Here is a 57,671-nt window from a genome sequence, read left to right on the forward strand (position 1 = left end):
CGCACCGCCGCATACCGCGGCACGGCGTTGGATCTCACATCGAGCGAATTTAATATACTGACGTTTCTCATGCAGAACGCGGGCAATTTTTACACGGCTGTCGAAATTTACGAGCAGGTGTGGAAGATGCCGCACCTCAACACCACGACCATCAAGGCGCACTTGTCCAATCTTCGCAAAAAGATGTTTTCGGCATCCAAGCGTTGCGCCGATTTGATAGTGACCGAGTTCGGCAAGGGCTACTCGTTCACGGGCGGCGGCAATGAGTAGTTTTGTCCGCAAAATAATTTCCGTTGCGGCGTGCGCTGTCCTCGCCGCGATTTTTGTCGTCGTCATGACGTTCGCCGCGCCGACCGTCGCCGTCGCGCCCGAAACATACGGAGAAATAACTTATTACGACGTTACCCATACGCCCGACGGCGAAAGTATTTCCGATCTTACCACGGCGGTGATAGGCGAGGACGTGACCGCTACGCGAATAGCCGATTACGTCGCGCTCAACAAAATAACAAAGGTTAATTATGTTGCGGATAAGTTTGTGCATCCCGGATCGTTCGGCGCGGACGTTCGTATTGTGGACCTGACAAAGCCGTTCGAGTTTGCCGAGCGCGGAACGCTTATTTTCGTTATAATGAACCTCGACCCGTGGCACGAGGATTTTGACAAGCAGGTCGCCGCGCTCTCGCAGTTCCGCATAGGCGACTACTTGCACTTTTCGCTGTCGTTGCCCATGGTGTTTTCCGCGGCTAACGTTTACGACGGGGCAAACCTCGTCGCGCGGCACGGCGAAATAGCCGATTACGATTTTATCGAATTTACCACCGCTTACGACAAGCGCACCGAGAAGTTTTCCGCAGAGGCGAGCGCGACGACTATCGACTTAACTTTTTACACCCGCCGACAGGCAATGAACGTGTACAGAGTGGTGACCGTGCATTATCAGTCGTCGGGTACGGCGTATTCGGGCATACGCGACGTGCCGTATATCGGTACGGAAAGCGCGGTCGCGGGTCTGCACGAAAACTCGCAAAACCTGCTTATTATATTCGCTATACTTGCTGTCGTCGCGCTGGGCGTGCTTATTGTGCTGTCGCTGTTAAAGCGAACGCGCGAGTTTGTTTCGGCGATTGTTTGGATAGCGGGAATATCAGTCATGCTGTTGGCGCGGTTCGTGCTTCGGCAAACGACGACGCTGCCTATTTTGTGGTCGGCGATCGCCGTCGCCGCGCCGTTTGCCGCGATAGGCGGCGCGCTGTTGGCGTTGGGCGTGCGGGTCAAAAAAGTGCGCGTCGATTATGTATGCGCCGCGCTTGCTTTTTCGGGTGTGTTGCTCGCGTTCGTCTGTCCGTTCGCGCCGTTCATTGCGGCGCGCAATATGCAAATCGTTTGCACCGTCATAAAGTCGGTGTGCGTCGTCGCGCTGTGGGCGTTCGTGGTCTTGGCGACAATGAAAAAATCCACCGCAGACAACTATCTGAAAACCTGTTGCGTCGCTCTGATTGCCGTCGCCGCTACCGCGTCGCTGTTCTTGCCGAACGTATATCCCGTTATTTACAATTCCGTGTTTTGGCTGTGTGCGGCGATTACAATCATGACGTTTGTCGGTGTTTTTATAGTGTTCAACGAAACCGAAAAAGCCAATTCGTACCTAACGAAAAACTTGCATTTGGAAGTCGAGCGGCAGACCGAAGATATTAAAGCCATGGTTGCCGAACGCGACAACCTTTTGCGCTTTGTGTCGCACGATATGAAAAAGCCGCTGTCCAATTCCGTCGCGCTGATAGGCACGCTTATCGACAGGGAAAAGGACGGCGAGCAGGTCAAGGCTTTGAGCATTGTCAAGCAGAACACCGCGCGCGTCATAACCAACCTGTCCGAAATAGGCGATTACGCGCGGTTCAATTACATTGCCGAACCGTCGCGCGTCGCCGACCTGCGCGACATTTGCGCCGAGCTGTACGCGTTTCATAAACCCGATTGCGAGGCTAACGGCGTGGTGCTCAAAAACACGGTCGATAAGCATTGCAAGGCGTTTGTCAAAAGACAGGGGTTGTCCAACGCCGTGTCCAATATAATAATCAACGCTTTGGAACACGCGGAGTGTAAAACGATAACGCTGTCGGTGCGCGCGGAAAGGACGCGCGTCGTGCTGTGCGTGACCGACGACGGGCGCGGCATAGATACTTCTTCCGACCTGTTCAAACCATATTCGTCCGATAACAAACCCGACACGGGCGGCGTCGGGCTGTATATATGCAAAAACATAGTGCAGTCTATGAACGGCGAATTGACCTATTCGAGCGAGTGCGGTAACACCGTGTTCAGCATGTCGCTGTTAAAAGCGTAAAACCCTTATATAATATAGATAAAAATTTTTACCGATTTCTCTTGACTTGCCCGCCGATTTGAACTATCATAAGAGTGATAACGGGCTATGTCGTGTTTGCAGAAAAAGGAGCGGATATGTTAACGAGCGGTCGGCGAATAGGCAGACTATTAACACCGTTACCGACGCGACAATATAAACAGAAACATCGGAGAAAGCGGAGATGATAGTAAAAGATATACATGTCAAAGATGTTATTACTAAAAGTAATCTGCCTGTGTGCGATTATTCGGTTAATCCGTATATCGGTTGCTAGCACGCCTGCAAATACTGTTACGCTTGCTTTATGAAACGTTTTACAAATCATGCCGAGGACTGGGGCGACTTTATAGACGTTAAGTATTGGCAACCGATTAAAAATCCTCAAAAGTACGCAGGCAAAGAGTTGTTTATAGGCTCGGTAACAGACCCGTATCAGCCCGTCGAAGAACAATATCGTCGCACTCGCGCGCTGTTGGAAGAATTGCAAGGAAGCGGCGCGTTGTTATCGATTGCTACAAAAAGCGACCTTATATTGCGCGATCTGGATTACCGCAACGCGGACAAAGAATATTAGCGTCCGAGGCGCTTTCGCCTTTACATAATTTATAACCGCATTGCGGACAACAAACATACGCTTTCATTTTGTTACCTCTTTCAAAACTCCACAGTAAATTTGCTACCTTCGCCGAGCGTGCTTTCGACGCTTATTTTCCAACCGGATTTTTGGCATATCTTTTTGGCAACGGCAAGCCCCAAACCAAAGCCGCCGTTTTTACCGTTGTGCGATTTGTCAACCGTGAAAAAACGTGAAAATACTTTGCTCATATTTTCTTCCGCAATGCCTATTCCCGTATCTTCAACAGTCAAGCCTTGATAGTTAAGCGTAACCGTTATACTGCCGCCGTCCTTATTGTATTTAATGGCGTTTCGCACGAGATTCCCGAAGATTTCGCTTAATCGTTCGTGTCTGCTCATTACGATTACGTTATCGTCTATTTTTTCCGTTATCGAAATATTCCTTTTGTCCGCTTCGGGTTTCAATGCGGCAATCGTTTCTTTTGCAAGCGCGGAAAAGTCCACTTCGTAAGGGGGTAAATCGTCATTGTCGATTTCGCTGTAATTGATGATACAAGCAATCAAATTTGTAAGGCGTTCGCTCTGCGTTAGTATTGTTTTATACGCTGTTTTCGTTTGGCTTTCGCTCATACCGCCCGCCTGTAACAATTCGGCGTAGCCGTGAATCGACGTAAGCGGCGTATTCATCTCGTGCGTTACGTTAGAAATAAATTCGTCCTTTGAAACACGCGCTTTTTCCACAAGCTCTTTTTCCGCTTGTATCTCGCTCATTTGCCTTTGAATGTTGCGATTGCGCTCGTTGAGAATATCGGCTACGGGTTTGAGTTCGGAATATTTGCTTGTAACTTGCGGGTTGTTTGCGGCGTCGCTTGCAAGTTTTTTTACGGGCGTTAAGATATAGTGCGTTGATACAAAGGCTATGACGGCGCACAATACGATTGCCAAGATGAAGAAATATAGGAGAATAGGCAATGATTTTGCGAAGATACTCCAATCGGTATCGGTAAATATAGCAATCCGCACCAAATATCGTCCGTCGAAGTTTTTGCAAAAATACACCATATTTTTACCGAGCGTAGAACTGCCGCGCACGGCAAAGCCTTCTCCGTCGAAAATAGCGTCTTTTATTTCCGATCTGTCGGAATGATTTTCCAAATCGTCATCGGCAATGCTGTCGGCAAGTACGTTGCCTTGTGCGTCCATAAACGTAACTCTTGCGCCGTTCAATTTTTCCGAAAAAGCGGCGGCGTTTTGTTCGTTCAAATCGTCCAAATTCAAAGTTTCATCAAAGCTGTTCATATAAACGCGCAAATATTCTTTGCTGTCGTCTATGGACGATTTATAATAAACCTGCGTTGCCGCAAAAGAAAAGACAAAAAGACAGGCTACCGTAATTCCGAGCGATAAAATCCAAATACGCCATTTCATAATTTGTACCCCACACCGAATACCGTTTCTATCTTCACGCCGAGCTTGCGAAGACGGGCAACGTGATTATCGAGCGTTCGCGTTTCGCCTACGTCGTAACCCCAAACTTCGGTTAAAAGTTTTTCACGGGATAAAACTCTACCGTGATTTTCCATAAAATATTTTAACAGCTCAAATTCTTTATGGTTGAGCGACACTTCTTTACTGTCGATTTTGCAGACAAAAGTTTCAGAGTTCAGCGTAACATTACCAACCGACAAAACGCTTTGCCGTTGTTTGCCGCGCAATCTTGCATTTACTCTTGCCGTAAGTTCCAATACGGAAAAAGGCTTTGCGATATAATCGTCCGCACCCAAATTCAGACCGTTGACTTTATCTTCTTCTTTTGAAAGTGCGGAAAGCATTATACAACTTACGGACGGATATTTTTCTTTTATGTATTTGAGCGCGTCGAGCCCGCTTCCGTCCGGCAACATTATGTCGAGTAGCGCAACGTCCGGCTGTTCATTGTTCAGCGCGTCCAAAAAAGATTTTAAGGTCGAAAATGCCTTAAATTCCAATCCGTTCATTTCGAGCGCGACTTTTATAAGTCCGCAAATGCTTGTATCGTCTTCTAAAATAAAAACCGTACCTTTCATAATATCACCTTGCTTTAATTATATCATTTTTTGTTTGATAAATAAAGTGTTGAGAATATGCCGCTTGTAATAAAATTGTAATATCAACCAAATCTGCCGTTGATATAATCGTCTGTTTTTTTGTTCTGCGGATGAGCAAACAACTTTTTCGTTTCGTCCATTTCAATCATTTCGCCCAAAAGGAAGTACGCCGTATAGTCGGCTATTCTGAACGCCTGCTGCATATTGTGCGTTACCATAATAATGGTCATATTCTTTTTGAGTTCAAGACAGAGTTCTTCTATTTTTCCGGTAGAAATGGGATCGAGCGCACTCGTCGGCTCGTCCATTAAAAGAATTTGCGGTTCAACGGACAGCGCACGGGCAATACAGAGCCTTTGTTGTTGACCGCCCGAAAGACCGAGCGCGGATTTATTTAATCTGTCTTTCACTTCGTCCCACATAGCCGCGCCTTTGAGCGAGCTTTCGACTATCCCGTCCAATTCACTTTTGGCGCGTATTCCGAACGTGCGCGGTCCGTATGCAATATTATCGTAAACGCTCATAGCAAGCGGGTTGGGGCGTTGGAATACCATACCCACGTTTTTCCGAAGGCGCGACAAATCTGTTTTCCTTGCGTAAACATCGGTGTTGCCGATTTTGATTTCACCCGTGATTTTACAGCCTTCGATTAAATCGTTCATTCTATTAAGCGATTTTATGAGCGTGGATTTGCCGCAACCGCTCGGACCGATTAAAGCAGTGAGTTTATTTTTCGGAAAATCCATATAAATGCTTTTTAACGCGTGAAACGAGCCGTAGTATAAATTCATTTCCTTGACCGAAACGGCAATATCGCCGCTCAAATCAAATTGCTCTATAATGTGTTTTTTCATATCTTTTTTCTCCGATTAAATAACCATTCCATAAGTGAAACGAGTAAGTTAAGTATGATGACGAATATAAGCAATATGCTTGCCGTAGCGTAGGCTTCGTTTACTTGCAAGCCGTTACTCATAAACTTCCATACGAGAACGGCGAAACTTGCCGCGCTATCACCGTAACCTTGCGGAATAAAAGTAGATGCCGAGCCCACCGTAAATATGAGAGCCGCGCTTTCGTTTACGATTCGCCCGATAGAAAGGATAATCGACGTTATAATTCCCGTAATTGCCTGCGGCAGAACGACAACGAAAATCGTCCGTAATTTTCCCGCGCCGAGAGCGTAACTTGCTTCACGCATACTGTCGGGCACTTCCGATAAACTTTGTTCGGTGCTGCGTATAATCGTCGGCAAAATGATAAGAGCCAAAGTAATACCGCCCGCCCATAGAGAATAGCCCATATTCATACCGATTACAAAGAATACCATTCCGAACAGCCCGAATATTATCGACGGAATACCGGCAAGCGTATCGACGAACAGGCGTATCACTTTAACGAAAATGCTTCCTTTCTTTGCATACTCGTTCAAAAAGATTGCCGCGCCTACACCGAGCGGCAAAGCAAGCAACAGCGCAAGACCTATAAGCATTGTAGTTGATACAAAAGCGGGCGCAAGCGTCGTGTGTGCGTTACCGCTTTCCCCGAACATAAAATCAGTACTCAAATGCGGAAAGCCTTTTACGAAAACGAATATTACGATAAATGCGAGAACGAACGCAACCAGCAAAGAAATAACCCAAGAAACTATCCATAGCGCATCGCAAGAGCTACCCGTGCGACGATAGCTTTTTAACGTATCTTTCTGATCGCTTTCTCTCAATCTACGAGAGAAGAATTTATTGCCGCCCTTGCTGTCCTTTTTTACAGCCATAAGGCAAAGATTAAGTATGAGTATAAAGATAAGCAATACGAACCCGTCGGCAATAAGCGCAGACTGTTCGGACGGCGTTGCATAACCCCAATTCTGTACGATATTGCTTGTGAGCGTGGTAAACGGCACGAACGCACCGAACGGATAACCCGAACCGTTACCCACTATCATCTGAACAGCCATTGTTTCGCCGATTGCCCGACCTATGCCGAGTATGATTGCCGATATAATTCCGCTCTTTGCGGCGGGTAGTAAAACTTTCCATACCGCTTGATTTTTTGAACAGCCGAGCGCAAGCGCGCCTTCGTAGTAGTGCATGGGTACTGCTTCCAAACTGTTTTTGGTTATGGAAGTTATCGTCGGTAATATCATAATCGAGAGAATAAGCGTACACGCCAAAAGTCCGAAACCCGCATTATTCGGGTGGAATATATCGACGAGTAGCGGCATTAAAAATTTATACCCGAGCAGACCGTACACGATAGACGGAATACCCGCAAGCAAATTTACGATTTGCGTATATATCTTTTTCAATCGTTTAGGACAGTAGAATACAAGCCAAATCGCCGTAAATATCGCAAGCGTTCCGCCGAGCAGAACGGCGCATACGGTAAGAAAGAACGTGCCGACAATCATTCGCCATATTCCGAAAGTTTCCGATTTTGCCGACCATTCAGAGCCGAAAATAAACTTGAAAAAACCTATATCACGAAAAGCGGGTATGCTTGCATAAAGCAAATAACCGATAATCGTAAATACGGCAAGAATGGAAAATGCCGCAAGGGCTATAAATATTGCCTTTGCGATATTTTCCTTTGAAAAAAACTTTGCCGTTTTAATCTTTGTAAGCGTAGTCATATCACTTTACCGAAATATAACCCGCGCCCGTTATAACCGTTTGAGCTTCCGCACTCATAATATAATCGTAAAAGCCTTGTGCCGCCGCCGACAGCGTTCCGTTTTCTTTGAGTACGATAACGAACGGACGTTGCAGAGCATAAGTGTTATTCATAATGTTTTCCACCGTGCAAGCAACACCGTCTAAACTTACCGCTTTAACCGTACTTTTCAGACTGCCGTAAGATATGTAGCCTATGCTGTTTGTCGAGCCTTGTATCGCTTCGATTACGTTACCTGTTTCGGCAAGCGTGGCAACGCTCGTAGCGTAACCGTTTTCGATTTTCAAAAGCTCGTCGAACGCCGTGCGCGTTCCGCTTGACGCATCTCTGCCGATTGCCGCCGTTATCGTAGTGTCGGGAATTGCAGTACCGCTTTCATAGAGCGCTTTCACGTCGGTTTTGCTAACGTCCGTAACAGAACAATCTTTATTGACGATAAGAGCGATTCCGTCCATACAAAGAGTTGTACCGATAACGCCCGTTTCGCTCGACTTCAATTCACGCGAAGACATACCGAAATCGTTTAAGCCTTTTTGCGTATCGCTTATGCCCGCGCCGGACGAAGACATATTTACCGTAATTCTTACGTCGTGCGTCTTTTCGTATTCCGCCGCAAGTTTTTCCATTATGGGTGTAACGGAAGACGAACCCGAAACGGTAATGCTTTCTTTTTTACTGCCGCAACCCGTCATTGCACCGAGTGTTCCGCATACCAACGTGGCAACGCAAAGCGCACTTGCCAAAATTTTGCCTACTTTTTTCATTTTGTTTCTCCTTGAATTTTTTATTTTTGTCGTTTGACAAGTATAGAATAGCAAGAAGAAGTAACAAAGTTAGTCAGTCAGTTGCAATAAATTTGTAAAATTAGATTATTTATTTGTCTTTCGACAGGGGTGCATATCGGAAAAGCTGACGAATACTACTTAGCCGTTAATATTTACCGTTTGCCTATCTTTCCGCACTCGGTAGGACAGTATCTGAAACGCTATGAACGAGAATGGAAAATGAAAGAAGTTACCTGTCATGGCTTACGGCATACATATTGCAGTTTGCTTTTATCGCAGAATGTTCCGATACAAACGGTAAGCAAGTATATGGGACATAGCGATTCGACGGTAACGCTTAAAGTGTACAGCCACTTTATACCCGATACGCAAGATACGGCACTTAACGCGCTGAACAATATTACGGCATAGAAAAACGACCGAGAATTTATCTCGGTCGTTGCCTTGGCGTTCGCGGCGGGAATCGAACCCACAGTCTATCGCTTAGGAGGCGATTGCGTTATCCTATTACGCCACGCGAACACACGCAAAATATTTTATACCGGAAATTATACCGATTCTGTATTCAGTTGTAAAAAGTACGTCAAAACAGCCTTTTTTCTATCCAAAACTACCGTTTTTCTATGTTTCCGTTGGATATACCGCACACTTAGGAGGGGTTTATTATATCCATTTAACTACGGAAGCGCGGGGCTTTATCCTTAATAATATATCATGTTAAACGCGATAGGTCAAGCGAATTGCGGGCTCGCGCGCGGCGCGGTCGGATATTGCGCTTGACAAGGTCGGGGAGGGTATGGTACAATACCGTTACGGAGGCTTTGTGTAATGCAGGGTTGGATGATTGCTTTGATTATTGCGGCGTGCGTTGTTGCGGCGCTCGCCGTAGCGTTTTTGGTCGGCTCGCTCGCCGCGGTGCATATTATTCTCGGTAGGCGTAAGCCTCCCGTTGTCAAGCCTAACACGGTAAATGATCCCGAACGTTACGGCGTGAACGGCGAGTGGTTTGCGGGCGTTTCGGATGTTACCGAAAAAGTCGGCTTGGTTGCTTACGACGGCGTCGCGCTCTGCGCGTCGCTCATACGGCAAAAACAGTCGCAAGCGCGCGTCGCTATCTGCTGTCACGGTTACGGCGCGACGCAAAAGTCCATGCAGGTGCAAGCCAAACTGTTTTACGACAGAGGGTTCGACGTTTTGCTCCCGTCCATGCGCGGGCACGGCGAGTCGGGCGGCAAAGTCGGCATGGCGTGGCTCGACCGCTTCGACCTGTTGCGCTGGATAGATAAAATTATCGACATGTTCGGTGCGAACGTGTCTATTGCGCTGTGCGGCGTTTCTATGGGCGGATCAACCGTCGTTGCCGCCGCCGGCATGAATCCTCCGCCGCAAGTCAAATGCGTTATCGACGATTGCGGGTTCTCCTCGCACGTGGATATTTACTCCGCGCACATCGGCAGAGTGCCCAAGTCTATCGGGTTGCTTCCGCTGTCCGTCGGCGTGCGGCTCGTTCACGGCTATGCGCTCGGCGACGCGGATATTGCCGCGCTTGCCAAAAACATGACCGTGCCCGCGCTGTTCATTCACGGCGAGGCGGACAAGTTTGTGCCCACCGCGCTCGGTCAAAAACTGTTCGACAGTTGCGGTTCTCAAAACAAGCAATTCTTTACCGTGCCCGACGCGGCGCACGCTTTGTCGTTCGCTACCGACCGAGAGGCGTACTCGCAGACTTTTAACGCGTTTATCGACGAAAACGTCGCGGGCAGTGCGTTCGTTTTCGACAGCAATTCGCTTATCCCCGAAAAGACGCCCGACGCGCCTGCTCCCGACGAAGATACTTCCGCAGACGCTTCTGCGCCCGCGCCGTCTGTCGATCTTCCCGCGGACGACGGTCAAGCGGACGGCGTGCCCGAAAACAGCGTTGCGGACGGTATTGACGGCGAAACCCCGACGGCGGGCGAGTAGTTTGTTATGTTAGCCGTTCGTACACAAAAAATACAATAAAAAACAATCGCAAACAATTATAAACAACGCTTTTCGGCGTTGTTTTTTTGTTGGGTTTTTATCGGCTTAAATATTTTGCAATTATTTATTCGAATTGCATATGTTGACATAATGCTGTCAGTAAATACGTGATAGACTGCGCGTGAAAATTGCGAAAGGAGATCGAGTTATGCGCAGTGCGGAACGAAAAATAATAGAAAACATCATACTTATAAACCCGCTTATTTACGGGTTGCAGGACAGTATCGAAAAGGAGCAAGAGAGCGTTATTGCGGACATGACGTCGCCCGCCGACAAGGTGATAAAAAAGTTGTACGCGCTTGACGACAGGCGGATCGACCTGTGCAATCTTAAAGTGTTGTACGGGTTTATCGAGGACGGGTTGGGTGAAAAGTTTGATTTATTGCGGTCGTGCGCGGCATGCGGCGCGGCGTGCGATTATTACGAGCTTGCGGCGCGCCAGCTTGTGCGGGCGGGGTACACATTGCAAAAAGCGGAAAAGGAATTTTCGTACCTGTTTAAACTGATAAAGCGACCGCGCGCGGCGCGGCGGTATCTGCCTGCGCATTCGGCGGCGGACGCGACGATTGGCGCGACGTGATTGTATTCGCATTGCGGCGCGACGTATAGCGGAGCGAGGGGGAGGCAAACAAAACGGGCAGCGAATAAAAAGCCCGCGGGCGTTATTCGTCCTTGGGCTTGCGGAACAGGTAAAACATAATAAACGGCACGGGTATGCACAGCGCGACTATGAAAATAATCGCCGTTATGCGAGACATTGTTTGCGGCGGGGTTTCGTCCGTCGGCTCGGTCACGGTCGGTTCGTCGGGCGGCGGTTCTTTTTCGATAATATTCGGCGGTGTGGGCGGCACTTTGATATGCGCGTAATAGCAGTAGCCGCGCGTGCCGTTGACATTGACGTAGTACCACAGTTTGCCCGCGTCTGCGATTAGCGCGTCGCCTTCGATAGAGCCGTAACAGTGTCCGACCGAATCGGGCGAGAGCACGGTAAGCACTTCTGCGGAACGCTTCGGTTCTTTGCGCAGGTTGACGGGTTGACCGTCGTTGTCGCAGTCGAACATCACGGTTTTTTCGTACTTGGTGACGGGGGTATAGTCCACTTGTTGCACGCTGTCCGCCTTGACGTAGCCCGTGAGATCGTCGTAAATGACGGAAATAAACCCGTCGGGCGCGTCGTCGGAGTTTTGCAGTACGAAATACCCCGCGGGAAGCTCGACAATAGGGCTTGCGGTCGAATCGTAAAGCGTTGTTTGCGCGGGCATTATAAAAAACGTAAGCGCGGTTATTACCGAACAAATAGTTGCCATGGGTCTGTTAAGTTTAACAGACGGGCGGTTGCGAGAGTTGACTTGTTTTGTCGTTTAGGGTGGAATTTTTACGACGCGGCGGAATTGCGTATTCGGGGCGGCGCGGTTTTTTGTCTATGGGGGGAGGGGCAAAGGTTGCGGGATATTATTCGGCGAATTTTGGATATAGAGCGCGAGCAGAAACGCAGGTATAAAAACAACGCGTTGGCGCGGTACAACACGGACAGAGTGCACGTCAAGCAAATGGAATTCCACCGTTGCAAAAAGCGCAACCGCTGGGTGTTCGGCGGCAACCGCACGGGCAAGACGGAGTGCGGCGCGGCGGAAACGGTGTGGCTTGCGCGAGGCATACACCCGTACCGCGACAACAAGCGCACCGACGGTTGGGTGGTGTCGCTGTCGCGCGCGGTGCAACGCGAGGTCGCGCAAAAAAAGATACTGCGCTATCTCAATCCCGACTGGATTGCGGACGTAGTTATGGAGAGCGGCAAGGCGCAAAATCCGTCGGGCGGCATTATCGATTATATAGCGGTGAAAAACGTGTTCGGCACGATAAGCACGATATGTTTCAAAACGTGCGAGTCGGGGCGCGACAAGTTTGCGGGCGCGTCGCTCGACTATGTGTGGTTTGACGAGGAGCCGCCCGAAGATATTTACGACGAGTGCGCCATGCGCGTCGTCGATAAAAAGGGCTTGATATTCGGCACGATGACGCCCCTTTTGGGCTTGACATTCGTGTACAAACGCATTTACCTCAACTGCAACGCCGACCCCGAAGTGTGGCATATTTTCATGGAGTGGTCGGACAATCCGTACTTGGACGGCGACGAAGTCGCGCGTATTTCCGCGGCTATGTCCGACGACGAGCTTAACGTCAGGCGATACGGGCGGTTTACCGAAGCCAAAGGCGCGGTGTATACGGAGTTTGACGAGCGCACGCACGTAATCCCGCCATTCGACATACCGCGCGACTGGCAGGACCGACTGTCTATCGACCCGGGGTTGAACAATCCGTTGTCCTGCCATTGGTACGCGGTGGATTACGACGGAAACGTCTATGTCGTTGCCGAACACTTTGAGGCGGGCAAGCCCGTCGCGCACCACGCCGCGGCGATAAAAAATATAAGCGCACGGCTGGGCTGGCACACCGACGGGCGGGGCAGGCTGTACGCGCTTATCGACAGCGCGGCGGCGCAACACACGCTCAACGCCGACAAGTCGGTCGCGGAACTGTTTTGCGAAAACGGCATACTCGCCGACACGCGGGTCAATAAAGATTTGTTCAGCGGAATCAACCGCGTCAAGCAATATCTGTCGACCGACGGCAAGCCGCGAATCTTTATATTCGACACGTGCGTCAATCTTATCCGAGAGCTTAAAAGCTACCGCTGGGGCGACGGCGACCGTCCGGTAAAAACGGACGACCACTGTCTGGACGAACTGCGATACTACCTGATGTCGCGCCCCGCGCCTCCGCGCCGCGCGGAAGTCAAAAGCGAAATCGCGCTCGACAAAGAACGGCTTATTCGCCGCGTTACGGGGAGGCGACGGGCATGACGACCAAGGACGATATTTTGGACGCGGTGACAAAGCGCGCCTGCGGTTACGCCGCGCGCGAGGTGGTGGAGGAATACGCGCTTGTGGACGGTTCGCTCGAACTGGTCAAGCGAAAGATAACGACAAAGGACGTTCCGCCCGATATGACCGCCGCGAAAATGGCGCTCGACAACACCGACGCGCTCGATATTCCCGACGACGTGCTCCAAGCCGAAAAAGAGCGGTTGCTTAAAATGCTCATGGACGGGCGGCGCGGCAAGGCGGAAAAACAGACGTAGCGCGGCGGCGTTGTGCACGATTGTATGACGTGGCTGTTGCGGCGGGCGGTGGGATTAACAGGCAGACAAACAATTATTCTTTATTATTTTACGGGAGGAATTATGGAAGTAATCGAGTGCAAGCACAACGTAAAGTGCGAGCTGGGCGCGTGCAAGAACCGCGCGACGCGGGCGGTCAAGTTTGACCGCGTGGGAATACGCGGGCGGATATTCGCATGCGACAAGTGCCTCAACGAGCTGTACACGGCGATAGGCGCGGCGGTCGTGCCTAAATCGGTGGAAACGGCGCGCAAAAAACGCGCAAAGGACGGCGGGCAATGACGAGGGAATTTCGCGAGGATATTATAGCCGACGTCAAGCGCGACTTTGCGGCGCGAGTCGAGGCAAGGCGGCCTTACGAAACGCAGTGGCGGTTGAACATGAATTTTTACATGGGCAATCAGTATTGCACGGCGCTTCCCACGGGCGAAATAGCCGACGTCGAACGCGATTACTATTGGCAGGAACGCGAGGTGTTTAACCACATTTCCGCCATTGTCGAAACGCGCCAAGCCAAGCTGAACACCGTGCGCCCGTCGCTTACGGTACGCCCGTTCTCGTCGGACGACGGCGACGTAAAGACGGCGAAAAACGCGACAAAGATACTCAATTCCGCTTGCGACAGACTGGACGTGGACGCGCTTTTGACGGACGGCACAATGTGGTCGGAAATATGCGGCACGGGTTTTTATTACATAGGCTGGGACGCGCGCGCGGGGCTGGAAATTTCGGACGGCGTGTTCGAGGGCGACGTTTGCGCGAGCGTAGTTCCGCCGTTTGAAATATATCCCGACAACATCTTTGCGCAAAACGTAAGCGATTGCCGATCGATTATCCGCGCCCGCGCGGTGGACGTGGACGAACTTAAACGCGTTTACGGCAAGACCGTTCAGCCCGAAACAAGCGACGTAATAGGTCTGTCGTCCGCGGCGGTCGGCGGGGGGCTTGTGGCAAACAGCGCGCTAAATAAGCTCGCGCCCACGGTCGCCGAGCACAGCGCGGTGCTTATAGAGCGGTACGTCGCGCCGTCGTCCGACAAGCCCGACGGCGAGCTTGCCGTCGTCGCCAACGGCGTGCTGTTGTATTACGGCGCGTTGCCGTATATCAACGGCGTGGACGGCAGGCGCGAGATTCCGTTTATAAAACAGGTGTCGTTGGTCAACGCGGGTTGCTTTTTCGGCGCGTCGGTGGTCGAGCGATCCATACCCGTTCAGCGCGCGTACAACGCTGTCAAAAACCGCAAGCACGAGTTTATGAACAGGCTGTCCATGGGCGTAATGGCGGTGGAGGACGGGTCGGTCGATATAGACAACCTCGAACAGGAAGGCATTTCCCCCGGCAAGATTTTGGTGTACAGACAGGGCGCGACCCCGCCGCGCATGGTGGACATGGGTTCGGTGCCGACCGCGTTCGATACGGAAGAAGCGCGCCTGCTCAACGAGTTCACCAAGATAAGCGGAGTAAGCGAAATCATGCGGTCGTCGGAAGCGGTGTCCGCCAATATGAGCGGCGTGGCGTTGCAACTGCTTATCGAGCAGGACGACACGCGCCTGTCGCTGTCCGCCGAGTACGTGCGTATCGCGGCGCGCGACATAGCGCGGCACATACTGCGCCTGTATAAGCAATTCGGGTCGGATTCGCGGCTCGCGCGCATTGCGGGGCAAAACGGACAAGTCGAGCTTGTGCGGTGGTCGGCTTCCGACATATCGAGCGACGACGTAATATTCACGACCGACAACGAACTGCTGTCCACGCCCGCCATGCGGCAAAACATGATGATCGAACTGTTTAAAATGGGCTTGCTGTCCGACGCCGAGGGCAAGATGAGCGAAACGCAAAAGCACAGATTTTTGGAAGCGCTCGGCTACGGCGGTTGGGACAGCGACATAGACCTCGCGCAGGTCCATGTGTCGCGCGCAGAAACGGAAAACTTAAAGGACGCGTACAAAATAAACGAGTTCGACGATCACGAACTGCACGCGGACGCGCACGTCAAATATCTGTTGTCGGAGTGCCCGACGGGCAAAAAAGCGGAACGGCTCAAAGCGCACATTAAAGAACACCGCGCCGCGATCGCGCTTACCGCCGCGCCCGAACAATCGACTGCGCCCGCCGCACGGCAATCGACGGCAACAGCGTAAAAGGAGGATATCATGAAAAACCAAACAGACGGAAACTCCGTGCCGCCCGAAAACGCGGGCGAATACGGAAAGTTCAAAACGGCGGGCGACCTGCTCGCGGCTTATAACGCGCTCGAAAGCGAGTTTACCAAAAAGTGCCAATCGTTAAAACGGTTACAAGCGCAACTCGAACTTTTTAACGCGCAAGCCGAAGCGGACAAGCCGACGGGCGATCCGCCCTCGCCGCCGCCGAATAGCGATGCGGAACGGGACGGCGCGCCGCCGATCGCAACAGCGGTCGCTACGCCGCCGCCCGCCGAAAATTTTGCCCGCGCGGCGGATACGTCCGATCCGAACGACCCGTTCGACGATACTGCCGCGCCGCAGGACGCGACTGCCGAAGTCGCGGCGACGGCGAGTATGACGCAGTGCGGCGCATGCGCTGCGGACGGGGAGGACGACGCGCAAAGCGCGGCGAGGCGCGCGCTGGAAACGGTGGTGCAAAATGCGGCGGATTTTGCCGAAACGCTTGCGGCGTTGCCCGAAATCATGGACGCGTGCGTCGCGCGTTACAAGCAGAAGTTGTTGGGCGGCAGGGCGCATTGCGTTTCGCCCGCGGGCATGGCGGTTATTGCGCCCGTCAAGCGACCGCGCACGCTGTACGAAGCGAAGTTGCTCGCCGATGAGCTGTTAAACGAAAGACTTTAAAATTTATTATCAAGGAGAAAAACATGGTAACATTGCAAAATGCGGAAAACGCGCTCAAATCGGTATACCTCGGAACGGTCACCGACCTTTTAAACACGCGGGTCAACCCGCTGTTGTCCAAGATAGAACAAACGTCCTCGGACGTGTGGGGTAAGGAAATACGCACCGCCGCCAAGTTCGGCATAAACGGCGGCGTGGGCGCGGGCGACGAAGACGGCGACTTGCCCGCGGCGTTCGGCAACAACTACTTGCAGTTTGTGACGACGCTCAAAAACCTGTACGGTCAAATCGAAATTTCGGACAAAGCTATTCGCGCGTCTGCGGACGGGCGCGGCGCGTTTACCGACCTTTTGAACGCCGAGCTCGAAGGCTTGCTCAACGCGTCCAAGTTCAACCTCGGGCGTATGCTTTACGGCGACGGCACGGGGCTGTTGGCGACGTTCGCCGAAAAATCGACGAGCGACAACACGATCGTATGCGACACCGCGCGCAACCTTATAGAAGGGCTTGCCGTAGACGTATACGGCGCGAACGGAACTAAAAAGGGCACGGCGCGTATTTCGTATGTGGACAGAGCGCAAAAAACCGTAACGCTCGACGGCGCGACGGTAACGCTCGCGGCGGGCGACAAAATGTACGTTCAAGGCTCGAAAGACAAGGAAATAACCGGCATAGGCGCGCTGTTTAACGGATCGAGTATTTACGGCGTGCAAAAGTCGGCGCACCCCTTTTTAAACCCGTACACAAAGAACGTCGGCGGCGCGATTGACGAAATCGTCATGCAGGAAGCTATCGACGCGCTCGAAAACGACGCGGGTTCTACCGTCGATTTCTTGGCGTGCTCGCAGGACGCAAAATATTCGTTTATAGAATACATGTCGTCATACAAACGAAATATCGACATAATGGAATTGGAGGGCGGGTTTAAAACGCTGTCGTACAACGGCTTGCCGCTCGTATATGACAGGTTTGTGCCCGACGGCAGTATGTATCTGCTCAACACAAAGGCGTTCAAACTTCATCAGCTTTGCGATTGGCGTTTCATCGAAACCGAAAACGGCAAGATTTTGCGCCAAAATCAGGGCAAACCGACGTACACCGCGACGCTCGTCAAGTATTGCGATCTCATCTGCCAAAAGCCCAACGGTCAGGCTGTTCTCACGGGGATAACGCGTTGACGGGTCGGGTTATAGACGACGATATGTTCGGCGTTTGCCGTCGGCTCAAAAGCATAGACGACGGGTATTTCGTGTTCCTCAACTACAAGACCGGCAAGTTCGAGGTGCACAACAAAAAGGACGCGCACACGCTTTGCCTCGTCCTGCCTTACGACAGGCTGGACGAACGCACGGTAAGGCGCGTGCTCTATACCCGTGCCGAGCGCGTCGCGCAAATCACCGAACGCATGGAACGCGACAACGCGCGTATCGAAGCGCGGCGAATACGCGCCGCCGTTGACGGAGCGGTTGCCGCGTGCGCGGGAGGAGGCGCATTGTGACGGTTCGACAGATAGCGTTGTCCGCCGCGGCGATTTTGCAGGCGGACGACATTGCGGCAATATTATCGGGCGAAGCGGACGGCGAGAACGCGCAAGCATCCGAGATAACGGACGGCGACGCGCTCACGCTTATAAAGTGCGTAAACCTCGCCGCCGCGGAAGCCGCGGGTGATTTCCCCGTGCTGTCCGTCGTAAAGGCGGAGAGCCGAAACGGGGTTATCCCGCTTGCGGCAATCGGCGATGTAAGCGCGGTGCGCGAGGTGTCTGCGGGCGGACGCGCGGTGCATTTTACGTTTGACGGGCGCGGCGTAAAAACGCCGTTCGACGGAACGTTCGAGGTGACTTTTGCGCCGCAGTATAAGGACGCGGGCGCGGACGACGGTGTAGCCGTCGGCGCGGGCGCGGACAAAGAAATGCTTGCTTATCTCACGGCGCGCAATTTCTGTCTTGTCACGGGCAGGACGGACGAAGCGAGCGTGTGGGATCAGCGGTATAACGCCGAGGCGGAAAACAAGCGCATACGGCGCAGAGCGGTTATGCCGCGGCGCGCGTGGCTTGCGTAAAGCGCGGCGGACGAAATGACGGGAGGATACGATGTCAAGGCTTAAAATACCGACCGTGCCCAAATACCGCAAGCGGTTGGGCGGGTTCGGCGCAACGGACGTAAAAAGCAACGAGAGCGTGCTCGACTTCAACACCGCGGCGGAGTGTTACAACTTCGACTGTTCGTCGGGCGCGTTACGCCCCGCGTGCGGAATAAAGTCGCACGCCGTCGTGCCGAAAGACGCGGTGCGGTATTGGGTGTACAGATACTTTTCGGACAAGACGGGCGGGTACGTCGATCAGTACGTGTTTCAACTTAAAAACGGTATACTTCGCTATTACGATCCCGTCTTGGGCAAAACGCTGTACATTTCGGGCGTTGCGTACCCGCCCATAAACGCGCTCAATTACAGGCTCAATTCCAAAGACGTATTGCTTATGTCGGGCGAGGGCAGAAAGTTAATCGTGTGGGACGGCACGGCGATAAACGAATACCAAAACAGCCCGACCATTTCGTCAATGGCTATACATTACGAGCGGCTGTTCGTCACCAGCTCGGCAGAGCCGACAAAGGTGTTCTTTTCGGACGACCTCGACCCGACCAACTGGAACGTCGGGGCGGACGGCGGCGGGTTCATAGAATTGTTGGACGAGCGCGGCGAACTTAACAAGGTCGTGTCGTTCGGCAGTTACCTGTACATATTCCGCGACCACGGCATAAGCCGAGTAACGGCGTTCGGCGACCAGCGCGAATTTTCGGTGCTCAACCTGTTCGTAACGACGGGGCGCATATACCCGTCGAGCATAGCGACGTGCGGCGCGGGCATAATGTTCCTCGCGTCCGACGGGCTGTATATGTTCGACGGGTACGAGTGCCGCCGCGCGCTTGCCAACCTCGACGGACTGATCGCGCCCAACGACGACTGCGCGTCCGCATATGCCGACGGAAAGTATTATCTTGCGTGCCGCATGAACTTCCGCGACGGCAAGCAAGTGGGGTGCGAGAGCGGCGAGTTCGTGACAAACGGACTGCTCGCGTTCGACCCCGTGACGGGCGAGTATTCGGTGACGCGCGGCATGGATGTGCGGTTCATGAACAAGTGCGTGTACGACGGCGAGGACTTTTTGATGTGCCGCGACGGAACGGCGAGCGGCGTGCTGTGCGCCGACGGGTGCAGGTTCGGCGCGCCGTTGCCCAAACGCTGGCAAAGCCCCGCGTCGGACTTCGCAACGCCCGACCGCACAAAGGTGTTGCGAGAACTGTACATAAAAACAGATTGCGCGTGTAACGTAACGCTCGCGTCGGGGCAAAAGCAAAAGACGGTCGCGGTCAAATCGGGCGACAGGCGCGTGCGCCTTAACTTTAACGGCAAGCGCGTTTCGCTCGCAATAGACTGCGACGCGGGCTACTGCGAAATCCAAGCGCCGACGGTCGTATATTCGTCGTACTGACGGCGATAGAACACGGTAATAAAATATCGGAGGAAGATGTAATGGATAAATCGGTGCGCGCGCTGTCCCTGGCGGAGGACGCGACGGCGGGCATGGAAATGTTGCGCTGCTATGTAAAAAGCAAAACCCGAATCACGGTTAAAAGCGTGCACACGGACGGGCAAAACAGACGCGTGTTCGGCAAGATCCGATCGGACGGAAGCGCGGCTGTAATAGTAAGGTTCGACGGCACGGCAAACGTAAAATTCGGCGACCAAACGTTGGCGAGCGGCAGTACCGTCTGTTTCGCGGTATTGCCCGCGGGCGAAAACGACCTGTGGATTTCGGGCACGGACAACAACGCCAAGGTCATGGTTTTCGGCGGGGCGTGGCTGTAACGCAACAGTATAAGGGGGATAAAACAATGGAGCAAATAGTGTCGCTCGTCGTTGCAAACGGGCTGTTCGCCGTGCTGTTTTGCGGTCTGCTCGTGTACGAACTGCGCGACAGCCGCAACCGCGAGCGCAAATATACGCAGACGATACGCGCGCTCACCGACAGGCTGGACGCGGTAAAAACAGTCAAGACCGACGTCGAACAAGTCAAGACCGACGTAAACAGACTGGCGGACGACCTGTCCGAACTGCGTTCGGACGTCGGCGAAATAAAAAGCGCAACGGTGCCGCGCCGCGGCAAACCCAAGCGCGCGGGAGGTTGCGAGTGCGCGACGACGTCGGCGTAAGCGGCGGGGATAAGATCCGCCGCGCGGACAGCCCGTTAAAGGCGTTCGGACGGCTCGACACCTGTCGAAACGTCATGCGCGCTTACGACCTGTACCGCTACAATCTGTATAAGGAGAAGTACGAAACCCATGGAAAAATATCCAAACAACTCGGAAGAGCGGAATAAGCTGGAAGAGGAAATCAAACGGTTGGAGTCGTCGGCGTTCGGTTCGGTCGGCAAACCGACGCTGTCGCAAACCGCGCTTAACGAAATAGAGTACACTCCGCCCACCGACGAGTATTTGGCGGTCGAGGCGGAAAACAGCCTCGCAAACGATCGCGCCGACCAAATCCAAGCCATACGCGACAGGTCGGAAAACGAGGTCAAGCAAAACACCGCCGTGCGCGACGCGTATATTTCCGACCGCGACGGCGAGCGCGCGACGCTTGCCGAAAATTACGAAGCCGCGGTGCGCGCCGTCGATAACGACGCAATCAAGCGCGGGCTTGCGCGATCGTCGGTGGCGGCGGTGGGTAGGAGCGAACTGGAAAGAGAGTATTTAAAGCGCAACGCCGACGTCGAAAAAAGTTACGGCAAAAAGATAGCCGAGCTCGACGGCGAAATAGCCGCGGCGGACGGCAAACTGCGCGCCGCGCTGGACGACTTCAACCTGTCGTATGCGACGCGGCTCAACCAAAAAATAGCCGAGCTGAAAGCCGAGCGCGACCAAAAAATCGAGCGCGTGACGAGCTTTAACAACTCCGTGCGCGAAAAGCAAGCCAAGCTCGACGCGGACAAATTAAAGACGGAAAGCGATCTGTTTTCCGCCGCTATCGAGCAAAAGAAAAAGGCGAACAGCGCGGACGGCTTGTCCGCGTCCGAGCGCGACAAACTGTTCAAATCGGTTTACGACAGTATGGACAAATATCTCGCGTCGCTCGACAAGCAGGAGGCAAAACTCGAAATTCGCAACCACACGCTGTACCGTCAGCATCTGTCAAACTACTATTATACCAAACTATACGACAAGTACGGACGGTAACAATCCGCGGGCGCGGCAAGCGATACCGCGCAACAGCGCGCGGCGCAAATAAAGGAGGAATTGCGGTTGAATATAAAAGACAGAATAAAAAGCAAAAGTTTTTGGGCGGGGCTTATCGGGTCGGTGTTCCTGATATTGAGCGCGTTCGGCGTGGACGTGGGCGACCAAACGGCAAGCGCGGTAATCAACGCCGTGTGCTCGCTGCTTGTGGTGCTGGGCATAGTCGCGTCGCCCGTAGCGGACGGCGCGCAGCTCGGCGACTCGAACGACCGGACGACGTGCGGCATGACTTTAACCGACTTGACGGGCGATCGCGAGATCGCACCGATTATCGGCGACTGTGCGGAAAGCGACGGCGATAACGAATGTGACGGCAAAAGCGAGTAAAGCGACGGTCGAGCGCAATATCGAGGCGGGAAGGACGAAAAACGTTCTTCCCGTTTTTGCGTGCAAAAAAACGTCGGGGGAGAGTTTTGCGGACGGAAAAGATAATATTTTGCCGAGGTTGAGCGAAATATGCCCTTGCAGCCCTTGATCGTTGCGAAAAGTTGTGATATAATAGCTACGGTACGCCGTTTTGCACATACAAATATATTACGGCAAGCGGCAAAGGTTAAGGAGTTTTTGTAATGAATCACAGAAAGCTGCGGGACGGAATTATAATTGCGGTGTGTGCTGTCGCCGTTGTAATAACGGCGGTGCTGTATGCTATCTTTGCCTCGCATCATATTTTCAAGGAGAGTAAAGAACACCTTACGGAAATTTACGAACAAATCAATTCGTCGATGTCGCAGACGATTGAAAGCAACCGCAAACTTCTAAACGGGTGGAATCAGTACATAGACAACTCCGTAAATATAATAAACGGCAGTTCTGCGGGTTACGACGACGCCGACCGCGCCGCGCGCCGCGAGGAGTTCGGCAGTTTTATGAAACAGCAAAAGCAACTCTGGGGCTTTACCGATTTTTATTTTATCGGCAACGAACACACGGCGGAAACCGCAGGCGAGGACGAGTTTAACAACGTCGTAGAGGTCAAACGCATTGACGGCGAGCCTATAAATATTCGCACGCGTCGCAAAATTCAAAATCTTATCGCCGCCGACGAGGGCGGAGTAGTCGGCAATATCGAGGATGGCGACGAAGGCTCGCAGTTCATGATGTTTGCGATGTCGCTCAAATCGGACGACAGCGAATACAAAAACATAATAGACGGATTCGAGTATTATGCGATTGGCATAAGTTACAGTTCCCAAGACATGAGCAACGCTCTCGCCATTAACGTGTTCAAAAATCAGGGCGTTTGCTATGTCGTTCTTCCCGACGGCAACGTGCTGTTGCAGTCCAATCTCGAACGCGATTTGCGCGATAACTATTTGGAGTTTTTGCGCGGAAGCAACATTACTATTTCCGACAAAAACGTATCGCAGATTGAGCAAGACTGGAAAGACCAAAAGTCGGATACTATGCTGATTACCGTCGGCGACGTGGAATATTACCTCACGTACATGCCCGTCGGGTTCGGCGGCTGGATGTTTATCGGCGCAGTGCCGAGTTCGGTTGTCAACAGTAGTATGGACTGGTTCCGCACCGTCACCATAATGGTAATGGCGGTCATATTCGTAATACTCGCGGCTGTCGTCTTATGGCTGTACATAACGACGAGCCGTAGGCGATACAAGGAAAAGGCGCTCGAAGTCAAGTCGCGCGAGGGGCTGTTGGATATGCTCACCGAAAACACTCGCGATATGTTTATAGTGTTCTCGCCGGAGGATTTTAAGGCGGAATACGTAAGCGCAAACGTCGAAAAACTGCTCGGGCTCAATCTCGACGAAGTGCGCGCCGACTTCCGCAAAATGCTGGACGCGGCGGTGGAAAAATATAGACCGTTCACAACAGAAGGGCTTAAAAAACTGGAAGACGGCGGTGTATGGGAACGCGATATTTGCATGCGCAACATAAACAGCGAGGACGAGCAAATATGGTTCCACATGTCGCTGTATCGTTCCAAGATCAACGGCAAGGACAGAATAGTTACCATGTTCTCCGACCGCACCAAGGAGCGGCAAATGTACGACAGGCTCGATCAGTTGCTCACGATTGCCAAAAACGCAAACGCGGCAAAGAGCAACTTCCTGTCCAATATGTCGCACGATATTCGCACGCCTATGAATGCGATTATAGGCTACGCGACATTGCTTGCAAAGGACGCGGACAACGGCGAAAAGGTGCGCGAGTACACTCGGAAGATAACCTATTCGGGACAGCACCTGTTAAGCCTTATAAACGATATTCTCGATATGAGCAAGATAGAAAGCGGCAAAACGTCGCTCAATAAAGAGGAGTTCCGTTTGCCCGAATTTATCGAAGAACTTTATTCCATGATAATCGCGCAGACCAACGCCAAAAATCAGACGCTGGACGTTCATACCAAGGGAAATATCCCCGAAATCGTCATGGGCGACAAACTGCGGCTCAATCAAATAATGCTCAATATCCTGTCCAACGCGGTCAAGTACACGCCGGAAGGCGGACAAATCGCGCTCAAAGTGGAAACAATGAAGCAGACCGTGCACAACCATGCGCACTTGCGTTTCACCGTTGCGGATAACGGCATAGGCATGAGCGAGGAATATGTAAAAACCATATTCGAGCCGTTTAGCCGCGAAACCACAGACAAGACCAAGAGCATACAGGGCACGGGTCTGGGCATGGCTATAACCAAGAACATAGTCGATCTAATGGGCGGCGTCATAACCGTGGACAGCGAACCGGGCAAGGGCACTACGTTCACCGTCGAGCTGGAACTGGAAATCGCCGAGAGCGTGCCCGAGGACGCAGATTTCTGGGTGCACCACAACGTTACGCGCGTTCTGGTCGTGGACGACGAAGAAGACGTCTGTATGGACATCAAGGAACTTATGGCTGGCACGGGCGTGGACGTAGAGTATGCGATAACGGGTCAGGACGCCATAAAAGCCGTCGAAAAAGCGACAAACGATAAAAAGGATTTTCACATCGTGCTTTTGGACTGGAAAATGCCGAGCATGGACGGCGTGGAAACGGCGCGCAGAATACGCGAAAAAGTGGGGCGCGACCTGCCTATCATGGTGCTCACGTCGTACAGCTTCGACGACATCGAGGCGGAAGCGCGCGCGGCGGGCATAGACCTTTTCATGTCCAAACCGTTCTTCGTGTCCAACTTCAAACGCGCGGTCATGGAAATTCGCAGCGACGGCGCGGCGGCGGAAGTCAATCCCGAACCCGAAAACATGTCGCTCAAAGGTCTTAAAGTGCTCGCGGCGGAGGACAACGAAATCAACGCCGAAATTCTTACCGAACTTTTGGATATAGAAGAAGTTTCGTGCGACATTGCGAGCAACGGACAGGAAGCTGTGGATAAGTTCACCGCATCCAAGGTCGGGCAGTACGACATAATATTCATGGACATACAAATGCCCGTGATGAACGGTTACGAAGCGGCGCGCGCAATCCGTGCGAGCAAGCACAAGCGCGCCAAGACCATACCTATTATAGCAATGACGGCAAACGCGTTCGACGACGACGTAAAAGCCGCAATCGATTCGGGCATGAACGCGCATCTTGCAAAGCCTATCGATATGGATAAACTCAAACAGCTTGTAATAAAAATACTCGACGAAACAAAGAGTTCAAAAGGTGCAAAATGAAAATTCACGGCGGCGCGAAGTACGCGAACGACAAAAAGAAAATTCTGATAGTTGACGACTCCGAACTCAACCGTTCGTTGCTGTCGGATATGCTGGCGGGCGAATTCGACATTATGGAAGCGGAAAACGGCATGGATGCCGTTGTCATGTTACAGGAGCACGAGCTGGAAATTTCGCTCATGCTGCTCGATATAGTCATGCCGCAAATGGACGGGTTCGAAGTGCTTGCCATGATGAACAAAAAGGGCTGGATAAAAAATATCCCCGTCATCATGATTTCCGCGGAAACAAGTTCGTCGTACATAGACCGAGCTTACGACCTCGGCGCGGTAGATTACATCAGCCGTCCGTTCGACGAGCGCACCGTCAAGCACCGCGTAACAAGCAACTACATGCTGTCGGTCAAACAGCGCGAAATGGCGGAAATGCTGTCAACGCAGGTGTACGAGCACGAGCGCGACAACAGGCTTATGGTCGAAATTCTGTCGCACATTGTCGAGTTCCGCAACGGCGAAAGCGGCTTGCACATTTTGCACGTAAGCACGTTTACGGAAATGATATTAAAGCACCTGCTTACCATTACCGATAAATACCCGCTCACGCCAGCCGAAATAAAAACTATATGCAACGCCTCGGCATTGCACGATATAGGCAAAATGTCCGTGCCCGAAGCCATACTCAATAAGCCCGGGCGGCTCACTCGCGAAGAGTTTGAAATAATGAAAAATCACGCCGCGGACGGCGAAAAACTGTTAAAAGATTTGCCGTATCGCCGCAACGAAATGCTGATAAAAATCAGTTGCGAAATTTGCCGTTGGCATCACGAGCGGTACGACGGAAGCGGCTATCCCGACGGCTTGAAAGGCGACGACATACCCATTTCGGCGCAGGTCGTCGCGCTCGCGGACGTGTACGACGCGCTCACGAGCAAACGCGTATATAAGGACAGCTTCACTCATGAAAAGGCTGTGCAAATGATTCAGAACGGCGAGTGCGGCGCGTTCAACCCGCTCTTATTAAAATGCCTCGACGACATAAAAGATAAGCTCGAAAAGGAATTGCACGAGGTTTCGCCCGAGCATAAAATGGAACAGAGCTTGCAAGTCAACGTCGAGCAAATGCTCAAATCGTCGGGGTCGGACTTGTCCGACAGAACGATACGCCTGTTGGAGCACGAGCGTATGAAGTACAGATTCTACGCCCAGCTCTCGCACGAAGTGCTGTTCGAGTATTTTTCGTCGCCGGAGATGATAAAGTTGTCGGAGTGGAGCGCGGAATATTTGGGCTTGCCCGAAAAGATAATCAACCCGCGCGAAAGCGATTTCGGCACTCGCGTGTTTTCCAAAGTCGATTTCAACAGGCTCATGACGCGCATGGCGGAAACCACGCCCGAAAACCCGATAGTAGAGGAAAAATATTTGCTCAATATCCGCGGTCAAAACAAGTGGAATAAGGTCATTGTCCAAACGCTGTGGAGCGACGACGAAAACCCCAAGTTCGACGGCGCGCTCGGCAAACTCGTGGACGTGAACAACGAAACGGAGGAAATGCAACAGCTCGAACAGCTTGCCGACCACGACGCGCTCACGGGTCTGCTGAACCACCAAGCCGCCAAGCGCAAAATATCCAAACTGCTGTCCGACGCGGGCGATAAAAAATACGCGCTGTTGTTTTTCGACCTCGACAATCTGAAAGTCGCCAACGACGTGCACGGACATTTGTTCGGCGACACGCTGTTAAAAACGATAGCCGACAGAATGAAAAACAACACCCGTGCGTCCGACGTGTGCGCGCGCATGGGCGGCGACGAATATATAATTTTCATGCAGTACAACGGCGATCCCGAACCGCAGGTCAAGCGTATTTTCAACTGCCTTACAAAACCGCTTGACGGGTTTGATGTTAGCATAAGCATGGGCATCGCGCTCGCCGAGCATTTTTGCGGCGATTACGACGCGCTGTTCCACATGGCGGACCAGGCGGCTTACGCCGTCAAGTACAGCGGCAAAAATTCGTACAAGTATTACAATCAACTCGTAGGCGTATCCGACAAAACAGAAGCGTAAGCGGGCAAAAATAAAAATTAAAGGAAGTAAATTATGGACGTAAAGCAATGTTACGAAAAAATGGGCGGCGATTACGACGACGTTATGAGCCGCTTGCGCACCGACGAGAGGATCAAAAAGTTTTTGTTAAAGGTCGCGGAGGACAAGAGCTTCGACAACCTTTGCGAAAATCTTAAAACTCGCAATATCGAGGAGGCGTTTCGCGCCGCGCATACGTTAAAAGGCGTGGGGTTAAATTTGTCGCTTACGCGATTGCACAAGTCGGCGAGCGCAATGACGGAAGCGTTGCGCGGCAAAACGGAATACTCCGCCGACTTCGAGCCGTTGTTCGACAAGGTCAAAGAGGACTACGAACTGACCGTGTCGTGCATACGCGAGGTAGAATAACCATAGCGATAAATGCGTGTAAAAAACTTTACATTTTGTAATCTGCGTGATATAATAAAAAACACGTTTAAACAGCTTGCAATTTTTCGGTTTAACTAAACGGGAGAACGGGATTATGTCCAGAAAAAGCGATTTGGAAAAGGCAATCAAAGAGAGCGAAAACGAGATCGACCTTTTGGAGCAAAAGCGCATACGATCGATGTCCGCTTTTATAGAAGCGCTTGTCAACCACGATACGCCCAGTCCGGAAGACGTGGAATATTTTAAAACGTTTTCGGGTCTAATCGACCTCGAACGCGAAAACTTGCGCAGACTCAACGAAGAATTGGATAAGATAAAAAAATAACGGCGCGCGACGAAAATACGCACCGTAAAAAATCGTGCAATATAAATACATAAAAGGATAAGATTATGAAAAAGTTTTTCGGCGAATTTAAAAAGTTCATAACCCGCGGAAACGTGATCGACCTTGCCGTCGGCATGATAATCGGCGCGGCGTTCACGGCGATAGTCAACGCGCTTGTCAACAGCATATTCAAGCCGCTCATCAACACAATCCCCATGGGCGACCTCAACGGACTTATAACCATGCTCGTGCCCAAAGACGCCAACGGCGTGCAAGTGGCGTTCGGGTCGGCGGCAATCGACATGACCAAGTCGGTGTATATCGACTGGGGCGCGTTCATCATGGCGGTAATAAACTTCATACTCACGGCGTTTATCTTGTTCCTGATAATCAAAGCGATAAACTCTTTCCGCGACGGTGCGGAAAAATTCAAGGGCGTGGAAATAAGCAAGGAGCTCAAAGCCGAGCTTAAAGCGCAGGGCATGAACCGCAAGCAAATGCAAGAATACGTCAAAGCACAACAGGCGGAGGCGGCGGCAAAAGCGGCGGCGGAAGCCGAGGCAAACAAGCCCGAAACGACCGAACAAATCCTCAACGACATAAGAGAATTGCTTAAATCCCTCCAACCCGCGCAAGCGGCGGCAATCCAAAAATCCGTCGATAAAGCAACGGCAGACAAACAGTAATCAACCAATTATAAAGAGCCACGCAAAAATACGGTTGCGCGGCTCTTTTTGTAATAACAACGGCAAAAAGCGGACGAAACAAAATTCATGTGCGCATGTTTTTGTCAATGTCGCCGCAAGATAGCGGAAAAGCCGCCGAATAGTGTTATAAGCTAACTAAAAATGCGAATTTTCACGGTTTTTGCGTTATTCCCTTGCAATTCTGCTAACAATATAGTAAAATGAGATTTGTAAGTGTGCGCCGTTTTCGCGGCGAACGCCGAAGGTCGAAGCGCGCTTTGCGCTCACTGCGAAATCCGAACAAATGCACGTAGGAAAAATTCTCGGCAGTAGTGCGGACGGATATAACCCGATCGATCTGAATTTATAATATAATTCGGATTGGCGAAGCACGCTTTAAAATCCGTAACGTAGATTAGACCTCAATAAATTAGGCAATAGATAAATATGGCATTTACGCAGAAAAACAAATTTACACCGTTTAAGAATAAAGTTTGGCTATCGTCGCCGACAATGCACGGCGAGGAATTAAGCTGGATTACCGACGCATATCATAAAAACTGGATGAGTACCGTCGGGGAAAACATCAACGAAGTCGAGCGCGTCGTCGCCGATAAAATCGGCGTAAAATGTGCCGTCGGCTTGTCTGCGGGCACGTCGGCGTTGCACCTAGCAATGAAACTTGCGGGCATTAAGCGCGGCGACAAAGTGTTCTGTTCGGACATGACGTTCTCGGCAACTGTCAATCCCGTCGTATACGAAGGCGGCGTGCCCGTGTTTATCGATACCGAACGCGACACGTGGAACATGGATCCCGTCGTGCTCGAAAAAGCGTTTGAGCTTTATCCCGAAGTCAAACATATAGTGTTGGTCAACCTTTACGGCACCCCCGCTAAATTGGACGAAATACGCGCCGTCGCGGACAGGCACGGCGCAACGATAATCGAGGACGCCGCCGAGTCTATGGGCGCGACGTACAAAGGCAAGCAAACGGGCGCGTTCGGCGATATTGCCGTAATAAGTTTCAACGGCAACAAGATAATAACGGGTTCGTCGGGCGGCATGCTGCTTACAAACGACATAGCGCAGGCGAACAAAGCGCGCAAGTGGTCCACGCAAAGCCGCGAGGACGCGCCGTGGTATCAGCACGAGGAAGTAGGCTACAACTACCGAATGAGCAACGTTATTGCGGGTGTGGTCAGAGGTCAGCTTCCGCACTTGGAACAGCACATCGCGCAAAAGCGCGCTATCTATGAACGGTACAAAAACGGGTTTAAAGGCTTGCCCGTAAGCATGAATCCTTACGACGAAATAAATTCCGTACCTAACTTTTGGCTGTCGTGCATTATAATCGACGCAGATGCAATGTGCAAGCAGGTGCGCGGCGAGCGAGACGTTTGTTACATAAGCGAAAAGGGCAAATCGTGTCCGACCGAAATACTTGAAACTTTGGCAAAATGCAACGCCGAGGGCAGACCTATATGGAAGCCCATGCACATGCAACCCATATTCAGAATGAACGGGTTTGTAACGCGCGACGGCGACGGCAGAGGCACAACCAATGCATATATCGCAGGCGGCGTCGAGGACGTCGGCGTTGACATTTTCAACCGCGGTCTGTGCCTGCCGAGCGACAATAAAATGACCGAACAGGAACAGGACAGGATTATCGAAATAGTGCGAGCGTGCTTCGAGTAATGAAAGAGTTTTGGCATACGCTAACCGCCGAGTGGTGGGGAATAACGTTGCTGTGCGTCGTATGCGCGGCAGTGTGGGTAATTCTGTCTGCCGTGTTGTACAGGCAGTTCTTTAAACGCTTTTACGACATAGTGTTAAGCGCGATTGCCGTCGCCGTGTTCTCGCCGCTGTTGTTGCTGTTGACGGTAATCGGCGCGATAGCAATGAAAGGCAATCCGTTCTTTGCGCAAAAACGCCCGGGGCGGCGCAAAAAATTGAGCAAAAAGCAGTGCGAAAAGTGCGGCGTACCTTACGGAACATACGGCGAGGAAAGAATAATCAAGCTGTTGAAATTCCGCACAATGACCAATGCCAAAGACAAGGACGGCAATTTACTGCCCGACGAAAAGAGGCTCAACGGCTACGGCAAATTTTTGCGAAGTACGTCGCTCGACGAAATCCCGTCGCTGTTAAATATCTTGATAGGCAGTCTGTCTATTGTAGGTCCGCGTCCGCTGTTGGTAAAATATCTGCCGTTGTACAGCGCGGAACAACGTCGCCGTCACAACGTGCGTCCGGGGCTTACGGGGCTTGCGCAGGTCAACGGTCGCAACGCCATTACGTGGGAACAGAAGTTTGAATACGATATAAAGTACGTTGATAATATTTCGCTGTGGCGCGACGTGGCAATTATATTCAAGACGGTGGGAAAAGTGTTTAAGCGCAGCGGTATCAGCCAGGACGGACAGGCGACAATGGAATTTTTTACGGGCAATAAAAAGTACAACGTCCTCGTGTTAAGCGCGGGGCGGCGCGTGGAGCTTGTCAACTGTTTCAAAGCCGCGCGCGACAGATTAAAGTTGCACGGCAGTGTGTATGCCGCGGATATTTCGGAAACCGCGCCCGCGCTTCGGTTTGCCGACGGCAAGTTCATAATCCCGCATATAGGCGCGGACGGGTATATCGACGAAATAATAAGAGTGTGCAATGCCGCAGACATTGCCTTGATTGTGCCCACAATCGATACGGAGCTTGTTACGCTCGCCGAAAACAAGCAGCGGATAGAAAACGAAACAAACGCGCGCGTTTTGGTGTCCGATAAAGCGAGCGTGGAAGTTTGTTGCGACAAGATAAAAACCGCGGCGTATTTCGAGGCGCACGGCTTCGGCTATCCCAAAGTTATCGACGAAAAAGCGATAGCTAAAAAAGAATACGAATTTCCGCTGTTCATAAAGCCGACGGACGGCAGTTCGAGCATAAATGCGTTCAAGGTAAAAAATCAAAAAGAGCTTGACTTCTTTAAAGAATATATACAAAACCCTATCGTACAGGAGTGTGTGCAGGGTACGGAGTATACCGCGGACTGCTTTTCCGATTTGGAAGGGAATGTTATTACCGTCGTGCCGAGAATAAGATTGCAAACGCGCGGCGGCGAGATACTTAAAGGCAAAATCGACAAGAACAGACAGATTATCGACGACGTCAAAAAACTGGTGCAGTCGTTCGGGTTTATAGGACAAACGACGGTGCAGTTTTTTGTTACGGACGGCGGCGAAATAAAGTATATAGAAATCAACCCGCGCTTCGGCGGCGGCGCGCCCATGAGCATGGCGGTCGGCGCGGACAGTTGCGAAAACCTGTATAAATTGCTCCGCGGCGATAGACTTGAATACAACGAAGACTATCAAGACGGGGTCGTGTTCGCACGGTTCGACGGAAGCGTCAGGGTGAGCGATGCCGATTAAAGCGGTTGTTTTCGACCTTGACGACACGCTCTATCCCGAAAAGGATTACGTCATGTCGGGTTTTTCGGCGGTTGCCGAATATGCGCAAGCCGCGTTGAAAATAGAGCGCGCAAAATCGGAGCTTGTAAAATTATTCGAGAATAGCAGAGCGGGCGTGTTCGATAGATTTGCAAAAGCGCACGGGTTTGACGAAGAAACGGCAAAGCGATTGACGGAGCTGTACCGCGAGCATATGCCGAAATTGCGCCTGTCGGACGAAGTAAAACAAACGCTTGTAAAACTGCGCGACGTCGGGTATAAGTTGGGAATAATCACCGACGGCAGACCGCAAGGACAGCGCAACAAAATCACCGCGCTGGGCTTAACCGAATTGACCGACGAAATAATAATTACGGACGAGCTGGGCGGAGCGGAGTTCCGCAAGCCCCATCCCAAAGCGTTCGAGCTGATGTGCGAACGTCTGAATATCACTCCCGAACAAATGCTGTACGTCGGCGACAACCCGCAAAAAGACTTTGCTATAAAACAGCGCCTGCCCGTGCTGACCGCGCGTGCGGAAGTAGATAACAACGGACTGTATGCGGATAGCGAATATCTATACGGCATACGACCCGATTACGAAATACGTTCGGTCGGCGAACTCGATAAATTATTGAAGTGAATTTAGATTATGAACATACTTTTTTTGACAATGTTTAATTTTAAGTCGTTTTCCGACAGCGGCATATACGAGGATTTGGCGCGTGAGTTTGTAAACAATCGGCATAACGTTTATGTTGTCGCGCCGACGGAAAAGCGCAACAATGCCGACACCGCGGTGACAGAATGTGGCGACAATTATGCGTTGCTTCGCGTTAAAACGGGCAACTTGCAAAAGACCGGTTTTATCAAAAAAGGTATTGCTACCGTTCGCGTGTCCGCACAATTCAAAAAAGCTATTAAAAAGCATTTCCGCGGAATTAAGTTCGACGTAATATTGTACTCGACGCCGCCAATTACGCTGTACGACGCAATAAAGTATTTTAAAAATCGCGACAACGCCAAGACGTATTTATTGCTGAAAGATATATTCCCGCAAAACGCAGTCGATTTGGGCGTGTTGACCAAAAGCGGATTAAAGGGCGTAATATATAAATATTTCAGAGGCAAAGAGAAAAAGCTGTACGCTGTTTCGGATCGTATCGGTTGTATGAGCGAAGCCAACAAGGCATATATAATCGAGCACAATTCGGGTATAGACGTCGGTAAAATTTCGGTAGTGTCTAACAGTATAGAGCCTCGCAACGTGGACTTGACTGCGGACGAAAAAATCGAAATGCGCAATAAGTACGGAATACCGCAGGACAAAAGAATTTTTGTATACGGCGGCAACTTGGGCAGACCGCAGGATATTCCGTTCATTATAGAATGTTTAAAATCGTTAAAAGACAACAAGCAGGCTTATTTCGTTGTTGTGGGCGACGGTACGGAGTACGGCAAACTTCAAAACTTTGCGGAAACGGAAAAACCGACAAACCTTAAACTTTTAAAAAGATTGCCTCGCGACGACTTTGACAGAATGATCGCGGCGTGCGACGTGGGCTTGATATTCCTCGACCGTCGCTTTACTATACCCAACTATCCGTCGCGGTTGCTTTCGTATATGCAAGCGTGTATTCCCGTATTGGCTTGTACCGACAGCAATACCGACGTCGGCAACGACATAGTAAACGACGGATACGGTTGGTGGTGCGAAAGTTCAGACCCTAAAGCGTTTGCTGCATTGACGGAAAAAATCTGTTCTATGAGCGGCGCGCAATTATCGGAAACGGGCGAAACCGCAAAGCGTGTGTTGTACGACAAATTCACCGTAAAAACATCTGTGCAAAAAATAACGGAAGATTTAGAGCATGAAAATACTGGTTTATGATGTTGCCGCGTCGAGCGGCGGCGCGCTTACTATATTGAAAAACGTATACGAATACGCCAAGAACAGCGAGTTCGAGTGGCTTTTCGTATTGTCGGTTGCCGATTTGCGGGAGACCGACAATATAAAAGTTTTAAAGTTCCCCGAGGTCAAACAGAGTTGGCGCAACAGATTGAATTTCGATAAAACCCAAGCGTTAAAATTGATAGAGGAGTACAAGCCCGATACGGTGCTCAATCTGCAAAATGTCGCACTTAAATGCTCTTGCGAGCAAGTTTTGTATCTGCACCAGCCATTACCGTTTTGTAAACACAAGTTCCGTGTATGGCAGGGAGGGGGGCGCTACTGGATCTACCAAAATGTTATAGGGCGGATGATAAAAAAAGGATTGAAACGAGCGGACAAAATTATCGTTCAATCCGCATGGATGAAAGATGCCGTCCAAAGGTGCGGTGTCGCCGTGGATAAAATTACGGTAATGCCCCCGAACATAATTTTACCGCGCGACGCCTTATATACGGACAGCGGTGAGAATGTATTTTTTTATCCCGCGAGTTCCACATTATACAAGAATCACGAAGTAATAGTCAAAGCGTGCGAACAGCTTAATAAAAACGGCGTTACCGATTATACCGTCGTTTTTACGCTTAACGGAAACGAAAGCAAGCGCATTTCAAAATTGTACGGCGTTTGCAAAAATAAAAATCTTAACATAAATTGGATTGGAACGCTCGATTATGCAGAAGTTATCGGTATGTACGAAAAGAGCGTTCTGCTGTTCCCGAGTTATGTGGAAACTTTTGGATTGCCGTTGAAAGAGGCAAGGACGGTCGGCGCGCCGATTTTGGCGGCGGACATGCCGTTCTCTCGCGAAATTTTAGACGGGTACGACAAAGTCAAATATTTTGGATACAAGGACCATAAACTTTTGAGCAAGTTGATGAGCGATTGTATTTTAAAAAGGAAATAGAATTATGGGCTTATTCACAGGAAAAACTCTTATGATAACGGGCGGAACCGGTAGTTTCGGTAACGCTGTACTCAATCGGTTTTTAAAGACCGACATAGGCGAAATTCGCATATTTTCGCGCGACGAAAAAAAGCAAGACGATATGCGCCACGAATTTCAGGCAAAGATGCCGGAAGCCGCCGAAAAAATTAAATTCTATATCGGCGACGTGCGCGATATTCAGTCCGTTAAAAACGCAATTCACGGTGTCGATTATATTTTCCACGCGGCGGCGCTTAAACAAGTTCCGTCGTGCGAGTTTTTTCCTATAGAGGCTGTAAAGACCAACGTGCTCGGCACGGAAAACGTGTTGACAGCGGCTATTGACGAGGGTGTAAAAACGGTTATTTGTCTTTCTACAGATAAAGCCGCATATCCCGTCAACGCTATGGGCACAAGTAAAGCCATGATGGAAAAAGTGATTGTCGCAAAATCGCGTACTTCGGCAAAAACAAAAATATGCTGTACGCGTTACGGCAACGTCATGTGTTCGCGCGGAAGCGTTATACCGTTATGGATTGATCAAATACGCAATAAACAGCCTATTACGCTTACCGAACCGTCAATGACGCGGTTTATAATGTCGCTCGAAGAAGCGGTTGACCTTGTGTTGTTTGCGTTCGAGCACGGCGAAAGCGGGGATATACTTGTGCAAAAGGCCCCCGCATGCACTATACAGGTTCAAGCGGAAGCGGTGTGCGAATTGTTTGGCGGCGACAAAAATGATATAAAAATAATCGGAATACGTCACGGCGAAAAGATTTACGAAACGTTATTGACTAACGAGGAGTGCGCTAACGCGATTGATATGGGCAACTTCTACCGCGTGCCTTGCGATAAGCGCGGTCTTAATTACGATAAATATTTCAAGCACGGCGATACCGAACGCAACACTCTGTCCGAATTCAATTCGCACAATACAAAACTTTTGAATATCGAGCAAGTAAAAGAGAAACTTTTGGAATTGCAGTATATCCGCGAAGAACTTGAAATTACGGAGCGCAAATAACCGCCGTTATGAAAATACTTGTTACGGGCGCAAACGGATTTATAGGCAAAAACCTTGTCGCGGCGTTGAATAATATTCGTTGCGGCAACGACAAAACGCGCGCTGTTTCGATTGCCGAAGTATATTCGTTCGATACGGACACTCCGCCCGAAAAACTGGTTGAATACTGTTCGCAAGCGGACTTTGTATATAATCTTGCGGGGGTAAACCGCCCGCAAAACGCGGAGGAGTTTGCACTCGGAAATTTCGGGTTTGCGTCGAAACTGCTCGACTGTTTACGTAGTTGCGACAATGCTTGCCCCGTTATGCTGTCCTCGTCTGTACAGGCGTCGTTAAGCGGTCGTTTCGAAAACAGCGAGTACGGAAAGAGCAAACGCGACGGCGAAAAATTGTTTTTCGATTATGCCGCTTCGGTCGGCGCAAAGGTTTATATATACCGTTTTCCCAACGTTTTCGGCAAGTGGTGCAGACCCAATTACAACAGCGCGGTCGCTACTTTTTGTCATAATATCGCCAATGATTTACCGATACGGGTCAATGATAAAAACACCCGTCTCGAACTTGTGTATATAGACGACGTTGTCGATTCTCTTATCGGACTGCTGTGCGATAAAGCCTGTTATTGCGATTATGACGGACTTAATGTTCTGCCCGATAACAACGGCAAGTATTGTTATGTTCCCGTCACGCATACGGCAACACTGGGCGAAATCGTCGATTTGCTGGACGTTTTCGCAACCCAGCCCGCTACTTTGACAATGCCTAAAATAGCTGACGGATCGTTTGCCAAAAAGCTGTATTCGACATACCTTTCGTACTTGCCCAAAAGCAAAGTAAAGTTTGCGCCCAAGACAAACGCGGACGCGCGCGGCAGTTTTACGGAACTAATAAAAACCGCAGACTGCGGACAGTTTTCGGTAAACGTTTCCAACCCGAGCATAACAAAAGGCGAGCATTGGCACAACAGCAAGTGGGAGTTTTTTATCGTGGTGTCGGGACGCGCTCTCATACAGGAACGGAAGATAGGCACGGACGAGGTGTGGGAGTTTGAGGTGAGCGGCGAAAAAATTGAGATTGTTCACATGCTCCCCGGATTCACTCACAACATAATCAATCTGTCAGATACCGAAAACCTGGTAACGCTGATGTGGGCGAACGAACGTTTTGACCCGACGCATCCAGACACGTATTATGAAAAGGTGGAACAGTAATAATGGAAAAAAATACAGATTACGGCAGTATCGAATTTAAGAATAACGGCAAGCTGAAATTGCTTATTATCGTCGGCACACGACCGGAAATCATACGCCTTTCGGAAGTCATAAAAAAATGCCGAAAGTATTTCGATTGCATATTGGCGCACACGGGTCAGAATTACGATTACAATTTAAACGGCATATTTTTTAAGGATCTTAATCTTGCCGAACCCGAAGTTTATATGAACGCCGTGGGCGACGACCTCGGCGCTACCATAGGCAATATTATCGATTGCAGTTATAAGCTGATGAACAAGATACAGCCCGACGCACTGCTTATTCTCGGCGATACAAACAGTTGTCTTTCGGCTATACCCGCAAAGCGTTTGCATATTCCCATATTCCACATGGAGGCGGGCAACCGCTGTAAAGACGAGTGCTTGCCGGAAGAAACAAACCGCCGCATAGTCGATATTATATCAGACGTTAATATGGCGTATAGCGAGCACGCAAGAAAATATCTTGCCGAGTGCGGTTTGCCCAAAGAGCGCACTTTCGTTACGGGATCGCCCATGGCGGAAGTTTTGCGCGCCAACTTAACCGCAATCGAAAAGTCGGACATACTGAAAAGACTAAATCTTACGCCGCACAAGTACATCTTGCTGTCCGCGCACCGCGAGGAGAATATAGACACGGAAAAGAACTTCCTGTCGCTGTTCACCGCTATTAACGGATTGGCGGAAAAGTACGATATGCCTATTTTGTATTCGTGCCATCCGCGCAGTAAAAAACGTTTGGAACAGAGCGGATTCAAACTCGACGACAGAGTTATAAAGCATGAGCCGTTGGGATTTCACGACTATAACAATCTTCAAATGAATGCTTTTGCCGTTGTGTCTGATAGCGGAACGTTGCCCGAAGAAAGTTCGTTCTTCCTGTCAGTCGGCAAACCAATTTCCGCCGTGTGCATAAGGACAAGCACCGAGCGCCCCGAGGCTCTTGACAAAGCGTGTTTCGTCCTTGCGGGAATTGACGGCAATTCGCTTTTGCAAGCGGTGGACGCCGCCGTAAGCATGACCGAAAACGGCGAGCGGGGTATACCCGTTCCCGATTATACGGACGAGAACGTATCTGTAAAAGTAGTCAAACTCATCCAGTCTTATACGAACACGGTTAATAAATTCGTGTGGAGAAAATAACCCGCCGATAATAATCGGTAATGTTATTTTACCACGGCTTGCGCATACTGATAGCGTGTAACAGTTTAACAATACAGGTCGAAAAAAGAGGAAACAATATGAAATTCAAATCTGCCAAAAGCGTCCTATCAAAATATACCGAATATAAACTCGACGACGAAAAAATCGAGCAGTTGCATAGGGTGTTGTTGCACATGCTCAAAGATTTTAAGGCGTGTTGCGAAAAATACGGGTTTATGTATATGCTGGGCGGCGGAACGTGTTTGGGCGCAGTGCGGCACAAGGGTTTTATTCCTTGGGACGACGACGTGGATATAATGATGCCGCGCGAAGATTTTGAAAAAATCGGACAGGCAATGAAGGAGTGTTACGGCGATAAGTATTCCGTTACCGATCCGCGCGAGTGCCATTTGCTCAATATATTGTTAAACGGTACTGTGTACGAAGAAATCTGGAACGGCGATCCCAGTCGTCGTATGTCGATATTTTTGGACGTATATCCCATAGATAATATGCCAAAGGGAAAACGCAGGCTACGTTCCGCGCGCTTCTATTGGGCAAAGCATGCGCACGCATTTATTTTGGAATATAAATACCCGTCCGAATATGTTAAAAAAATAGAGCAGACCGACAAGGAAGTTAAATCATACTACAAAAAAAGACGGTTTTTGGGTCGGCTGTTTAACTTTTTCGGCGGATACAATCATTACAATAAAGTGGTATATAAGTTGGCGCGGTACAAAAAGAAAACGGGGTATTTGGGTATTCCGTGTGCTATAGCGTACAATCGAGAAAAGTTCCGCGCGGAAGTATTGACAGATTCCGTTGACGCGGAGTTCTGCGGCGAAAACTTTAAAATTCCCAAGTTTTACGACGAATATCTGACAAATCTTTACGGAAGCGATTATATGACCCCGCCTCCGCCCGAAAAACGGGAAATCCATGTGTCCGCAAGAGTGGAATTCGGCAAGTACGCAGATCTAAACGAACACGGCGAATTCGAATTCGCGGACGGTGAAAACAAATGAACTACGCCATTATATTGTCGGGCGGCGTCGGAAACAGATTCGGCGCGGATATTCCCAAACAATACCTGGACGCATGCGGAAAACCAATTATACGGTATACGTTGGAACGTTTTTTTTCTGCATCGTGCATAGACAAAATTGTCGTCGTCGCAAGCGCGACGTGGCACGAGTTTATAGGCGAAATAATTTCGACATTGCCGCAAAAGCCTTTTGACTTTGCGGACGCGGGCGCATCGCGGCAAGGTTCTATATTCAACGGGTTAAAAAAATGCGTGGAAAGCGGCATTGAGGACGGCGACAGAGTAATAATTCACGACGCGGTGCGCCCGTTGGTTAGCGGCGCGCTTATAAATAAATGTATGGATGCGCTTGACGAAAATGATGCGGTTATGCCCGTTTTGCACGTCAACGATACGGTGTACGTAAGCGACGACGGAACGCACGTGAGCGGACTTCTCGACCGCGACAAACTGTATGCGGGGCAAGCGCCCGAGGCGTTTAAACTGAAAAAATATTATGAATTGAATAACGCGCTTACCGCTGATGCGCTGGACTCGATACGCGGGTCGAGCGAGCTCGCTTTCAAAAACGGGTTAGCAATTAAACTTATCGACGGAGATTTGCGCAACTTTAAAATTACAACGGTTGCGGATTTGGAACGGTTTAAGCAGATTTTGGAACAAGGAAATTATGAAAGCATATAACTTATACGGAGTAAACGATTTAAGATACGAAAACGTGCAAATGCCCGAACTGCCGAGCGGTTGGGCGCTTGTTAAAGTGGGCGCGTGCGGGATATGCAGTTCCGACATACCCAGAATTTACAAGAACGGAACGTACCATTTCCCTACGGTAGTCGGTCACGAATTTTCGGGCGTGGTGGAAAAAACGGCAAACGCCGCTGATTCACATTGGGTGGGTAAGCGTGTTGCTGTTTTTCCGCTTATCCCTTGCAAAAAGTGCGAGCAGTGCAAAAACAAGCATTACGAAATGTGTTCCGATTACAACTACTTGGGTTCGCGCTGTGACGGCGGGTTTTCGGAATATGTCGCTGTGCCCGTGTGGAATCTCATCGAACTGGGCGACAGTATAAGTTACGAAGAGGGCGCATTGTTCGAGCCTTTGGCTGTGGCTTTGCATTGCGTAAATCAAGCGCAGTTGCGCGGCGGCGAAACTGTCGCCGTTATAGGCAGCGGCGCGATTGCTTTTGCGGTCGGGCAGTGGGCTAAAATTAAGGGCGCGGCACAAGTAAGCATTGTTGCGCGCAGTAAGAATAAGGAGTTTATAGCGGAGCGCACGGGTTTGGAGTTTGTGACAGGCGAGAATATAGAGGGCAAGTTTTATGACGTGGTTGTCGAAGCTGTCGGAACGCAAGAGTCTTTGATTTCAGCAATCGAGCACGCGCGCGCAGGCGGAAAAATAGTCGCAATGGGCAACCCTGCCGGCGATATGAATTTACCGCAAGCCGTTTATTGGAAAATTTTGCGAAAACAACTTACCGTAATAGGCACGTGGAATTCGTTTTACGACGGCGCAAATATGTCGGACTGGATAGAGGTGCGCGACGCTTTAATAAATAAAACGATTGACGCAAAAAGTTTAATCACGCATTATTTCAATAAAGACAACGTGGTTGACGGACTGGAACTTATGAAAAACCATAAGGCGCCGTACTGCAAGGTTATGACGGTGTGGGAGGACAAAACAAAATGATAAGTTCGGGCGCGGGCGCAATTTCCGCTTCGATGATGTGTTCAAATCTCGTAGATTTGAGCGAAGCTATAAGCATTTTCGAGCGGAATAAAATCGAATACTTGCATATAGACGTAATGGACGGCGACTTTGTACCGAATTACGGCTTGGGTGTGGACTATATCCGCGGTCTGCGCGAGCTGACTAAAATCCCGCTCGATATTCATTTAATGGTCAATAACCCCGAATATAAGCTCGGGTATTTGGATTTAAAAAATACCGATATAGTATCTATACATTACGAAAGCACAAGACAACTTCAACGGGCGATTGACAACACAAAAAAATACGGGTGTAAATGCTTTTTGGCAATAAACCCCTCGACCCCGATAAGCGTATTGGAAGAAGTGCTCGATTATATCGACGGCATAAATATGTTAATGGTCAATCCCGGGTTTGCGGGACAAAAAATAGTGCCCAGCACAATCAAAAAAATAGACAAGCTCGCGGCGTTTTTGGAAGAAAACGGAAAGCCGAATATTAAGATTGAAGTGGACGGCAATATAACATTCGATTATGCGCGACTGTTAAAAGCCAAAGGCGCGTCGATATTCGTCGCGGGTACGTCGAGCATATTTAACGGAAACGTAAAAAATTACGAAGCTAACATCAAAAATTTCAGGAGTGCGATAGCATGAGCGAAATAGATATAAGCGTGGTTATACCCGTATACAATGTGGAGAAATATTTGCCCAAATGTTTGGATAGTGTGTGCGCCCAAGCCGATTGCGTAAAGGAAATTATACTCATAAACGACGGAAGTACCGACGGCAGTTTGGATATTTGCAAGCGGTATGCGGAAAAGGACTCGCGAATAAAAATTATCGAGCAGGAAAATAAAGGTTTGTCCGCAACCGTTCGCGTCGGCGTGCGTGCCGCAACATGCGATTATGTCGGATTTGTTGACAGCGACGATTATATCGAACCCGATATGTATCAAATACTGTCGGAAGAACTTGTCAACGCTCAAGCCCAGATAGCATGGTGCGAATATAATCGGGTCAATGAAGCGGGGAAAAATCTTGATATTGAATTGACCGAATCGGGGGAAGTAGAAGCGTTTGAAAAACGTGACGGGAAGTTCCCTATACCCGTATATCCGTTGCCGTTTGTGTCCGGATTATCCATATCGGGATCGCGTTGTAATAAGCTGATAAAAAAAGACTTGTTAATAAATAATATTTCTTTTGAAGATTTCGGTATAAGTTTCGGAGAAGATTTGGCGCTGATTGCGCCTGTAATGTTTACCGCCGACAAAATCGTGTACGTAAGGCAGTATTTGTATCATTATCTCCAACGCGACACGTCGATAGTTCACGTGTATAAACGCAGTTGCTTTGACGATTATATAAAGATAATAGATATTATTGATCGCGCGCGCAATAAGTACGATTATCAGTTCGATAAGTTTGACGAATTTAAAATACGCACGTTGTATTCGAACTGCCTGACTAAAATAAGAATATCTAATCTTGATTATGAGGGAAGAAAGCGAGAATTAAAATTCATAGGAAGCAACACCGAAGTGCGAGCGTTGCTTAAAAGAACTAAAATAAAGGGAGATAAACGGTTCGGATTGCTTTTATGGTTGTTAAAGCATAATATGTACGGTTTGCTCGCGCGATTGATCAATAAGTAAAGATTATAACTGCAATTTTTGCAGTGAGTGAATACAATGTTAAATACAGCAGCAATTAAAAATAATTATTTCATGCAATACAGTCAAACGAAAAAGCGAAAGCACAGCAAGTCGTTTGTTTGTTTAAACGTGCTTAATATATATTTGTTTGCGGTTTTCGCCTTGCGGATTGAAGCGATAGAAATTATATATAAATATATAATTATGGCGATGCTTATAGCTTTACTGTTTTTTTTAATACTTAATCAATTATTTTCGATCAAGTATATGTCATACAAAGGCGTTTTGCTGTTGTCATTTATTTTTTTCGGAACGTTGTCGTATCTGTATAATTTTTATGGCTTGGAACGTTTAATCGGACTTATCGATATACTGTTGATGCTAATGCTTTTCAATAAATATCCGCTTTATCGACACGAGAGGCGGGTGGCATGCAATTTGTTTAACGTTACAGCAATCATCGTTTTGTTATTCTGCGGGATTTTTAATTATTATGGCATTATTTCTACAAATACAAATACGTTGGGTTTATTGGCTGCTATGATTATATGCGTTAATTTAATCGCAATAAAACGCAGGCGCAGTTTTTTCTCGTTAATTTTGGTTGCAGTCAGTTTGCTTTTGTTGTTGTTTGTATATCAATCGAGAAATGCTTTATTAGGCGTAATAATGTTTGTTGTATTAAGTATACTTTTACGCGCGAAAAATAAAACGTTTTCGCCTAAAACGGTATTTATAACTGTTATAATATTAGTTGCAGGCGCTATAATCTTTACTTATATTTACTCTGTCGTTTTATTTCCAAAAATAGGACGCGGTAAAATAATAATATTTGGAAAAGATATATTCAGCGGACGACAGGGAATATGGCTGTTTGCTTACGATTTATTAAAAGGACGTTTGATATGGGGAGTAGGCGACAATATTGTTGCCGAAGTAGAGAGATTGGGCTTGGCAAGCGTGTTTACGGAAATGCACAATCAGCCGTTGGGTATAATTGTCGGCTTCGGTCTTATGGTTTTTATTTTATTTTATTTGGCATTTGCCGCAATATTGAATTCTTATTATAATGGTAACAAACGTTATAACAGAATCCCTGCTGTGTTTATGTTCGTAATTATGACTATAAGTTATTTCGAAGTTTATTTTTTTTCAACGTATACATGGATACCAATTATTATAGCGTTTGCGTTGATTTGCAGTTTGAATAAACGCGATAAAGTGTCTGTCGGATCGGGTTATGCTAAAAACTTTATTAACAAAGGAGTAATCAAATAAGTTTCGTATGGCAATAAAAACGTTGCATTATTGCTGGTTCGGCGGAAACCCGTTGCCGGAAAGCGCCGTCAAATACATGAAGTCGTGGCAAAAGTTCTGTCCCGATTTCGCTATTAAGCGTTGGGACGAAACCAACTTCGACGTAAATTCCGTGGCTTTCGTAAGAGAAGCGTATGCGGCAAAAAAGTATGCGTTTGTTTCCGATTATGTGCGCACTTATGCGCTTTATATGGAGGGCGGACTGTATGTCGATACGGACGTCGAATTTGTCAAATCGATAGACGATTTATTGAACACATCGTTCATGGGGTTTGAAAATCCGCATATTGTAAACCCCGGTCTTATTTTATACGCAAATTCTCCCCAACAGGAAATTTACGGCAAGATTTTACAGTATTACGATAAAATGCATTATGACGACAGAGTAAATAGCAGTATTTCGTCGCCTAACATTTATACTAAAATTTTGGGGGATTACGGACTGAATAAGAGTAATGAGTTGCAAACGGTTGGAGAAATCACTGTTTATCCGACTGAATATTTCCAACCTCTCGGCGACAAGCGTTTCGGTATTAAAAAGAAAATAACGGACAACACTCGGACAATTCATCATTACGACGCGAGCTGGTTAGATAGACGAGAAAAACAATTGTATTTACTCAAAATGAAACACGGTAATTTTTGCGGCAAACTAATATTTGTTTTCAAACATCCAATATACTCATTAAAAAGACAAATAAAAAAATAATAAAAACAACGGCAAAAATATCGAAAAATATATTTGTAAAATATGCAAATCCAAAACGCAGAACAAGGAAAATATTATGTTCGTAACCGTTTTTACGCCCACATATAATCGAGCGCATTTGTTGGAACGGCTTTATAATTCGTTGCTTGCTCAAACCGATTATAACTTCGAGTGGCTTATCGTTGACGACGGAAGCACAGACAATACTGTCGAAATATTAGAAAAAATATCGGCAAATAGCAACCCGTTCGAAATTAGGTATATTAAACAGCAAAACGGCGGGAAACACCGCGCTATAAATAGGGCCGTGCCGCTCGCTAAAGGCGATTTGTTTTTTATAGTAGACTCGGATGATTATCTTTTGCCTGATGCGGTGGAAAAACTGTGTAAATGGAGTACTTCTTTGGATGGCAAAAAGAAATATGCGGGAATTTCCGGGTTGCGTGGGCACGAAGACGGAAGTGTAATAGGGGGAAGCGGTCAAGCGGAAGCGGAATATATCGACGCAAAGAATACGGACAGAAAAGAATGTAATCTGTTAGGCGATAAAGCCGAGGCGTATTTTACGGATATATTGCGTAAATATCCGTTTCCGGAATTTGACGGAGAGAATTTCATTACGGAAGAAGTTGTATGGAATGCGATAGCTGCCGACGGGTATTATATTCGATGGTATAATACTGTAATTTATATTTGCGAATATTTGGAAGGCGGCTTGACACAATCGGGAAATAAAAAGAATATCGATAATCCGCAAGGTTTACTATATTGGGCAAAGCAACAGTTGTCCGTTTATTCCGATCGTGTTGTTCGGCTTAAAACTATCTATACTTATTATACTGCCGTGCGCGACAGCAAAAGTGTAAGGGAAACCGCAAAAGAGTTGGGCGTGTCTGTTTTTACGGTAAGACTGTCATGTTTATTGGCTAAAATAAAGAGAGCGTTCCGAAAATAATTCAAAAATATGGATAAGCAACGCAGTATAAAAAATATATCGGTATCTATTGCGTTTAGAATATTGATTCTAATCGGCAATATTTTGGTGCGTAGATATTTAATTCGTTATATCGGAAACGATGTAAACGGATTAAATGCGCTTTTTTTAAGTATAATAGGATTTCTATCGGTGGCTGAATTGGGAATAGGCACAGCCATAACGTTCTGCATGTATAAGCCGATAGTCGAGGGTAATAACGATAAAGTTTCGGCGTTATACTGTTTATTTAAAAAGATATATTTAATAATAGGCGCGATAATAGCAGTAAGCGGTTGCGCTATATTGCCGTTGTTACCGTATTTTGCCAAAAATTATCAAGCTATTGACGTAAATCTATATTTAACGTTTGCGTTGATGTTGTTCTCGGTTGTGTTGACATATGCTTTCAGTGCAAAAATATCGCTGGTAAATGCTTATAAAAATAATTATATTACAACCACAATCAATTCGGGCGGGTTGTTATTGCAGTATGTTTTGCAAATAGTTTTGTTGATACTGACAAGCTCATTTGTGTGGTATTTGGTATGCCGCAGTGTAGCTGTGATTTTTCAATGGACGATTACGGAAATTATTACTCGTAAAAAATATAAGGCGATCATAATAAATAAACAAAAGATTGATCAAGAAACAAAAGCCGAAGTAGTCAAAAATGTCAAAGCAATGTTTATGCATAAAATCGGCAACGTGCTTGTGAATACGGCTGACAGCATAATCATATCATCGTTTATCGGCGTTGCGATTTTAGGCAAATATTCCAATTACACTACGATTATGGCGGCTATGACGGGTACTATCGTTTTGTTCTTTACACCTCTAACGTCTATCATAGGACATTTGTTTATAGAAGAAAACGCCGATGCTTCAAATAGGTATTGTAACTTTTTTTATGTATTTAATTATATTATAGGTTGTGTGTTTTTCCTCGGATATTATTCGGTGATTGATAACCTTATAACATTATTTTTCGGCGGGGAATTGCTACTGCGAAAATCCGTATCGTTCGTTATTACATTGAATTACTTTGTTCAGTTTATGAAGTCTACGGTAGGACTGTTTAGAGATGCGAGCGGCACTTTCTATTATGACCGTTGGAAACCGATAGTTGAAGGAATTATAAATATTGGATTATCGATAGGCTTTGTTTATTTATTTAAATATTTATGGGGCGACGATTTTGCTGTCGTCGGAGTAATCGTTGCGACCATAATAACAAATCTCTTGATTTGTCACGTCGTGGAACCGCATGTGCTATATAAATACGCGTTCAAAAAAAGCCCTAAAAATTACTATATCCGCAATTATATGTGTATAGTGATATTCGCGGGCGCGCTTACCGCGCTTCATTTTTCACTGTTAAATATAAACAACACATGGGGCGAACTGTTTGCCAACGGCGCAATATCGCTCGCATTTTCATTCGGTATAGCGGCGGCGGTCGTTGCGCTCAATAAGGATTTTCGGCATTATATTCACAATATTACGTCAAAATTATTCGGGCGTAAACGCCATAATCAACAACAGGAAGTCGCCGAAACAACCGCAGAAACCGAAACCGTCGAAGCGTCCGAACCGTTTGCACAATCCTCGGTGCAAGAGCCTGTCGCACCGACTGTTACGGATAACGATAAACCGGAACCTACAATTCCCGAATAAAGTTTTACTTATATCGTAAAGCTGTGTATTTTCAATAGTTAAGTACGCGACATAAGCAATATAAAAACGCGCGGGGCGGTTGTGCCTCGCGCGTTGCGCTTTACGGTTATTCTATTACTTTTTGAACAGTTTGGAGAATATGCTGCCCGTCGTTTTCTGTTTGGTTGTTGCGACGGGCGATTGCTTTGCCGCGGGCGGTTGTTTTTCCGTCGCCGTCGATTTGGCGGTCGGGGTTTTGACTATTACTTTGCGTCCGCTCTGTTCGGGGGCGGTCGCTTCCGTCGCGCTTTTGGCGGTTGCTTTTCGGGTCGAGGCTTGCGCCGTCGGCGTTTCCGCTTTTGGCGGGACGGCTACGCGCGTGCCCGTTACTATATGCTTTTGCGTTTCTGTCGCGGGCGGCTTTGTCGCGGTCGTCGCCGTTGCCCGTGCGTCGCGTTTTGCGGGCTCGGCTTTTGCCGTCGGCTTGTCTGTCGAAACCATAGCAACTGTGCGCGCGACTACCGTCTTTTTGGGCGCGGCGGACGGGGGAGCGGTGACTGCGCTGACTGCTTTTCGCGGCGCGCGCGGGTTATAAAGCCCGTTCATCATGCTCTGAACGTCCTGATACCGCTTTTTCTTATCGACGGCGAGCGACTTCATAAGCGCGTTCTCCACGCCCAAGTCGATGGCGATGCCCAGCTCCGACGGGCGTTTGATGGCTTCCTTGCCCATGACGACGCGTATCGATTCGGGCGGAAGCGTGCCGGTAATAGCGTAATACACGGTCACGCCCAGCGCGTACACGTCCGTCCACGGACCTTGGTCGCCGTGCGTGTCGTACTGTTCGGGCGGGGCGAAGCCCTGTTTTAAAACAATGGAAAGCGATCTGCCGTCGGGGTTGGAATACTTGGCGGCGCCGAAGTCTATCAGTTTGACTTCGTTCTGTTTGGTGATGAGTATATTGTCGGGCGAAATATCGCGGTGGATAAGCCCGAGCTTATGTACTTGCGTAAGCGAATCCATGACGGGGCGCATAATGGTAAGCACTTCGTCAACGCTTATTTTTCCGCCTTTGCGTTGCAAATACTTTTTGAGCGACACGCCGTCGAGAAATTCCATGACGATATAAGCCGTGCCGTTCGCCGAAAAGAAGTCGCGGACATTGACCACGCCCGCAAGGTTTTTAATCTTGGCGAGCGCGCGCGCTTCCTCTACAAACCGTTTAAGACCGCGGTTGCTCGCGGCTTGGTTCTGCTTGGAGTTGATAATGACCTGATTGTTGCCCGCGACACGCGTAACATAGCCCGACGGAAAGTATTCTTTTAGCGCGACTTTAATACCTTGCTGTAAATCCCACGCAAGGTAAGTAATGCCGAACCCGCCTTCGCCGAGCGCTTTGCCGACGAGGTATCTGTTTTGCGTGCCGATAACGGTGCGCTGGGGCAGGTGGTGCGGCGGCGACGGCGTGTCGTCCGCCTTGTGATGACAGTTCATGCACACGCGGTTGGAATCGAGGTCGCCGAAGCAGTACATGCAAATGTTTTTGTTAGTGCGAATTCTTGCCATGGGTAAATCAGTCGCGAACCATTGCGACTATAGCGGAATAGTTGTCGTTGTATTTGGTCACGCGCGCGAGCAAACGCTGTTCCATTTTGACCAGCGCCTCTTCGGGCGTGGACGAGGACGCCAAATCCTCTTCCATTTCCTCTTCGTACACGTATTCCCAAAACCCGTCCGTGCACAGGATAAACGCGTCGCCTACGGCGAGCGGGGTATTGTAAATATCGCAGTCGGGCGGAATATAGTAATCCGAGCCGAGCACGCGCGTCAGTTTGTTCTGGTCCTTATCCGACCGAATATCGCGCAACGGGATTCTGCCCATTTCGACGGCAATCTGCGACAGAGAGTGATCCTTGGTCTGGAAATGCAGTTTGTTGTTTTTAAACAGATAAACGCGAGTGTCGCCTATGTGCGAAATAACCGTTGTTTTGTAGTCGGTGGTTACGCAAGCGACGGTCGTGCAAGACGAGCGAATTTTGGGGTTGCGTTCCTTTTCGTCAACGACGCGGTTGTGCGCGGACTGAACGTAACTTTGGCAGTATTCGGGTTTTACGGCGCGTTCGGGGTCGAGCTGTTTGACCTGCGAGTACGCCTCTATGATTTTTGTCGAGCAAATACGGCTTGCGACCTCGCTGCCGTAATACGAGCCGAGCCCGTCGCACACGACGAGGCATGCGCCGTCGCTCGCAACGGCGAGGTCGAGATAATCCTGATTGTATTCGCGACCGCCCTGCTTGCAAATAGAACTTGTAAGTAACTGCATAAATACTCCGTTTGACAGGCATTGATACTTTATATTATATATTATGCGCGAAGCATAGTCAAGAGTTTTGGCACAATGCAATATGGTTTTGCGCGAATTGCGCGGACAATAGGCGTTATCAAATACGGTCAAAATGCGCTTGTACGATTGACAACAGTCGGCGGAAGTAGTATAATTAAACAGGCGAAAGAGCCGTAAGCATTGCGCGGCGCGCGCGGTCGCGGCTTTTTTGCAAGCGAGGATAATCGTATGCGCAAGATAGCAGTAGTAATGGGGTCGAAGTCCGACTTCGACAAAGTAAAGCCCGTATTGGATACGCTCGATAAATTCGGCGTGGAATATACCGCGCGTGTACTTTCCGCGCACCGCACGCCCGACGAGGCGATAGGTTTCGCGCGCGACGCGCGTAAAAACGGTTACGGCGCGATAATAGCGGTGGCGGGTAAAGCCGCGCACCTCGGCGGTGTGCTCGCGGCGGCGACGACGTTGCCCGTAGTCGCGTTGCCCGTATCGACGTCTTTTCTCGACGGACTGGACAGCGTGCTGTCCATACTGCCCATGCCGAGCGGCGTGCCCGTCGCGGTTATGGGCGTAAACGCAGGCGTAAACGCCGCGCTGTTCTGCGTGCGCATGCTCGCGGCAACCGACGACGCGCTCGCTGAAAAGTACGAAAAATACGTCGAGGACATGCGCGTAAAAACGCTTGCCGACGACGCGGACTTACAAAAACAACTCGATAAATAACCTGCATTTCAAGGAGATACATAAATGAAAGCGGAGCAAAAAGAACAGCTTTACGAGGGCAAAGCCAAAAAGGTGTTTGCAACGAGCGATCCCGACTTGGTCATCGTCAGCTACAAGGACGACGCGACGGCGTTCAACGGTCTTAAAAAAGGCACTATCGTCGGCAAGGGCGTAATAAACAACCGCATGAGCAACTACCTCATGGGCTTGCTCGCCAAAGAGGGAATAGAAACGCATTACGTCGAGGAGCTGTCGGACAGCGACACGCTTGTCAAGCACGTGCAAATAGTTCCGCTCGAAGTCATAATGCGCAACGTGGTCGCGGGTTCTCTGTCCAAGCGCACGGGCTTGCCGGAGGGCGCAATCCCGTCCATGCCGATTTTGGAACTGTACTACAAATCGGACGAACTGGGCGACCCCATGATAAACTCCGATCATGCGCTTGCGTTCGGCTGGGCGACCCAAGCCGAGCTCGAACAGATAGAGAGCATGGCGCGCAAAATAAACGAAATACTCAAAAAATTCTTTGCGGGCGTGGGCGTTGACCTCGTCGATTTCAAGATAGAATTCGGCAGATACAAAGGCAAGATAATACTCGCCGACGAAATCAGCCCCGACACGTGCAGGTTCTGGGACAGCAAGACAAAAGAAAAGCTGGATAAAGACAGATTCCGCCGCGACATGGGCGGCGTCGAGGGCGCATACCACGAAATGATGCGCCGCATAGGACTGAAATAATCTTTTTAAGCGCGTAGTGTACGATTACGCGCTTTATAAATTTACAGGCGAACGCGCCGTCGCGGACGCGTCGAGGCAAACCGCGTTGCGGCGCACGGATAAGCGCAACCGCGGAAAACGCATTGAGATTAAACATTGCAAAAATATCGCGCGCGATAGCGCGGCGACAGCCGTTAAAACAAAAAAAAGCAAATAACCACTACAAGGATACTTATATGGACGACAACAAGAAAATCACTTACGCCGATGCGGGCGTGGACGTAAACCGCGGCTATCAGTCGGTTGCAAAGATAAAAGCGCATGCCGCTTCGACTTTCAACAAGAACGTGTTGCAAGGACTGGGCAGTTTCGGCGGGTTCTACTCGCTCGACGGCGAGAACGGCGACGTGCTCGTCGCGGGCACTGACGGCGTGGGCACAAAGCTCAAATACGCGTTTTTGTCGGGGCGCAACGACACTGTCGGCATCGACTGTGTGGCGATGTGCGTCAACGACATCGTTTGTCAGGGCGCAAAGCCGCTGTTGTTTTTGGACTACATAGCGACGGGACGGATAAACCCCGACGTGGTGGCGGACGTTGTAAAGGGCGTTGCCGACGGTTGCAACCAAGCGGGTTGCGCGCTTGTCGGCGGCGAAACGGCGGAAATGCCGTCCATGTACGGCGCGGGCGAATACGACCTCGCGGGCTTTTCGGTCGGCATAGTCAAGCGCGACAAAATAATCAACGGGCAAACAATCACGCCCGGTTGCGCGCTTGTGGGGCTTGCGTCGAGCGGGCTTCACTCCAACGGATTCTCGCTTGTGCGCAGGCTGTTGGGCGAGGACGTGGAAAAATTGGACGCGGACAAGTCGCTCGGCAGATCGTTGCTCGACGCAATACTCACGCCCACGCGCATATATGTCAAAAACGTGCTTGCGCTCGCGGCGGAGTTCGATATTTTGGGACTTGCCAACATCACGGGCGGCGGGTTTATAGAAAATATCCCGCGCATATTCCCCGACGGCGTGGGTTGCAAAGTGGACGTCAAGTCTTTCCCGCGCCCCGATATTTTCGGTCTTTTGGCGGAAAAATCCCGCCTCTCGGACGCGGAGCTTTACAACACGTTCAACATGGGTATCGGCATGGTCGCGGCGGTGCGCGCGGACGCGGCGGACTCGTTTGTCAAGCGTGCCAACGCGATAGGCGAAAAAGCGTACATTATCGGCGAAACGGTAAGCGGCAACGGCGTTATACTTTAACGTCGCGGCGAGCAATCGCATAACGGAACAGACAAACAAACACGGCATAACGCAAGGAAAAAAATGAAAAATATAGCTGTAATGTTTTCGGGCAACGGCACCGATTTTCAGGCGCTGATTGACGGGCAAAAGAACGGCGCGTTCGACGGACGTATCGTCGTTGCGATAGCGAGCAACGACAGGGCGTTCGGCATTGAGCGCGCGCGGCAAGCGGGCATAGACTGTTACGTGTGCGCAAAGTACGCGTACAGAACGGAAGAGGCTCGCGACACGGCGGTGCGCGAAATCTGCGTAAGGTACGGCGTGGACTTGATAGTGCTTGCGGGCTACCTCGGCATACTCACCGACCCGCTGTTGGACTGGTACGCGGGCAAGATAATAAACATACATCCCGCGCTGTTGCCAAAGTTCGGCGGCAAAGGCATGTACGGGCTAAACGTGCATAAAGCGGTAATCGAAGCGGGCGAAACGGTTAGCGGCGCGACGGTGCATTATTCGGTCAAGGAGATCGACGCGGGCGCGATTATTTTACAGCGGTCGCTGGACGTCCTGCCCGACGACACGCCCGAAAGCCTGCAAAAGCGCATACTCGAACAGATAGAGCACCCGCTGTTGGTGGAGGCTGTCGCAATGCTATGCGCGCAAGAGGACGAACCTGTCGTCGAGGAAGACGAAGAATAACAATCGGGAGCGAATAATTATGGAACGCGAAACGCTTACGGCGTTGATAGAAAACGGCTATGCCGACGAAGCGGGCTTGGCGGCGGAAGTCGCTTGCTCGGACGGCGTAAAATATTTGTGCGTAAACGGCGAAGTGGTCACGCTCGCCGCGGGCAATCCGCCGACGAAGGTCTTTTCGGATTCGATAGACAAGCTGGAAAATCTTACGGTCAAAAGCGGACTTTTTAAAAAGCGCGTGTGCTTTACGCACAACGGCGAAAACTACGACCTTGCCGTCAAGAGCGGCAAGAACGTCGTCGAGTATTTTAAACTCATAGGATAATAACCATTACGGGAGATATAAAAATGGCAGTAAAAGCGACAAAGCGCGCGCTTGTCAGCGTGAGCGACAAAACGGGAGTAGTCGAGTTTTGCAAAAAGCTCGAAACGCTCGGTTACGAAGTGGTTTCGACGGGCGGAACGCTCAAAGCGTTGTTGGACAACGGCGTAAAGGCGATTTCCATATCGGACGTGACGGGTTTTAAAGAGTGCCTCGACGGACGCGTTAAAACCCTGCACCCCGCAGTGCACGCGGGTTTGCTTGCGCGCCGCGACGAAAAAGAGCACATGGACAGCCTCAAAGAAATGGGCTATCGCACAATAGACCTCGTTGCGGTCAACCTGTATCCGTTCAAGCAGACTATCGAAAAGCCTAACGTCACACTCGAAGAAGCTATCGAAAACATAGACATAGGCGGACCGACCATGCTGCGCAGCGCGGCAAAGAACTACCGCGACGTGCTTGTCGTGTGCGAACCCGCCGACTATGCGGAAGTGCTTGACCGCATAGAAAAGGGCACGGACGATCAGACGTTCAGATTGAGCCTGTCGTACAAAGTTTACCGCCATACCGCGGCATACGACTCGCTTATTTCGTCGTACATGCAACGGCTTTTGGGCATAGAATTCCCCGAGCACATCACCTTTGCATACGACAAGGCGCAGGAATTGCGATACGGCGAAAACCCGCAACAAACGGCGGTGTTCTACAAGGAACAGACCGCGCGCGCGGGTGCGCTCACCGCGGCTAAACAGCTTTGGGGTAAGGAACTGTCGTACAACAACATCAACGACGCAAACGGCGCGTTGGAACTGTTAAAAGAATACGCGGGCACGCCTGCGGTCGTCGCGTGCAAGCACGCCAACCCTTGCGGCGTGGGTACGGGCAAGTCCGTTTACGAAGCGTATATGCGCGCATACAACTCCGACCCCGTGTCTGTGTTCGGAGGAATACTCGCAATAAACGGCACGGTGGACAAGGACACCGCGACCGAAATCAACAAAATATTTATCGAGATTGTCATGGCGTCCGACTACACGAAAGAGGCGCTTGAAATCCTTGAAAGCAAAAAGAATATACGCCTGTTACAGATTGACAACATCACGGCGAAGCGCGACAACACGGCTTACGACATGAAAAAAGTGTACGGCGGCTTGCTTGTTCAGCAGTACGACGAAACGCTTATAGCGGGCGAGGACAGGAAGCTGTTTGAAACCCCCGCCGAGGTCAAGACCGAAACGCTGTCGAGCGGCAAGACAAAAACGGTGTACGGCAACGGCGTAGTCACCGACCGCAAACCCACCGCGGAAGAAGTGGAAGCAATGCTGTTCGCGTGGAAGGTAGTAAAGCACACCAAATCCAACGCCATAGTCATAGGCAAAGACGGCAGAACGACGGGCATAGGCATGGGGCAGACCAACCGTATTTGGGCGGCGAAACAGGCGATAGAACACGCGGCGGACGAAGCCAAAGGCTCGGTAATGGCGAGCGACGCGTTCTTCCCGTTCGACGACTGCGTAACGGTCGCGGCGGAAGCGGGCATTACCGCCATAATCCAACCAGGCGGCAGTCTGCGTGACGAAGACTCCGTAAAAGCCGCGAACGCCGCGGGGATTGCGATGGTGTTTGTGGGCGATCGACATTTCAAACACTAATTCGAGCGCGTTTGCATTAACGAGCGCGTGTAGCTCGCGTGATACGCGCTACGTTCGGTTCGCCGCCTCGGTCATGTAGGTGGGTCTACACTCCCTTCGGCGGCTCGCCGACTGTTGCGCGTCTGACGCGGCTCTCCGCACTCTTATTTGCGACATATAAAATTCGCAATCAAATTTACACATTATTTTAAAACCTGAAAACTTGACTTATTCGGAGGAACAAATGTCCGAAAATTCAGTAAAGACGACTGCGCGGTACGTGGACTTGCGCGAACTCGAATACGACGGCGACGACGTTTTGGTCGTAGGCGGCGGCGGGCGCGAACATGCGATAGTAGCCAAACTGCGCGAGAGCAAGCGCGTCGGCAAGATTTACGGCGCGCCGTGCAACGCGGGTACAAACGTCATAGAAACGGGCTTGTCCGCGACGGATATAGACGGAATCGTCGAATATGTCGCGGCGCACGACAATATAAAAATGACCGTCGTCGCGCCGGATGACCCGCTGTCTATGGGGCTTGTCGATAGGCTTACCGAGCGCGGTTTTCGCGCGTTCGGACCTACCAAATCCGCCGCCCGTCTCGAATGGTCCAAGGCTTATGCCAAGGACGTTATGCGGCGCTACGGCGTTCCTACCGCGGCATACGGCGCGTTTACCGATACGGAACAGGCAAAAGCGTTTGTAAAATCGGGCAAATACCCCGTAGTCGTCAAGGCGGACGGGCTTGCGCTCGGCAAGGGCGTTATTATATGCCAAAACGAAGCCGAGGCGCTTGCCGCGGTCGATGAAATCATGCTCGACAAAAAGTTCGGCGCGGCAGGCAACGAGGTGGTTATAGAACAGTTTTTGACCGGTTACGAAGTGTCGCTGTTGACTTTTGTAGACGGCGTCAATTACAAACTCATGCCCACGTCTTGCGATCACAAGCGCGCGCTCGACGGCGACAAAGGTCTTAACACGGGCGGCATGGGCGCATATTCGCCGTGCCCGATATTCACAAAAGAATTGCTTGACAAAACGGTCAAGACGGTAGTCGAGCCGACAATCGCCGCCATGATAAAAGAGGGCGCGCCCTTTAAAGGCGTGCTGTATTTCGGACTGATGGTGGACGGCGACGACGTGCGCGTGCTCGAATACAACGCGCGATTCGGCGACCCCGAAACGCAAAGCGTATTGCCGCTGTTAAAGTCCGACCTTTACGAAATATTTAACGCCGTAATCGACGGCACGCTCGACCGCATGCGGGTCGAGTGGTCGGACAAAAAGTCGATAAACGTCGTGCTTGCGAGCGGCGGCTATCCGCTCGGCTACAAAAAAGGTTGCCCCATAAGCGGGCTTACCGAGGTCGATAACGACGTAAACGTATTTTTTGCGGGCGTCAAGCGCGGCGACGACGGGCTTGTCACGAGCGGAGGCAGAGTGTTGTGCGTTCAGGCGGCGGCGGACGACTTTGCTACCGCGCGCAAAAAGGTTTACGACAATATCCGAAAAATCAAGTTCGAGGATTGCTATTACCGCAAGGACATAGGCGCAAAGCTCGCCGAACGGTAAAACGCAATTGTATAAATGCGTGCTTTTAATTACATAAGCACAATCCATAAAGATAACTTCCCGTCGTTCGACCGACGGGCACAGCCATTTCCACCCATCCTTATTCGGGTGAAACGTAAAACAACCAATTAAAGCCGACACACGAAAAAAATCCAATCTGTGATTGGCGAACCGCCGCAAAACGATAAAGCGGTAAAACGTACTCAATAAAAAGGTCAATCATGATTAAAAGAATTTACACCGAAAGACAAGCAAGCAACGCCGCGCTAATCGCGGACATTAAAGAAACGTTGGGCATAACGGTTGCCGCGCGCGCGTTCATACGTTACGACGTGGAGGGGCTTACAAACGAGCAGTTTGCCGCGGCTGTGCCCGTCGTGTTTTCCACGCCCGCGACCGACGACGTGTATATCGAGGACTTGCCGACGACGGACGGCGAGCTGTTTGCGATAGAATATCTTGCGGGGCAGTTCGACCAGCGCGCGGACTCGGCGAGCAGTTGCGTGCAGTTGCTTTTGGGCTGCGACAGACCGCAAGTGCGTTGCGCCACGGTGTACGCCGTGCGCGCGAGCGAAAAAAAGATTGACGCGATTAAAAACTATCTTGTCAATCCCGTGGAAAGCCGTCTCGCGTCGCTCGACAAACCGACGACGTTGGAACAAAAAATCACCCCGC

General features: G+C 49.9%; 57 protein-coding genes, 1 tRNA gene and 1 pseudogene (2 of these 59 cut by a window edge). 50 read left to right on the forward strand and 9 right to left on the reverse strand.

Translation table 11 applies throughout. The features are described 5' to 3' along the window. From NFR57_RS02115 to NFR57_RS02125, 3 genes and pseudogenes are all read left to right on the forward strand, one after another. Positions 1-270: the 3' end of a response regulator transcription factor gene (locus NFR57_RS02115; protein WP_251182185.1), read on the forward strand. Its footprint begins 408 nt before the window's first position; only the last 270 of its 678 coding nucleotides appear in the window; its start codon lies beyond the left edge, outside the window; the stop codon is at positions 268-270. Next, a complete protein-coding gene (locus tag NFR57_RS02120; protein WP_251182186.1) occupies positions 263-2,347 on the forward strand; it encodes a sensor histidine kinase in 2,085 nt (694 codons plus the stop codon). The genes NFR57_RS02115 and NFR57_RS02120 overlap by 8 nt, the downstream gene beginning before the upstream one ends. A 202-nt stretch (positions 2,348-2,549) precedes the next feature. Further along, positions 2,550-2,915 (forward strand): annotated as a pseudogene (locus NFR57_RS02125) (radical SAM family protein); the annotation flags it as partial. Between the two features lie 107 nt (positions 2,916-3,022). Here the strand turns inward: NFR57_RS02125 and NFR57_RS02130 are convergent. The 5 genes from NFR57_RS02130 to NFR57_RS02150 all read right to left on the reverse strand — a co-directional run bounded on the left by NFR57_RS02130 (position 3,023) and on the right by NFR57_RS02150 (position 8,468). Beyond that, positions 3,023-4,372, reverse strand: a complete 1,350-nt coding sequence (locus NFR57_RS02130; RefSeq protein ID WP_251182187.1) for a sensor histidine kinase — start codon at positions 4,370-4,372, stop codon at positions 3,023-3,025. Continuing rightward, positions 4,369-5,010 carry a response regulator transcription factor gene (locus tag NFR57_RS02135; RefSeq protein WP_251182188.1) on the reverse strand — a complete coding sequence of 214 codons (642 nt, stop codon included), beginning with the start codon at positions 5,008-5,010 and terminating at the stop codon, positions 4,369-4,371. Before NFR57_RS02135 ends, NFR57_RS02130 begins: the two co-directional genes overlap by 4 nt. Positions 5,011-5,093: 83 nt before the next feature. After that, the gene (gene pstB, locus NFR57_RS02140) at positions 5,094-5,885 is read right to left on the reverse strand and encodes a phosphate ABC transporter ATP-binding protein PstB (RefSeq protein ID WP_251182189.1); all 792 of its coding nucleotides are present in this window, start codon (positions 5,883-5,885) and stop codon (positions 5,094-5,096) included. Then, the gene (pstA, locus tag NFR57_RS02145; protein ID WP_251182190.1) at positions 5,882-7,663 is read right to left on the reverse strand and encodes a phosphate ABC transporter permease PstA; all 1,782 of its coding nucleotides are present in this window, start codon (positions 7,661-7,663) and stop codon (positions 5,882-5,884) included. The genes pstB and pstA overlap by 4 nt, the downstream gene beginning before the upstream one ends. A gap of 1 nt (position 7,664) precedes the next feature. Continuing rightward, positions 7,665-8,468, reverse strand: a complete 804-nt coding sequence (locus tag NFR57_RS02150; RefSeq protein ID WP_251182191.1) for a substrate-binding domain-containing protein — start codon at positions 8,466-8,468, stop codon at positions 7,665-7,667. Positions 8,469-8,597: 129 nt separating this feature from the next. Here NFR57_RS02150 and NFR57_RS08695 point away from each other — a divergent pair, with 129 nt between their 5' ends. Then, on the forward strand, positions 8,598-8,900 hold the full coding sequence (locus NFR57_RS08695; protein WP_275557166.1) for a tyrosine-type recombinase/integrase: 303 nt from the start codon (positions 8,598-8,600) through the stop codon (positions 8,898-8,900). A 34-nt stretch (positions 8,901-8,934) separates the two neighbouring features. On the opposite strand, the gene NFR57_RS02160 is transcribed toward NFR57_RS08695, so the two are convergent. Then, positions 8,935-9,011, reverse strand: a tRNA-Arg gene (locus NFR57_RS02160). A 306-nt stretch (positions 9,012-9,317) separates the two neighbouring features. On the opposite strand from NFR57_RS02160, the gene NFR57_RS02165 reads away from it, so the two are divergent. Both NFR57_RS02165 and NFR57_RS02170 read left to right on the forward strand, forming a co-directional pair. Continuing rightward, a complete protein-coding gene (locus NFR57_RS02165; protein WP_251182193.1) occupies positions 9,318-10,451 on the forward strand; it encodes an alpha/beta hydrolase in 1,134 nt (377 codons plus the stop codon). 208 nt (positions 10,452-10,659) lie between these two features. After that, the gene (locus NFR57_RS02170) at positions 10,660-11,091 is read left to right on the forward strand and encodes a hypothetical protein (RefSeq protein ID WP_251182194.1); all 432 of its coding nucleotides are present in this window, start codon (positions 10,660-10,662) and stop codon (positions 11,089-11,091) included. Between the two features lie 82 nt (positions 11,092-11,173). Here the strand turns inward: NFR57_RS02170 and NFR57_RS02175 are convergent, their stop codons facing one another. Beyond that, complete coding sequence (locus NFR57_RS02175; RefSeq protein ID WP_251182195.1) at positions 11,174-11,818, reverse strand: SH3 domain-containing protein; 645 nt, start codon at positions 11,816-11,818, stop codon at positions 11,174-11,176. Positions 11,819-11,953: 135 nt separating this feature from the next. Between NFR57_RS02175 and NFR57_RS02180 the strand changes: the two genes are divergently transcribed. The 36 genes from NFR57_RS02180 to NFR57_RS02360 all read left to right on the forward strand — a co-directional run bounded on the left by NFR57_RS02180 (position 11,954) and on the right by NFR57_RS02360 (position 47,767). Then, on the forward strand, positions 11,954-13,375 hold the full coding sequence (locus tag NFR57_RS02180; protein WP_251182196.1) for a terminase large subunit domain-containing protein: 1,422 nt from the start codon (positions 11,954-11,956) through the stop codon (positions 13,373-13,375). Further along, on the forward strand, positions 13,372-13,653 hold the full coding sequence (locus tag NFR57_RS02185; RefSeq protein WP_251182197.1) for a hypothetical protein: 282 nt from the start codon (positions 13,372-13,374) through the stop codon (positions 13,651-13,653). Before NFR57_RS02180 ends, NFR57_RS02185 begins: the two co-directional genes overlap by 4 nt. A 102-nt stretch (positions 13,654-13,755) precedes the next feature. After that, complete coding sequence (locus NFR57_RS02190) at positions 13,756-13,974, forward strand: hypothetical protein (RefSeq protein WP_251182198.1); 219 nt, start codon at positions 13,756-13,758, stop codon at positions 13,972-13,974. Then, complete coding sequence (locus tag NFR57_RS02195) at positions 13,971-15,833, forward strand: portal protein (RefSeq protein WP_251182199.1); 1,863 nt, start codon at positions 13,971-13,973, stop codon at positions 15,831-15,833. Before NFR57_RS02190 ends, NFR57_RS02195 begins: the two co-directional genes overlap by 4 nt. 12 nt (positions 15,834-15,845) lie before the next feature. Continuing rightward, entirely contained in the window at positions 15,846-16,520 is a 675-nt protein-coding gene (locus NFR57_RS02200; protein ID WP_251182200.1) for a hypothetical protein, read from the forward strand. Positions 16,521-16,543: 23 nt separating this feature from the next. Beyond that, entirely contained in the window at positions 16,544-17,698 is a 1,155-nt protein-coding gene (locus NFR57_RS02205) for a phage major capsid protein (protein WP_251182201.1), read from the forward strand. Further along, on the forward strand, positions 17,695-18,018 hold the full coding sequence (locus tag NFR57_RS02210) for a hypothetical protein (RefSeq protein ID WP_251182202.1): 324 nt from the start codon (positions 17,695-17,697) through the stop codon (positions 18,016-18,018). Before NFR57_RS02205 ends, NFR57_RS02210 begins: the two co-directional genes overlap by 4 nt. Next, the gene (locus tag NFR57_RS02215) at positions 18,015-18,581 is read left to right on the forward strand and encodes a hypothetical protein (protein WP_251182203.1); all 567 of its coding nucleotides are present in this window, start codon (positions 18,015-18,017) and stop codon (positions 18,579-18,581) included. The genes NFR57_RS02210 and NFR57_RS02215 overlap by 4 nt, the downstream gene beginning before the upstream one ends. Positions 18,582-18,612: 31 nt before the next feature. Then, entirely contained in the window at positions 18,613-20,013 is a 1,401-nt protein-coding gene (locus NFR57_RS02220; protein ID WP_251182204.1) for a hypothetical protein, read from the forward strand. A gap of 41 nt (positions 20,014-20,054) precedes the next feature. Next, a complete protein-coding gene (locus NFR57_RS02225; protein WP_251182205.1) occupies positions 20,055-20,390 on the forward strand; it encodes a hypothetical protein in 336 nt (111 codons plus the stop codon). 26 nt (positions 20,391-20,416) lie between these two features. Beyond that, complete coding sequence (locus NFR57_RS02230; RefSeq protein WP_251182206.1) at positions 20,417-20,734, forward strand: BhlA/UviB family holin-like peptide; 318 nt, start codon at positions 20,417-20,419, stop codon at positions 20,732-20,734. Next, positions 20,713-20,901: a hypothetical protein gene (locus tag NFR57_RS02235; RefSeq protein ID WP_251182207.1), complete on the forward strand. Its 189-nt coding sequence runs from the start codon at positions 20,713-20,715 to the stop codon at positions 20,899-20,901. Before NFR57_RS02230 ends, NFR57_RS02235 begins: the two co-directional genes overlap by 22 nt. After that, a complete protein-coding gene (locus NFR57_RS02240; protein WP_251182208.1) occupies positions 20,864-21,757 on the forward strand; it encodes a DUF7934 family protein in 894 nt (297 codons plus the stop codon). The genes NFR57_RS02235 and NFR57_RS02240 overlap by 38 nt, the downstream gene beginning before the upstream one ends. 66 nt (positions 21,758-21,823) lie before the next feature. Beyond that, entirely contained in the window at positions 21,824-22,144 is a 321-nt protein-coding gene (locus tag NFR57_RS02245) for a phage holin (protein WP_251182209.1), read from the forward strand. A 242-nt stretch (positions 22,145-22,386) separates the two neighbouring features. Then, complete coding sequence (locus NFR57_RS02250; RefSeq protein WP_251182210.1) at positions 22,387-25,446, forward strand: response regulator; 3,060 nt, start codon at positions 22,387-22,389, stop codon at positions 25,444-25,446. Next, entirely contained in the window at positions 25,443-27,512 is a 2,070-nt protein-coding gene (locus tag NFR57_RS02255; protein WP_251182211.1) for a bifunctional diguanylate cyclase/phosphohydrolase, read from the forward strand. The genes NFR57_RS02250 and NFR57_RS02255 overlap by 4 nt, the downstream gene beginning before the upstream one ends. A 33-nt stretch (positions 27,513-27,545) precedes the next feature. After that, the gene (locus NFR57_RS02260; RefSeq protein WP_251182212.1) at positions 27,546-27,899 is read left to right on the forward strand and encodes an Hpt domain-containing protein; all 354 of its coding nucleotides are present in this window, start codon (positions 27,546-27,548) and stop codon (positions 27,897-27,899) included. Positions 27,900-28,014: 115 nt separating this feature from the next. Continuing rightward, on the forward strand, positions 28,015-28,245 hold the full coding sequence (locus NFR57_RS02265) for a hypothetical protein (RefSeq protein ID WP_251182213.1): 231 nt from the start codon (positions 28,015-28,017) through the stop codon (positions 28,243-28,245). Positions 28,246-28,310: 65 nt separating this feature from the next. Continuing rightward, the gene (mscL, locus tag NFR57_RS02270) at positions 28,311-28,931 is read left to right on the forward strand and encodes a large conductance mechanosensitive channel protein MscL (RefSeq protein WP_251182214.1); all 621 of its coding nucleotides are present in this window, start codon (positions 28,311-28,313) and stop codon (positions 28,929-28,931) included. Between the two features lie 447 nt (positions 28,932-29,378). Then, positions 29,379-30,629: a DegT/DnrJ/EryC1/StrS family aminotransferase gene (locus tag NFR57_RS02275; protein ID WP_251182215.1), complete on the forward strand. Its 1,251-nt coding sequence runs from the start codon at positions 29,379-29,381 to the stop codon at positions 30,627-30,629. Next, complete coding sequence (locus tag NFR57_RS08760; protein ID WP_338022260.1) at positions 30,629-32,353, forward strand: sugar transferase; 1,725 nt, start codon at positions 30,629-30,631, stop codon at positions 32,351-32,353. Before NFR57_RS02275 ends, NFR57_RS08760 begins: the two co-directional genes overlap by 1 nt. Next, positions 32,343-33,014: an HAD family hydrolase gene (locus NFR57_RS02290; protein ID WP_251182216.1), complete on the forward strand. Its 672-nt coding sequence runs from the start codon at positions 32,343-32,345 to the stop codon at positions 33,012-33,014. Before NFR57_RS08760 ends, NFR57_RS02290 begins: the two co-directional genes overlap by 11 nt. A 30-nt stretch (positions 33,015-33,044) precedes the next feature. Beyond that, positions 33,045-34,262, forward strand: a complete 1,218-nt coding sequence (locus NFR57_RS02295; protein WP_251182217.1) for a glycosyltransferase family 4 protein — start codon at positions 33,045-33,047, stop codon at positions 34,260-34,262. Next, positions 34,243-35,229, forward strand: a complete 987-nt coding sequence (locus NFR57_RS02300) for a glycosyltransferase (RefSeq protein WP_251182218.1) — start codon at positions 34,243-34,245, stop codon at positions 35,227-35,229. The genes NFR57_RS02295 and NFR57_RS02300 overlap by 20 nt, the downstream gene beginning before the upstream one ends. A 4-nt stretch (positions 35,230-35,233) precedes the next feature. Then, entirely contained in the window at positions 35,234-36,277 is a 1,044-nt protein-coding gene (locus tag NFR57_RS02305) for a polysaccharide biosynthesis protein (RefSeq protein WP_251182219.1), read from the forward strand. 8 nt (positions 36,278-36,285) lie between these two features. Beyond that, a complete protein-coding gene (locus NFR57_RS02310) occupies positions 36,286-37,488 on the forward strand; it encodes a polysaccharide biosynthesis C-terminal domain-containing protein (protein WP_251182220.1) in 1,203 nt (400 codons plus the stop codon). Between the two features lie 2 nt (positions 37,489-37,490). Beyond that, a complete protein-coding gene (wecB, locus tag NFR57_RS02315) occupies positions 37,491-38,672 on the forward strand; it encodes a non-hydrolyzing UDP-N-acetylglucosamine 2-epimerase (RefSeq protein ID WP_251182221.1) in 1,182 nt (393 codons plus the stop codon). Between the two features lie 98 nt (positions 38,673-38,770). Then, positions 38,771-39,700, forward strand: coding sequence for a LicD family protein (locus tag NFR57_RS02320; protein WP_251182222.1), 930 nt, complete (start codon positions 38,771-38,773; stop codon positions 39,698-39,700). Continuing rightward, positions 39,697-40,404 (forward strand): IspD/TarI family cytidylyltransferase, encoded by a 708-nt coding sequence (locus NFR57_RS02325; RefSeq protein ID WP_251182223.1) that lies wholly within the window; start codon positions 39,697-39,699, stop codon positions 40,402-40,404. The genes NFR57_RS02320 and NFR57_RS02325 overlap by 4 nt, the downstream gene beginning before the upstream one ends. Then, on the forward strand, positions 40,391-41,413 hold the full coding sequence (locus NFR57_RS02330) for a galactitol-1-phosphate 5-dehydrogenase (RefSeq protein ID WP_251182224.1): 1,023 nt from the start codon (positions 40,391-40,393) through the stop codon (positions 41,411-41,413). The genes NFR57_RS02325 and NFR57_RS02330 overlap by 14 nt, the downstream gene beginning before the upstream one ends. Beyond that, a complete protein-coding gene (locus NFR57_RS02335; protein ID WP_251182225.1) occupies positions 41,410-42,090 on the forward strand; it encodes a ribulose-phosphate 3-epimerase in 681 nt (226 codons plus the stop codon). The genes NFR57_RS02330 and NFR57_RS02335 overlap by 4 nt, the downstream gene beginning before the upstream one ends. Further along, positions 42,087-43,091, forward strand: a complete 1,005-nt coding sequence (locus NFR57_RS02340) for a glycosyltransferase family 2 protein (protein ID WP_251182226.1) — start codon at positions 42,087-42,089, stop codon at positions 43,089-43,091. Before NFR57_RS02335 ends, NFR57_RS02340 begins: the two co-directional genes overlap by 4 nt. Positions 43,092-43,163: 72 nt before the next feature. Next, positions 43,164-44,369 (forward strand): O-antigen ligase family protein, encoded by a 1,206-nt coding sequence (locus tag NFR57_RS02345; RefSeq protein WP_251182227.1) that lies wholly within the window; start codon positions 43,164-43,166, stop codon positions 44,367-44,369. 7 nt (positions 44,370-44,376) lie between these two features. Continuing rightward, entirely contained in the window at positions 44,377-45,117 is a 741-nt protein-coding gene (locus NFR57_RS02350; protein ID WP_251182228.1) for a glycosyltransferase family 32 protein, read from the forward strand. Between the two features lie 76 nt (positions 45,118-45,193). After that, a complete protein-coding gene (locus NFR57_RS02355) occupies positions 45,194-46,072 on the forward strand; it encodes a glycosyltransferase family A protein (RefSeq protein WP_251182229.1) in 879 nt (292 codons plus the stop codon). A gap of 171 nt (positions 46,073-46,243) precedes the next feature. Continuing rightward, positions 46,244-47,767: a lipopolysaccharide biosynthesis protein gene (locus tag NFR57_RS02360; protein WP_251182230.1), complete on the forward strand. Its 1,524-nt coding sequence runs from the start codon at positions 46,244-46,246 to the stop codon at positions 47,765-47,767. A 114-nt stretch (positions 47,768-47,881) separates the two neighbouring features. Here NFR57_RS02360 and NFR57_RS02365 read toward each other — a convergent pair whose 3' ends face one another. Both NFR57_RS02365 and NFR57_RS02370 read right to left on the reverse strand, forming a co-directional pair. Next, entirely contained in the window at positions 47,882-49,312 is a 1,431-nt protein-coding gene (locus NFR57_RS02365; RefSeq protein WP_251182231.1) for a serine/threonine protein kinase, read from the reverse strand. A 7-nt stretch (positions 49,313-49,319) separates the two neighbouring features. Next, a complete protein-coding gene (locus NFR57_RS02370; RefSeq protein ID WP_251182232.1) occupies positions 49,320-50,069 on the reverse strand; it encodes a PP2C family protein-serine/threonine phosphatase in 750 nt (249 codons plus the stop codon). 249 nt (positions 50,070-50,318) lie between these two features. Between NFR57_RS02370 and purE the strand changes: the two genes are divergently transcribed. The 8 genes from purE to NFR57_RS02410 form a co-directional block, all read left to right on the forward strand. Next, positions 50,319-50,813 carry a 5-(carboxyamino)imidazole ribonucleotide mutase gene (gene purE, locus NFR57_RS02375; RefSeq protein WP_251182233.1) on the forward strand — a complete coding sequence of 165 codons (495 nt, stop codon included), beginning with the start codon at positions 50,319-50,321 and terminating at the stop codon, positions 50,811-50,813. 24 nt (positions 50,814-50,837) lie between these two features. Next, complete coding sequence (gene purC, locus NFR57_RS02380) at positions 50,838-51,551, forward strand: phosphoribosylaminoimidazolesuccinocarboxamide synthase (RefSeq protein ID WP_251182234.1); 714 nt, start codon at positions 50,838-50,840, stop codon at positions 51,549-51,551. A gap of 215 nt (positions 51,552-51,766) precedes the next feature. Beyond that, positions 51,767-52,789 carry a phosphoribosylformylglycinamidine cyclo-ligase gene (gene purM / locus NFR57_RS02385; RefSeq protein ID WP_251182235.1) on the forward strand — a complete coding sequence of 341 codons (1,023 nt, stop codon included), beginning with the start codon at positions 51,767-51,769 and terminating at the stop codon, positions 52,787-52,789. Positions 52,790-52,852: 63 nt separating this feature from the next. Continuing rightward, positions 52,853-53,470: a phosphoribosylglycinamide formyltransferase gene (gene purN, locus NFR57_RS02390; protein ID WP_251182236.1), complete on the forward strand. Its 618-nt coding sequence runs from the start codon at positions 52,853-52,855 to the stop codon at positions 53,468-53,470. A gap of 19 nt (positions 53,471-53,489) precedes the next feature. Further along, entirely contained in the window at positions 53,490-53,792 is a 303-nt protein-coding gene (locus tag NFR57_RS02395; protein ID WP_251182237.1) for a hypothetical protein, read from the forward strand. A gap of 23 nt (positions 53,793-53,815) precedes the next feature. Then, the gene (purH, locus tag NFR57_RS02400) at positions 53,816-55,444 is read left to right on the forward strand and encodes a bifunctional phosphoribosylaminoimidazolecarboxamide formyltransferase/IMP cyclohydrolase (RefSeq protein ID WP_251182238.1); all 1,629 of its coding nucleotides are present in this window, start codon (positions 53,816-53,818) and stop codon (positions 55,442-55,444) included. Positions 55,445-55,667: 223 nt separating this feature from the next. Continuing rightward, entirely contained in the window at positions 55,668-56,996 is a 1,329-nt protein-coding gene (gene purD, locus NFR57_RS02405; RefSeq protein ID WP_251182239.1) for a phosphoribosylamine--glycine ligase, read from the forward strand. 221 nt (positions 56,997-57,217) lie between these two features. Continuing rightward, positions 57,218-57,671, forward strand: partial view of a phosphoribosylformylglycinamidine synthase gene (locus NFR57_RS02410; RefSeq protein ID WP_251182240.1) — the 5' end (the start) only. 3,332 nt of this gene lie beyond the right edge of the window; the window shows 454 of its 3,786 coding nt (coding positions 1-454); the start codon lies at positions 57,218-57,220; its stop codon lies off the right edge, out of view.

Source organism: Anaerocaecibacter muris, assembly GCF_943192945.1.
GTDB lineage: Bacteria > Bacillota > Clostridia > Christensenellales > Pumilibacteraceae > Anaerocaecibacter > Anaerocaecibacter muris.

Coding starts and splice junctions, on each gene's coding strand:
- NFR57_RS02120 (WP_251182186.1), top strand. CDS start 263: ATGAGTAGTTTTGTCCGCAAAATAATTTCCGTTGCGGCGTGCGCTGTC.
- NFR57_RS02130 (WP_251182187.1), bottom strand. CDS start 4,372: ATGAAATGGCGTATTTGGATTTTATCGCTCGGAATTACGGTAGCCTGT.
- NFR57_RS02135 (WP_251182188.1), bottom strand. CDS start 5,010: ATGAAAGGTACGGTTTTTATTTTAGAAGACGATACAAGCATTTGCGGA.
- pstB (WP_251182189.1), bottom strand. CDS start 5,885: ATGAAAAAACACATTATAGAGCAATTTGATTTGAGCGGCGATATTGCC.
- pstA (WP_251182190.1), bottom strand. CDS start 7,663: ATGACTACGCTTACAAAGATTAAAACGGCAAAGTTTTTTTCAAAGGAA.
- NFR57_RS02150 (WP_251182191.1), bottom strand. CDS start 8,468: ATGAAAAAAGTAGGCAAAATTTTGGCAAGTGCGCTTTGCGTTGCCACG.
- NFR57_RS02165 (WP_251182193.1), top strand. CDS start 9,318: ATGCAGGGTTGGATGATTGCTTTGATTATTGCGGCGTGCGTTGTTGCG.
- NFR57_RS02170 (WP_251182194.1), top strand. CDS start 10,660: ATGCGCAGTGCGGAACGAAAAATAATAGAAAACATCATACTTATAAAC.
- NFR57_RS02175 (WP_251182195.1), bottom strand. CDS start 11,818: ATGGCAACTATTTGTTCGGTAATAACCGCGCTTACGTTTTTTATAATG.
- NFR57_RS02185 (WP_251182197.1), top strand. CDS start 13,372: ATGACGACCAAGGACGATATTTTGGACGCGGTGACAAAGCGCGCCTGC.
- NFR57_RS02190 (WP_251182198.1), top strand. CDS start 13,756: ATGGAAGTAATCGAGTGCAAGCACAACGTAAAGTGCGAGCTGGGCGCG.
- NFR57_RS02195 (WP_251182199.1), top strand. CDS start 13,971: ATGACGAGGGAATTTCGCGAGGATATTATAGCCGACGTCAAGCGCGAC.
- NFR57_RS02200 (WP_251182200.1), top strand. CDS start 15,846: ATGAAAAACCAAACAGACGGAAACTCCGTGCCGCCCGAAAACGCGGGC.
- NFR57_RS02205 (WP_251182201.1), top strand. CDS start 16,544: ATGGTAACATTGCAAAATGCGGAAAACGCGCTCAAATCGGTATACCTC.
- NFR57_RS02220 (WP_251182204.1), top strand. CDS start 18,613: ATGTCAAGGCTTAAAATACCGACCGTGCCCAAATACCGCAAGCGGTTG.
- NFR57_RS02225 (WP_251182205.1), top strand. CDS start 20,055: ATGGATAAATCGGTGCGCGCGCTGTCCCTGGCGGAGGACGCGACGGCG.
- NFR57_RS02230 (WP_251182206.1), top strand. CDS start 20,417: ATGGAGCAAATAGTGTCGCTCGTCGTTGCAAACGGGCTGTTCGCCGTG.
- NFR57_RS02240 (WP_251182208.1), top strand. CDS start 20,864: ATGGAAAAATATCCAAACAACTCGGAAGAGCGGAATAAGCTGGAAGAG.
- NFR57_RS02250 (WP_251182210.1), top strand. CDS start 22,387: ATGAATCACAGAAAGCTGCGGGACGGAATTATAATTGCGGTGTGTGCT.
- NFR57_RS02255 (WP_251182211.1), top strand. CDS start 25,443: ATGAAAATTCACGGCGGCGCGAAGTACGCGAACGACAAAAAGAAAATT.
- NFR57_RS02260 (WP_251182212.1), top strand. CDS start 27,546: ATGGACGTAAAGCAATGTTACGAAAAAATGGGCGGCGATTACGACGAC.
- NFR57_RS02265 (WP_251182213.1), top strand. CDS start 28,015: ATGTCCAGAAAAAGCGATTTGGAAAAGGCAATCAAAGAGAGCGAAAAC.
- mscL (WP_251182214.1), top strand. CDS start 28,311: ATGAAAAAGTTTTTCGGCGAATTTAAAAAGTTCATAACCCGCGGAAAC.
- NFR57_RS02275 (WP_251182215.1), top strand. CDS start 29,379: ATGGCATTTACGCAGAAAAACAAATTTACACCGTTTAAGAATAAAGTT.
- NFR57_RS08760 (WP_338022260.1), top strand. CDS start 30,629: ATGAAAGAGTTTTGGCATACGCTAACCGCCGAGTGGTGGGGAATAACG.
- NFR57_RS02290 (WP_251182216.1), top strand. CDS start 32,343: ATGCCGATTAAAGCGGTTGTTTTCGACCTTGACGACACGCTCTATCCC.
- NFR57_RS02295 (WP_251182217.1), top strand. CDS start 33,045: ATGTTTAATTTTAAGTCGTTTTCCGACAGCGGCATATACGAGGATTTG.
- NFR57_RS02300 (WP_251182218.1), top strand. CDS start 34,243: ATGAAAATACTGGTTTATGATGTTGCCGCGTCGAGCGGCGGCGCGCTT.
- NFR57_RS02305 (WP_251182219.1), top strand. CDS start 35,234: ATGGGCTTATTCACAGGAAAAACTCTTATGATAACGGGCGGAACCGGT.
- NFR57_RS02310 (WP_251182220.1), top strand. CDS start 36,286: ATGAAAATACTTGTTACGGGCGCAAACGGATTTATAGGCAAAAACCTT.
- wecB (WP_251182221.1), top strand. CDS start 37,491: ATGGAAAAAAATACAGATTACGGCAGTATCGAATTTAAGAATAACGGC.
- NFR57_RS02320 (WP_251182222.1), top strand. CDS start 38,771: ATGAAATTCAAATCTGCCAAAAGCGTCCTATCAAAATATACCGAATAT.
- NFR57_RS02325 (WP_251182223.1), top strand. CDS start 39,697: ATGAACTACGCCATTATATTGTCGGGCGGCGTCGGAAACAGATTCGGC.
- NFR57_RS02330 (WP_251182224.1), top strand. CDS start 40,391: ATGAAAGCATATAACTTATACGGAGTAAACGATTTAAGATACGAAAAC.
- NFR57_RS02335 (WP_251182225.1), top strand. CDS start 41,410: ATGATAAGTTCGGGCGCGGGCGCAATTTCCGCTTCGATGATGTGTTCA.
- NFR57_RS02340 (WP_251182226.1), top strand. CDS start 42,087: ATGAGCGAAATAGATATAAGCGTGGTTATACCCGTATACAATGTGGAG.
- NFR57_RS02345 (WP_251182227.1), top strand. CDS start 43,164: ATGCAATACAGTCAAACGAAAAAGCGAAAGCACAGCAAGTCGTTTGTT.
- NFR57_RS02350 (WP_251182228.1), top strand. CDS start 44,377: ATGGCAATAAAAACGTTGCATTATTGCTGGTTCGGCGGAAACCCGTTG.
- NFR57_RS02355 (WP_251182229.1), top strand. CDS start 45,194: ATGTTCGTAACCGTTTTTACGCCCACATATAATCGAGCGCATTTGTTG.
- NFR57_RS02365 (WP_251182231.1), bottom strand. CDS start 49,312: ATGGCAAGAATTCGCACTAACAAAAACATTTGCATGTACTGCTTCGGC.
- NFR57_RS02370 (WP_251182232.1), bottom strand. CDS start 50,069: ATGCAGTTACTTACAAGTTCTATTTGCAAGCAGGGCGGTCGCGAATAC.
- purE (WP_251182233.1), top strand. CDS start 50,319: ATGCGCAAGATAGCAGTAGTAATGGGGTCGAAGTCCGACTTCGACAAA.
- purC (WP_251182234.1), top strand. CDS start 50,838: ATGAAAGCGGAGCAAAAAGAACAGCTTTACGAGGGCAAAGCCAAAAAG.
- purM (WP_251182235.1), top strand. CDS start 51,767: ATGGACGACAACAAGAAAATCACTTACGCCGATGCGGGCGTGGACGTA.
- purN (WP_251182236.1), top strand. CDS start 52,853: ATGAAAAATATAGCTGTAATGTTTTCGGGCAACGGCACCGATTTTCAG.
- NFR57_RS02395 (WP_251182237.1), top strand. CDS start 53,490: ATGGAACGCGAAACGCTTACGGCGTTGATAGAAAACGGCTATGCCGAC.
- purH (WP_251182238.1), top strand. CDS start 53,816: ATGGCAGTAAAAGCGACAAAGCGCGCGCTTGTCAGCGTGAGCGACAAA.
- purD (WP_251182239.1), top strand. CDS start 55,668: ATGTCCGAAAATTCAGTAAAGACGACTGCGCGGTACGTGGACTTGCGC.